Annotated in this window: 54 protein-coding genes (2 of these 54 cut by a window edge); 26 read left to right on the forward strand and 28 right to left on the reverse strand. The window is 72.8% G+C overall.

The genetic code is table 11. The features are described from left to right. The 3 genes from ACIBQ8_RS01305 to ACIBQ8_RS01315 form a co-directional block, all read right to left on the reverse strand. On the reverse strand, positions 1–882 hold the 5' portion of the coding sequence (locus ACIBQ8_RS01305) for an acyl-ACP desaturase (protein ID WP_397168053.1). The gene continues 48 nt to the left of window position 1, outside the view; only the first 882 of its 930 coding nucleotides appear in the window; it begins with the start codon at positions 880–882; its stop codon lies off the left edge, out of view. Between the two features lie 79 nt (positions 883–961). Beyond that, entirely contained in the window at positions 962–1,144 is a 183-nt protein-coding gene (locus ACIBQ8_RS01310; RefSeq protein WP_397168054.1) for a hypothetical protein, read from the reverse strand. A 167-nt stretch (positions 1,145–1,311) separates the two neighbouring features. Then, positions 1,312–2,052: an HAD-IIA family hydrolase gene (locus ACIBQ8_RS01315; protein WP_397169419.1), complete on the reverse strand. Its 741-nt coding sequence runs from the start codon at positions 2,050–2,052 to the stop codon at positions 1,312–1,314. Positions 2,053–2,152: 100 nt separating this feature from the next. On the opposite strand from ACIBQ8_RS01315, the gene ACIBQ8_RS01320 reads away from it, so the two are divergent. From ACIBQ8_RS01320 to ACIBQ8_RS01355, 8 genes are all read left to right on the forward strand, one after another. Continuing rightward, positions 2,153–3,346 carry a M20 family metallopeptidase gene (locus tag ACIBQ8_RS01320; RefSeq protein ID WP_397190655.1) on the forward strand — a complete coding sequence of 398 codons (1,194 nt, stop codon included), beginning with the start codon at positions 2,153–2,155 and terminating at the stop codon, positions 3,344–3,346. Next, complete coding sequence (locus ACIBQ8_RS01325; RefSeq protein ID WP_397190656.1) at positions 3,346–4,311, forward strand: zinc-dependent alcohol dehydrogenase family protein; 966 nt, start codon at positions 3,346–3,348, stop codon at positions 4,309–4,311. The genes ACIBQ8_RS01320 and ACIBQ8_RS01325 overlap by 1 nt, the downstream gene beginning before the upstream one ends. A 170-nt stretch (positions 4,312–4,481) precedes the next feature. Beyond that, positions 4,482–6,314, forward strand: a complete 1,833-nt coding sequence (locus ACIBQ8_RS01330; RefSeq protein ID WP_397168060.1) for an ABC transporter substrate-binding protein — start codon at positions 4,482–4,484, stop codon at positions 6,312–6,314. Positions 6,315–6,317: 3 nt separating this feature from the next. Then, on the forward strand, positions 6,318–7,325 hold the full coding sequence (locus ACIBQ8_RS01335; protein WP_397190657.1) for an ABC transporter permease: 1,008 nt from the start codon (positions 6,318–6,320) through the stop codon (positions 7,323–7,325). Continuing rightward, positions 7,322–8,227, forward strand: coding sequence for an ABC transporter permease (locus ACIBQ8_RS01340; protein ID WP_397168064.1), 906 nt, complete (start codon positions 7,322–7,324; stop codon positions 8,225–8,227). Before ACIBQ8_RS01335 ends, ACIBQ8_RS01340 begins: the two co-directional genes overlap by 4 nt. 3 nt (positions 8,228–8,230) lie before the next feature. Next, complete coding sequence (locus ACIBQ8_RS01345) at positions 8,231–9,217, forward strand: ABC transporter ATP-binding protein (protein ID WP_397168066.1); 987 nt, start codon at positions 8,231–8,233, stop codon at positions 9,215–9,217. Beyond that, a complete protein-coding gene (locus ACIBQ8_RS01350) occupies positions 9,214–10,224 on the forward strand; it encodes an ABC transporter ATP-binding protein (protein WP_397168068.1) in 1,011 nt (336 codons plus the stop codon). The genes ACIBQ8_RS01345 and ACIBQ8_RS01350 overlap by 4 nt, the downstream gene beginning before the upstream one ends. Continuing rightward, positions 10,224–11,087, forward strand: coding sequence for a GNAT family N-acetyltransferase (locus ACIBQ8_RS01355; protein ID WP_397190658.1), 864 nt, complete (start codon positions 10,224–10,226; stop codon positions 11,085–11,087). Before ACIBQ8_RS01350 ends, ACIBQ8_RS01355 begins: the two co-directional genes overlap by 1 nt. A gap of 2 nt (positions 11,088–11,089) precedes the next feature. Here ACIBQ8_RS01355 and ACIBQ8_RS01360 read toward each other — a convergent pair whose 3' ends face one another. After that, on the reverse strand, positions 11,090–12,202 hold the full coding sequence (locus ACIBQ8_RS01360; RefSeq protein WP_397190659.1) for an exo-beta-N-acetylmuramidase NamZ domain-containing protein: 1,113 nt from the start codon (positions 12,200–12,202) through the stop codon (positions 11,090–11,092). A 57-nt stretch (positions 12,203–12,259) separates the two neighbouring features. Between ACIBQ8_RS01360 and murQ the strand changes: the two genes are divergently transcribed. From murQ to ACIBQ8_RS01375, 3 genes are read left to right on the forward strand one after another with little or no spacing between them, the layout of a single operon-like run. After that, the gene (gene murQ / locus ACIBQ8_RS01365; protein ID WP_397168073.1) at positions 12,260–13,159 is read left to right on the forward strand and encodes an N-acetylmuramic acid 6-phosphate etherase; all 900 of its coding nucleotides are present in this window, start codon (positions 12,260–12,262) and stop codon (positions 13,157–13,159) included. Between the two features lie 56 nt (positions 13,160–13,215). Then, positions 13,216–14,322: a serine hydrolase domain-containing protein gene (locus tag ACIBQ8_RS01370; RefSeq protein ID WP_397190660.1), complete on the forward strand. Its 1,107-nt coding sequence runs from the start codon at positions 13,216–13,218 to the stop codon at positions 14,320–14,322. Positions 14,323–14,326: 4 nt separating this feature from the next. Beyond that, positions 14,327–14,704 (forward strand): VOC family protein, encoded by a 378-nt coding sequence (locus ACIBQ8_RS01375; protein WP_364333958.1) that lies wholly within the window; start codon positions 14,327–14,329, stop codon positions 14,702–14,704. Here the strand turns inward: ACIBQ8_RS01375 and ACIBQ8_RS01380 are convergent. Beyond that, entirely contained in the window at positions 14,701–15,597 is an 897-nt protein-coding gene (locus tag ACIBQ8_RS01380; RefSeq protein WP_397190661.1) for a TIGR03619 family F420-dependent LLM class oxidoreductase, read from the reverse strand. The genes ACIBQ8_RS01375 and ACIBQ8_RS01380 overlap by 4 nt on opposite strands. A gap of 150 nt (positions 15,598–15,747) precedes the next feature. Between ACIBQ8_RS01380 and ACIBQ8_RS01385 the strand changes: the two genes are divergently transcribed. Next, a complete protein-coding gene (locus tag ACIBQ8_RS01385) occupies positions 15,748–15,987 on the forward strand; it encodes a hypothetical protein (protein WP_352331431.1) in 240 nt (79 codons plus the stop codon). Between the two features lie 60 nt (positions 15,988–16,047). Here ACIBQ8_RS01385 and ACIBQ8_RS01390 read toward each other — a convergent pair whose 3' ends face one another. Then, on the reverse strand, positions 16,048–16,356 hold the full coding sequence (locus tag ACIBQ8_RS01390) for a hypothetical protein (RefSeq protein WP_397168079.1): 309 nt from the start codon (positions 16,354–16,356) through the stop codon (positions 16,048–16,050). Between the two features lie 40 nt (positions 16,357–16,396). Here ACIBQ8_RS01390 and ACIBQ8_RS01395 point away from each other — a divergent pair, with 40 nt between their 5' ends. Both ACIBQ8_RS01395 and ACIBQ8_RS01400 read left to right on the forward strand, forming a co-directional pair. Beyond that, the gene (locus tag ACIBQ8_RS01395; protein ID WP_397168081.1) at positions 16,397–17,251 is read left to right on the forward strand and encodes a phosphotransferase family protein; all 855 of its coding nucleotides are present in this window, start codon (positions 16,397–16,399) and stop codon (positions 17,249–17,251) included. Between the two features lie 59 nt (positions 17,252–17,310). After that, complete coding sequence (locus ACIBQ8_RS01400; RefSeq protein ID WP_352331027.1) at positions 17,311–17,568, forward strand: zf-TFIIB domain-containing protein; 258 nt, start codon at positions 17,311–17,313, stop codon at positions 17,566–17,568. Between the two features lie 67 nt (positions 17,569–17,635). Here the strand turns inward: ACIBQ8_RS01400 and ACIBQ8_RS01405 are convergent, their stop codons facing one another. The 3 genes from ACIBQ8_RS01405 to ACIBQ8_RS01415 form a co-directional block, all read right to left on the reverse strand. Continuing rightward, on the reverse strand, positions 17,636–18,634 hold the full coding sequence (locus ACIBQ8_RS01405) for a hypothetical protein (protein WP_397168082.1): 999 nt from the start codon (positions 18,632–18,634) through the stop codon (positions 17,636–17,638). A gap of 37 nt (positions 18,635–18,671) precedes the next feature. After that, positions 18,672–20,273 carry an ABC-F family ATP-binding cassette domain-containing protein gene (locus ACIBQ8_RS01410; protein WP_397190662.1) on the reverse strand — a complete coding sequence of 534 codons (1,602 nt, stop codon included), beginning with the start codon at positions 20,271–20,273 and terminating at the stop codon, positions 18,672–18,674. Between the two features lie 234 nt (positions 20,274–20,507). Continuing rightward, positions 20,508–21,035, reverse strand: a complete 528-nt coding sequence (locus ACIBQ8_RS01415; RefSeq protein ID WP_397168086.1) for a CGNR zinc finger domain-containing protein — start codon at positions 21,033–21,035, stop codon at positions 20,508–20,510. Between the two features lie 25 nt (positions 21,036–21,060). Between ACIBQ8_RS01415 and ACIBQ8_RS01420 the strand changes: the two genes are divergently transcribed. Both ACIBQ8_RS01420 and ACIBQ8_RS01425 read left to right on the forward strand, forming a co-directional pair. Further along, positions 21,061–21,243 (forward strand): hypothetical protein, encoded by a 183-nt coding sequence (locus ACIBQ8_RS01420; RefSeq protein WP_352354135.1) that lies wholly within the window; start codon positions 21,061–21,063, stop codon positions 21,241–21,243. A 50-nt stretch (positions 21,244–21,293) separates the two neighbouring features. After that, positions 21,294–23,063, forward strand: a complete 1,770-nt coding sequence (locus ACIBQ8_RS01425) for an AMP-dependent synthetase/ligase (protein WP_397168088.1) — start codon at positions 21,294–21,296, stop codon at positions 23,061–23,063. 42 nt (positions 23,064–23,105) lie between these two features. Here ACIBQ8_RS01425 and ACIBQ8_RS01430 read toward each other — a convergent pair whose 3' ends face one another. Next, positions 23,106–23,996, reverse strand: a complete 891-nt coding sequence (locus ACIBQ8_RS01430) for an NAD(P)-dependent oxidoreductase (RefSeq protein ID WP_397190663.1) — start codon at positions 23,994–23,996, stop codon at positions 23,106–23,108. Positions 23,997–24,082: 86 nt separating this feature from the next. Here ACIBQ8_RS01430 and ACIBQ8_RS01435 point away from each other — a divergent pair, with 86 nt between their 5' ends. Beyond that, complete coding sequence (locus ACIBQ8_RS01435) at positions 24,083–24,484, forward strand: MerR family transcriptional regulator (RefSeq protein WP_397168091.1); 402 nt, start codon at positions 24,083–24,085, stop codon at positions 24,482–24,484. 19 nt (positions 24,485–24,503) lie between these two features. Here ACIBQ8_RS01435 and ACIBQ8_RS01440 read toward each other — a convergent pair whose 3' ends face one another. The 5 genes from ACIBQ8_RS01440 to meaB form a co-directional block, all read right to left on the reverse strand. Beyond that, positions 24,504–25,571 carry a glycoside hydrolase family 19 protein gene (locus tag ACIBQ8_RS01440; RefSeq protein ID WP_397190664.1) on the reverse strand — a complete coding sequence of 356 codons (1,068 nt, stop codon included), beginning with the start codon at positions 25,569–25,571 and terminating at the stop codon, positions 24,504–24,506. Between the two features lie 105 nt (positions 25,572–25,676). Further along, a complete protein-coding gene (locus ACIBQ8_RS01445) occupies positions 25,677–26,768 on the reverse strand; it encodes an acyltransferase family protein (protein ID WP_397190665.1) in 1,092 nt (363 codons plus the stop codon). Beyond that, complete coding sequence (locus tag ACIBQ8_RS01450; protein ID WP_397190666.1) at positions 26,765–27,385, reverse strand: TetR/AcrR family transcriptional regulator; 621 nt, start codon at positions 27,383–27,385, stop codon at positions 26,765–26,767. Before ACIBQ8_RS01450 ends, ACIBQ8_RS01445 begins: the two co-directional genes overlap by 4 nt. A gap of 92 nt (positions 27,386–27,477) precedes the next feature. Further along, positions 27,478–29,643 (reverse strand): CehA/McbA family metallohydrolase, encoded by a 2,166-nt coding sequence (locus ACIBQ8_RS01455; RefSeq protein WP_397190667.1) that lies wholly within the window; start codon positions 29,641–29,643, stop codon positions 27,478–27,480. A gap of 215 nt (positions 29,644–29,858) precedes the next feature. Then, complete coding sequence (gene meaB, locus ACIBQ8_RS01460; RefSeq protein WP_397190668.1) at positions 29,859–30,827, reverse strand: methylmalonyl Co-A mutase-associated GTPase MeaB; 969 nt, start codon at positions 30,825–30,827, stop codon at positions 29,859–29,861. A gap of 101 nt (positions 30,828–30,928) precedes the next feature. On the opposite strand from meaB, the gene ACIBQ8_RS01465 reads away from it, so the two are divergent. After that, a complete protein-coding gene (locus ACIBQ8_RS01465; protein WP_397190669.1) occupies positions 30,929–32,614 on the forward strand; it encodes a protein kinase in 1,686 nt (561 codons plus the stop codon). Positions 32,615–32,685: 71 nt separating this feature from the next. Here ACIBQ8_RS01465 and scpA read toward each other — a convergent pair whose 3' ends face one another. From scpA to ACIBQ8_RS01490, 5 genes are all read right to left on the reverse strand, one after another. After that, the gene (gene scpA, locus ACIBQ8_RS01470; protein WP_397168103.1) at positions 32,686–34,830 is read right to left on the reverse strand and encodes a methylmalonyl-CoA mutase; all 2,145 of its coding nucleotides are present in this window, start codon (positions 34,828–34,830) and stop codon (positions 32,686–32,688) included. After that, a complete protein-coding gene (locus ACIBQ8_RS01475) occupies positions 34,827–36,542 on the reverse strand; it encodes a methylmalonyl-CoA mutase family protein (protein ID WP_397190670.1) in 1,716 nt (571 codons plus the stop codon). The genes scpA and ACIBQ8_RS01475 overlap by 4 nt, the downstream gene beginning before the upstream one ends. A 45-nt stretch (positions 36,543–36,587) precedes the next feature. Further along, positions 36,588–38,438 (reverse strand): peptidoglycan-binding protein, encoded by a 1,851-nt coding sequence (locus tag ACIBQ8_RS01480; protein WP_397190671.1) that lies wholly within the window; start codon positions 38,436–38,438, stop codon positions 36,588–36,590. A gap of 78 nt (positions 38,439–38,516) precedes the next feature. Then, positions 38,517–39,455, reverse strand: coding sequence for an S-methyl-5-thioribose-1-phosphate isomerase (gene mtnA, locus ACIBQ8_RS01485; RefSeq protein ID WP_397190672.1), 939 nt, complete (start codon positions 39,453–39,455; stop codon positions 38,517–38,519). A gap of 40 nt (positions 39,456–39,495) precedes the next feature. Further along, positions 39,496–41,361, reverse strand: coding sequence for a potassium transporter TrkA (locus tag ACIBQ8_RS01490; protein ID WP_397168110.1), 1,866 nt, complete (start codon positions 41,359–41,361; stop codon positions 39,496–39,498). Between the two features lie 95 nt (positions 41,362–41,456). On the opposite strand from ACIBQ8_RS01490, the gene ACIBQ8_RS01495 reads away from it, so the two are divergent. Beyond that, positions 41,457–42,998, forward strand: coding sequence for a protein kinase (locus ACIBQ8_RS01495; protein WP_397190673.1), 1,542 nt, complete (start codon positions 41,457–41,459; stop codon positions 42,996–42,998). A gap of 56 nt (positions 42,999–43,054) precedes the next feature. Then, positions 43,055–44,167 carry a DUF5925 domain-containing protein gene (locus ACIBQ8_RS01500; RefSeq protein ID WP_397168114.1) on the forward strand — a complete coding sequence of 371 codons (1,113 nt, stop codon included), beginning with the start codon at positions 43,055–43,057 and terminating at the stop codon, positions 44,165–44,167. A 352-nt stretch (positions 44,168–44,519) separates the two neighbouring features. Here ACIBQ8_RS01500 and ACIBQ8_RS01505 read toward each other — a convergent pair whose 3' ends face one another. Further along, positions 44,520–44,672: a hypothetical protein gene (locus ACIBQ8_RS01505; protein WP_397190674.1), complete on the reverse strand. Its 153-nt coding sequence runs from the start codon at positions 44,670–44,672 to the stop codon at positions 44,520–44,522. A gap of 228 nt (positions 44,673–44,900) precedes the next feature. Between ACIBQ8_RS01505 and ACIBQ8_RS01510 the strand changes: the two genes are divergently transcribed. From ACIBQ8_RS01510 to ACIBQ8_RS01520, 3 genes are read left to right on the forward strand one after another with little or no spacing between them, the layout of a single operon-like run. Next, complete coding sequence (locus tag ACIBQ8_RS01510; RefSeq protein ID WP_397191110.1) at positions 44,901–45,407, forward strand: C39 family peptidase; 507 nt, start codon at positions 44,901–44,903, stop codon at positions 45,405–45,407. 6 nt (positions 45,408–45,413) lie between these two features. Then, complete coding sequence (locus tag ACIBQ8_RS01515; RefSeq protein WP_397190675.1) at positions 45,414–47,276, forward strand: prolyl oligopeptidase family serine peptidase; 1,863 nt, start codon at positions 45,414–45,416, stop codon at positions 47,274–47,276. Continuing rightward, positions 47,273–48,535, forward strand: coding sequence for a M20/M25/M40 family metallo-hydrolase (locus tag ACIBQ8_RS01520; protein ID WP_397190676.1), 1,263 nt, complete (start codon positions 47,273–47,275; stop codon positions 48,533–48,535). Before ACIBQ8_RS01515 ends, ACIBQ8_RS01520 begins: the two co-directional genes overlap by 4 nt. Here ACIBQ8_RS01520 and ACIBQ8_RS01525 read toward each other — a convergent pair. Continuing rightward, positions 48,528–48,725, reverse strand: a complete 198-nt coding sequence (locus ACIBQ8_RS01525; RefSeq protein WP_397191111.1) for a hypothetical protein — start codon at positions 48,723–48,725, stop codon at positions 48,528–48,530. The two genes, ACIBQ8_RS01520 and ACIBQ8_RS01525, sit on opposite strands and share 8 nt — an antisense overlap. 57 nt (positions 48,726–48,782) lie before the next feature. On the opposite strand from ACIBQ8_RS01525, the gene ACIBQ8_RS01530 reads away from it, so the two are divergent. Continuing rightward, positions 48,783–49,382, forward strand: coding sequence for a TIGR03086 family metal-binding protein (locus ACIBQ8_RS01530; RefSeq protein ID WP_397168122.1), 600 nt, complete (start codon positions 48,783–48,785; stop codon positions 49,380–49,382). Positions 49,383–49,425: 43 nt separating this feature from the next. Here ACIBQ8_RS01530 and ACIBQ8_RS01535 read toward each other — a convergent pair whose 3' ends face one another. The 3 genes from ACIBQ8_RS01535 to ACIBQ8_RS01545 all read right to left on the reverse strand — a co-directional run bounded on the left by ACIBQ8_RS01535 (position 49,426) and on the right by ACIBQ8_RS01545 (position 51,327). Next, positions 49,426–50,169, reverse strand: coding sequence for a DUF427 domain-containing protein (locus ACIBQ8_RS01535; RefSeq protein ID WP_397168124.1), 744 nt, complete (start codon positions 50,167–50,169; stop codon positions 49,426–49,428). Between the two features lie 40 nt (positions 50,170–50,209). After that, entirely contained in the window at positions 50,210–50,794 is a 585-nt protein-coding gene (locus ACIBQ8_RS01540) for a hypothetical protein (RefSeq protein WP_364334046.1), read from the reverse strand. A 65-nt stretch (positions 50,795–50,859) separates the two neighbouring features. Beyond that, positions 50,860–51,327, reverse strand: a complete 468-nt coding sequence (locus ACIBQ8_RS01545) for an adenylyltransferase/cytidyltransferase family protein (RefSeq protein ID WP_352328879.1) — start codon at positions 51,325–51,327, stop codon at positions 50,860–50,862. Positions 51,328–51,503: 176 nt separating this feature from the next. Here ACIBQ8_RS01545 and ACIBQ8_RS01550 point away from each other — a divergent pair, with 176 nt between their 5' ends. Further along, positions 51,504–52,034 carry an ATP-binding protein gene (locus ACIBQ8_RS01550; protein ID WP_397190677.1) on the forward strand — a complete coding sequence of 177 codons (531 nt, stop codon included), beginning with the start codon at positions 51,504–51,506 and terminating at the stop codon, positions 52,032–52,034. On the opposite strand, the gene ACIBQ8_RS01555 is transcribed toward ACIBQ8_RS01550, so the two are convergent. Continuing rightward, on the reverse strand, positions 51,988–52,962 hold the full coding sequence (locus ACIBQ8_RS01555; protein WP_397168127.1) for a response regulator transcription factor: 975 nt from the start codon (positions 52,960–52,962) through the stop codon (positions 51,988–51,990). The two genes, ACIBQ8_RS01550 and ACIBQ8_RS01555, sit on opposite strands and share 47 nt — an antisense overlap. Positions 52,963–53,159: 197 nt before the next feature. Between ACIBQ8_RS01555 and thrS the strand changes: the two genes are divergently transcribed. Beyond that, positions 53,160–54,335: a threonine--tRNA ligase gene (thrS, locus tag ACIBQ8_RS01560; protein WP_397168129.1), complete on the forward strand. Its 1,176-nt coding sequence runs from the start codon at positions 53,160–53,162 to the stop codon at positions 54,333–54,335. A gap of 16 nt (positions 54,336–54,351) precedes the next feature. Here thrS and ACIBQ8_RS01565 read toward each other — a convergent pair whose 3' ends face one another. Next, complete coding sequence (locus ACIBQ8_RS01565; RefSeq protein WP_397168131.1) at positions 54,352–55,320, reverse strand: magnesium transporter CorA family protein; 969 nt, start codon at positions 55,318–55,320, stop codon at positions 54,352–54,354. Then, positions 55,320–55,467, reverse strand: partial view of a DUF72 domain-containing protein gene (locus ACIBQ8_RS01570; protein ID WP_397190679.1) — the final stretch only. The gene runs 566 nt beyond the window's last position; the window shows 148 of its 714 coding nt (coding positions 567–714); its start codon lies beyond the right edge, outside the window; the stop codon is at positions 55,320–55,322. Before ACIBQ8_RS01570 ends, ACIBQ8_RS01565 begins: the two co-directional genes overlap by 1 nt.

The following is a 55,467-nucleotide window of genomic DNA, read 5'->3' on the forward strand; positions in this document are numbered from 1 at the left end:
GAACCGGGCGGCCGTGACCTCCGTCTTGGCCAGGAACGCCGACAGCTCCTCGCGGGCCCGCTCGCCCTCGGCGTCGAGGCCGGTCTTGTCGAAGACCGCCCACTGGCGCAGCACCGGCATGAGCACGTCGTCGAGGTGCAGGCGCAGGTCGTAGATGCCCTCGTGGGCGATGATCATGGCCTTGCGGGCGAAGCCCTCCATGCCCGTGCCGGGCATCTGGAAGGTGGTGACGACGTCGGTCACCGCGCGCATGGTCTGGTTGGGGTCGAGCTCGAAGGCCGCCTTGAGCAGGTTGCGGTAGAAGAGCATGTGCAGGTTCTCGTCGGCGGCGATGCGGGCGAGCAGGCGCTCGCAGCCCTCGTCGCCGGAGGCCCGGCCGGTGTTGCGGTGGGAGATGCGGGTGGCCAGCTCCTGGAAGGAGACGTAGGCGAGCTGCTGGAGCATGGTGTTGTACGCGGTGACGAAGCCCTGCTCCATGTGGTGCATGCGGGCCCGCTCCAGCGCGACCGGGTCGACGGCGCGGGTGACGGTGAGGTAGTCGCGCAGGGCGGTGCCGTGGCGGTCCTCCTCGGCGGTCCAGCGGTGGACCCACGTGCCCCACGCGCCGTCACGGCCGAACGTGGTGGCGATCTCGTGGTGGTAGCTGGGCAGGTTGTCCTCGGTGAGCAGGTTGACGATCAGCGAGATGCGGGCGGCCTCGGGGATCTTCGAGTCGCCCTCCTGCCACGCCTGACCGCCGTAGATGCCGTCGAAGTCACGCCCTTCGCTCCACGGGATGTACTCGTGCGGGAACCACTCCTTGGCCATCGAGTTGTGGCGATCGAGCTCCACGCCCACGACGGGTTCGAGCTCGTGCAGCAGTTCCGTCTGAGACATCGCCATAAAGATCTTCTCCTTCAGGTTACGGGACCGTAGGTTAGGCTACCCGAAGGCCATGTGATGCGGTGTCGACCTCGTTGTCCTAAATGCCGGCGCGTTGCAGCAGCCGGTCCAGTTTGATGTTGAGGTCGAGGATCTCCGAGCGCAGCGAGTTGAACTCCTCGGCCATCGCCGTCCTGACGAACCGCAGCTCCTCGGTCACCTCGACGCGCAGCGTCGCCAGCTCCGCCTTCGCGTCCTGCTCCTCCGGCCCGTCGTGCCACACGGCCGCCTCCTCGCATTCGGTAAGTCACCTTCCGCTACCAAGGATCGCAGCCGGACGCGTCCCGCGCCGCCGGGCGGCGCCCGCCGGGAGTGGTTTTCTTCTCCCGGGCCACGATCCTTCGCGCCCCGGATGAAGACTTGTCATCCCGGACGGGCCGGCCGCCGGGCTCAGATCAGGTCGACGAGGTCGGCGACGGAGTCGACGACCAGGGAGGGCCGGTAGGGGAAGCGGTCGACCTGGTCGCGCTGGGTGACGCCGGTCAGCACGAGGATCGTGAACAGCCCCGCCTCCATGCCGGAGACGATGTCGGTGTCCATGCGGTCGCCGATCATGGCGGTGGTCTCGCTGTGGCCCTCGATGGCGTTGAGCGCGCTGCGCATCATGCGGGGGTTGGGCTTGCCCACGAAGTACGGCTCGACGCCGGTGGCCTTGGTGATCATCGCGGCCACCGCGCCGCAGGCCGGCAGCGAGCCCTCGGTGGAGGGGCCGATCGGGTCGGGGTTGGTGGCGATGAAGCGGGCGCCGGCCTCGATGAGCCGGATCGCGCGGGTGATCTGGGTGAAGCTGTAGGTGCGGGTCTCGCCGAGCACGACGTAGTCGGGGTCGAGGTCGGTCAGGATGTAGCCGACCTCGTGCAGGGCCGTGGTCAGGCCGGCCTCGCCGATCACGTACGCCGACCCGCCGGGGCGCTGGTCGTCGAGGAACTGGGCGGTGGCCAGGGCGGAGGTCCAGATGGACTCGGCGGGCACGTCGAGCCCGGCGCCGGCCAGGCGCACGGACAGGTCGCGCTGGGTGTAGATGGAGTTGTTGGTCAGGACCCGGAACTTCTTGTCGGACTCCTTGAGCCGTTTGATGAATTCGTCCGCACCGGGGATCGGCCGCCCCTCGTGGACGAGGACGCCGTCCATGTCGGACAACCAGGAGTCGATCCGCTTACGCTGAGTCACCCGTTCATGGTATCGAGCGTGCCTTGTCGACTTCTCGCCGCACACGTGAACAATGTTCATCATGTCGTTCACTGAATCCGCCCTGGACATGCGGGACGAACTCATCCAGCTCCGCCGCTCCCTGCACACCACCCCCGAGCTCGGCCTGCAACTGCCGAGGACGCAGGAGAAGGTGCTGGCCGCGCTCGACGGGCTCCCCCTGGAGATCACCACCGGCAAGACGCTCAGCTCGGTCACCGCGGTGCTGCGCGGCGGCCGCCCGGGCCCCGCGGTGCTGCTGCGCGGCGACATGGACGCCCTGCCGGTGACCGAGCGCAACGACCTGCCCTACATCTCCCGGCATCCGGGCCAGATGCACGCCTGCGGCCACGACCTGCACACCGCCATGCTGGTCGGCGCGGCCCGGCTGCTCAGCGCGCGGCGGGCGGACGTCGCCGGTGACGTGATCTTCATGTTCCAGCCGGGCGAGGAGGGGCACGACGGCGCCAAGCACATGATCGGCGAGGGCGTGCTCGACGCGGCCGGCGCCCGGCCGGTGGCGGCGTACGGGATGCACGTGGTGTCGGCCATGCTGCCGCCGGGGCTGTTCGCCTCGCGGGGCGGCCCGATGATGGCCGCGGCCGACGTGTTCTGCGTGACGGTGAAGGGCACCGGCGGGCACGGGTCGAGCCCCCACCGCGCCAAGGACCCGATCGCGGCCGGCTGCGAGATGGTGACGGCGTTGCAGACGATGGTGACCCGCACGTTCGACGTGTTCGACCCCGTGGTGATCACCGTGGGCACCTTCCACGGCGGCTCGGCCGACAACGTGATCCCCGACGAGGCGCGCTTCGAGGCGACCGTGCGCACGTTCAGCAAGGAGCACCGGAGGCTGGTCAAGCGGCGTCTGGTGGAGGTGGTCGAGGGCATCGCGGCGGCGCACGGGCTCGCGGTCGAGACGTCGTTCGGCATGGGGTACCCGGTGACGGTCAACGACCAGGGCGAGGCCGGGTTCGTCTCGGCGACCGCCGACGAGCTGTTCGGGCCGGGCCGCTACTTCGTGGCGCCGCAGCCGGTCATGGGCTCGGAGGACTTCTCGTACGTGCTGGAGGAGGTGCCGGGCGCCTTCGTCTTCCTGGGGGCCTGCCCGCCCGACCGCGACCCGGCCACGGCGCCCTACAACCACTCGCCGGACGCCGTCTTCGACGACTCCGTGCTGTCCGACGGCGCCGCGCTGTACGCCTCGCTGGCCTACGAGCGCCTGTCGAGGCCGTGATGCGCGCCTGGGTGGTGGACCGGCCGGGGCCGATGGCGTCCGGCCCGCTCGTGCGGGTCGAGCGGGACGTCCCCGAGCCCGGCCCCGGCGAGGTGCTGGTCCGGGTCGAGGCGTGCGGCGTGTGCCGGACCGACCTGCACCTGGCCGAGGGCGACCTCGCGCCGCGCCGGCCGCGGACCACCCCCGGGCACCAGGTGGTGGGCCGGGTCGAGGGCTCCGGCGAGCGGGTGGGGGTGGCCTGGCTGCGCTCGACGTGCGGCCGGTGCCGCTACTGCCTGCGGGGCACGGAGAACCTCTGCCCGGACTCCGCCTACACCGGCTGGGACGCCGACGGCGGCTACGCCGAGTACGTCGTGGCCCCCGCCGGCTACGTCTACCCGCTGCCGGCCGACGTGCCGGCCGAGCGGCTGGCGCCGCTGCTGTGCGCGGGCATCATCGGCTACCGGGCGCTGGCCCGCTGCGACCTGCCGCCGGGCGGCCGGCTCGGCATCTACGGCTTCGGCTCCTCGGCCCATCTCACCGCGCAGGCGGCCATCGCGCAGGGCGCCACGGTCCACGCCGTGACCAGGTCGGACGCCTCCAGGCGGCTGGCGCTGGAGCTGGGCGCGGCCTCGGCGGGCGACCGGCCGCCCGAGCCGCTGGACGCGGCGATCCTGTTCGCGCCGGTCGGCGACCTGGTGCCGCCCGCGCTGGAGGCGCTGGACCGCGGCGGGACGCTGGCGATCGCCGGCATCCACCTGACCGACGTGCCCGCGCTGAACTACGAGCGGCACCTGTTCCAGGAGCGCACGCTGCGCAGCGTGACCGCCAACACCAGGGCCGACGGCCGGGCCTATCTGGAGCTGGCGCTGGCCCATCCGCCGCGGGTGGCGACCACGCTCTACCCGCTGGAGGAGGCCGGACGGGCGCTGGCCGATCTGGCCGCCGACCGCGTCAGCGGCGCCGCCGTGCTGGTCGTGGACTGAGGCCCCGCTCCGTCGCACGATGGAGATTGGCGCCATGGCGGACCTCTATGAAGGAAAGTTACATTACACTCACAACATCTGGAGATTATTGACGCTGCCTGCTGGCGACCGTAGGGTCCGGTCAATTCCCTACAGATCCTCAACAGGTCCGACATCCCCCGGAGCGGCAGATGAAGCGACTGGCAGCGGTAGTGGCGTTGCTGGGCCTCGCCACCGCCACAGCGGCGTGCAGCGGTGGTACTAACAACAAGTCCGGCGGCTCGAGCGGTGGTGGTGGCGGGCTCTTCACCACGATCGACGTCAACAGGCCCGGCCTGGAGGCCACGGCCCCGGCCAACCCGTACAACCCGAAGGGCAACTCCTTCCCCGGCTACACGGCCATGAAGCTGGGCTGGGTCAAGAACCACCTGACCGACCCCAACCAGGCCCTCCCCGGCATCGCGGCGAGCTGGGAGATCGCGCCGGACAACTCGGCGATCACCCTCAAGCTCCAGCCGAACGCCAAGTGGTCCGACGGCAAGCCGGTCACCGCCGAGGACGTCAAGATGTCCATCGGCATCGCCTACACCCAGGGCAGCACGGCGTTCTCCATCACGCCGGGCGCCGCGGGCGCGGCGGCGGACGTCACCGTGGTCGACGACCACACCCTCAAGATCACCCAGGACATGGCGAACCCGAGCCCCAAGTTCGCCCGCGGCGTGCTCGACACGTTCGTCCTGCCCTCCCACGTGTGGAGCAGCGTGCTCCCCGCGGACTTCTGGGACCAGCTCAAGGCCTCCAGGGGCGAGGGCGCCGAGGCCGACAAGGCCCGCGAGACCATCACCGGCCTGGGCGAGAAGGTGCTCACCTTCGCCCCGCCGAAGGACACCTCGGCCGGCCCGTTCGTGCTGGAGCGGGTGAACCCGTCCGAGGCGCTGCTGGTCAAGAACAAGTACTTCTACAACGCCGCGAACGTGGCGCCGGCGCAGGTGAAGTTCCTCAACTACACCGGCAACGAGCAGATCTGGAACTACCTCACCGCGGGCAAGCTCGACCACGCCGGCTTCACCGCCGCCCCGTCCGACGTGATGAACCGGATCAAGGCGGCCGCCGGCAACGAGGTCATCAAGGGCTACTCGCCGGTCGCGGTGAGCATGGCCTTCAACCAGTCCAAGAAGCCGTACGACAACGTGCACGTGCGCCGCGGCCTGGCCTACCTGATCAACCGCGAGGAGGTCACCAAGGTCGCCTCGCCCGAGGGCGGCACGGCGGCGGTCACCACCAGCGGCATCCACCAGAAGGCCGCGCAGGCGTGGATCCCCGACGAGCTGCCCAAGCTGGAGCCGTACGCGCCCGACGTGGCCAAGGCCGAGGCCGAGTTCAAGGAGGCCGGCCTCACCAAGAAGGACGGCAAGTGGACGCTGGCCGACGGCTCGGCGTGGAAGGTCTCCATGCACGCGCCCTCCGGCTTCTCCGACTGGCTGTCGGCCCAGGAGAACATCAAGAGCCAGCTCGTCAAGGCCGGCGTCGACGCCGAGGTCGTCACGACCGCCGACTACCCCCTCTACCTGGAGGAGCTGGCGGCCGGCAAGTACGACGTGGGCTTCTGGCTGATGGCCCTCGGCCCCGCGCCGTACGACATCTACCAGCGCCTGTACGGCGCCTCCAACGGCTGGACGAACGTCGCGGGCAAGGTCAAGCACTCCGAGCCCGGCAAGGCCGGCAACTGGATGGGCGGCCCCGAGGAGATCGAGGTCGACGGCGCCAAGATCAACCCCGGTGAGCTGACCGGCAAGCTGAACTCGGCCAACGAGGAGCAGGCCAAGCCGATCATGGCTCAGCTCGCCAAGGCCGCCAACCAGGACCTCCCGGTCATCCAGCTCTGGGACTACGTCAACACCCAGTTCGTCAACAACAGCCGCTTCACCGGCTGGCCGCACGACGACGAGATCCTGCGCATGGGCGCCGGCGTCCTGCCCTCGGGCGTCTGGATCCAGCTCGGCATGATCAAGGCGAAGTCGTAGTTCATGGCGCTCATCGCACGACGACTCGCGGGCCACCTGGCCCGCGGGTTCGTCATGATCCTCGTAGTCGCGACGATCAGCTTCTTCATCATCAACAACATCCCCGGCGACCCGATGGCCGCCCGCTACGAGAAGCTGGTCGAGCAGGGCATGTCGCCCGAGGCCGCCGCGCAGGCCGTCAAGGTCCTGTACGGCTTCCTGCCCGACGGCACGCTCTGGCAGCAGTACACCGATTACATGACGGGCCTGCTCCACCTCGACCTCGGCATGTCGGTCAGCCGGCCCGGCACCTCCGTGGTCGACGTGCTCACCGAAGCCGCCAAGTGGACCGTTCTACCGGTGCTGGCCGGCACGCTGCTGAGCTTCCTCGTCGGGATCCTGCTCGGCGTGTACGCCGCCATCAAGCGCACCGGCAAGCTGGGCGACGCCCTGGCCATCTCCGGCTCGCTGCTGCACGGCATCCCGCAGTACGTGCTGGCGATGCTGCTCGTGGTGATCTTCGCGACGCTGCTCCCGATCCTGCCGTCCGACGGCTCGGTGGACATCCTGTTCGAGCCCGGCTTCAACGCCGGCTACATCGGCTCGCTGGTCGAGCACGCGGTGCTGCCGGTGGCCACGTACGCGCTGTCGGCCTACGGCGGCTGGATCCTGGCGATGAAGTCGAGCGTGGTCACCGTGCTGGGCGACGACTTCATCCTGGCCGCCGAGCTGCGCGGCATGAAGCGCTCGATCGTGTTCCGCTACATCGCGCGCAACGCGATCCTGCCGCTGTTCACCATGCTGGCCCTGTCGCTGGGCCTGCTGCTGGGCGGCGCGGTCTTCATCGAGAAGATCTTCAACTACCCGGGTCTCGGCTGGCTGCTGATCAGCGGCGTCCAGGACCGCGACTACGGCCTGATGGGCGGGGCGTTCCTGCTGATCACGGTCGGCACGATCATCGCCAACATCGTCGCGGACCTGTTCTACACGGTCATCGACCCGCGGGTGCGCAGCGGAGAGGAGGGCTCGTGAGCGCCACGCTCATCCCGGAGGCCGCGCCGGCCGCCTCGGCCATGCGCCGCAACTTCTGGCACGGCGTGTGGCGGGTGATGAAGCGCAAGCCCAGCCGCATGGCCGGGGTCGTCATCATCGCCGGCTTCATCGTCATGGCGGTGATCGGGCCGATGCTGCTGCCCGAGCACCTGCCGGGCAACGCGAGCGCGATCACCCAGCCGCCGAGCTGGGACCACTGGTTCGGCACCGACCCGCAGGGCCGCGACGTGACCGCGCTGGTGATCAAGGGCTCGCGTTACGTCCTGCTCACCGCCCTGGTCACCGCGCTCATCACGGTCGTCGCCGGCACCGCGATCGGCCTGTTCTCCGGCTTCAAGCGGGGCCGCTGGGACACCGTGCTCATGCGGCTGACCGACATGAAGCTCACCATCCCCGGCCTGCCGCTGCTGCTGGTGCTGGCGACGGTGTGGAAGTTCGGCAACCCCTTCCAGATGGGCCTGGTGCTGGGCCTGCTCGGCTGGGGCGGCGTGGCGCGGGCGGTGCGCTCGCAGACGCTGTCGCTGCGCGAGCGCGGGTTCATCGAGGCCGCCCGCGGGCTCGGGCTGTCCACCACGCACATCATCGGCAGGGAGCTGCTGCCGAGCATGGCGCCCTACATCGCGATGAACATGCTCATCGCGGTCACCGGCGCGGTCTACTCGCAGGTGGGCCTGTTCTTCCTGGGCGTGCTGCCGTACGAGTCGGACAACTGGGGTGTGATGCTCAACCTCGCCGTCTTCCAGGCGGGCGCGATGATCACGCCGAACGCGCTGGGCTACCTGCTGGCGCCGCTGCTGGCGATCCTGCTGCTCACGCTCGGCATCGTGCTCGTGGTGGACGCCATGGACGAGATCTTCAACCCCCGGCTGCGCGAGGAGTAGCAAGTGGCCGAACAAGCGCCGGGAGTGCGCATCGACGGCCTGACGGTCGTCTACAAGACCCCCGCGGGCGAGCTGCCCGCCGTCCGGGACGTCACGCTGACGCTGGAGCCGGGCACGATCACCGGCATCGTCGGCGAGTCCGGCTCGGGCAAGTCCACGCTGGCGCTGTCGCTGCTCAACGCGGTGCAGCCGCCGGGCAGGATCGCCGCGGGCAGCGTCGAGATCGACGGTCTCGGCGACGTGACCGGTTTCGCCGGCGAGGAGCTGCGCAAGGCCCGCGGCCGGCACATCGGGTACGTCTTCCAGGCCGCCCAGAACTCGCTCAACCCGCTCAAGACGGTCGGCAAGCAGCTCCTCGACCTGGGCCGCTCGCACGGCGTGGAGGACCTGCGCGGCCTGGTCCGCGAGGCGAAAGAGCTGCTCGGCCGCATGGGCCTGGACGGCGCGCGCGTGCTCGACTCGCACCAGCACGAGCTGTCCGGCGGCATGCGCCAGCGGGTCGGCATCATGCTGGCGCTGGTGCTCAACGCCCACCTGGTGGTGCTCGACGAGCCGACGACCGCCCTGGACATGATCACCCAGGCGAACATCCTGAAGATCGTCCGCGAGGTGCACGCCGAGCGCGGCCTGACCACGCTGGTCATCACGCACGACATCGGCGTCGTGGCCGAGGTCGCCGACCGCCTGGTCGTCATGTACGGCGGCCGCCTGGTCGAGCAGGGCCCCACCCGCGACGTGCTCGGCTCCCCCAGCCACCCCTACACCCGGGGCCTGATCAGGGCCATCCCCCGGCTCGTGGGCGACATCGCCGAGGCCCAGGCGCTGCCCGGCCGGCCGCCGACGCTGGCCACGGTGCCGAAGGAGGGCTGCGTGTTCAGGGAGCGCTGCGCGCTGCGCATGGACGTGTGCGACACCGCGGACCCGCAGGCCGTGGCGCATGGATCGAGGGTCGTGGCCTGCCACGCCGTGACCGTGAAGGAGCACGCGTGATCACCGGGACCGGCATCGTCAAGACGTACAAGCAGCGCGGCAACGTGCTGGCCGGGCGGGAGGTGCGGGCGCTGCGCGGGGTGGACTTCTCCATCCCCAAGGGCGGCGCGGCCTCCTTCATCGGCGAGTCCGGCTGCGGCAAGACCACGCTGGGCCGGATCATCGCCGGGCTGGAGACCTACGACGAGGGCGAGATCGTCATCGGCGACGTGTCCATGTCGGGGCTCAAGCAGAAGAAGCGCCAGCCGTACTTCCGCAAGATCCAGATGATCCACCAGGACCCGTACTCGGCGCTCAACCCGACCCGGACCATCCACCAGACGCTCTACGCGCCGCTCAGCCTGCGGGCCGGGCAGACCGGGCGGTCGAAGGAGTGGATCGAGGAGCGGGCCGCCGAGGTGCTGTCGATGGTGGGCCTCGACCCGGGCTCGGTGCTGGGGCGCTACCCGCACCAGCTCTCGGGCGGCATGCGGCAGCGGGTGGTCATCGCCCGCGCGCTGACCGTCGACCCGGAGATGCTGGTCGCCGACGAGGCCGTCTCGATGATCGACGTCTCGCTCCGGCTGGGCATCCTCGCGCTGCTGAAGGACCTGCGCGAGCGGCTGGGCGTGAGCGTGCTGTTCATCACCCACGACGTGGCCACCGCCCGCTACATCGGCGACGACGGCGAGCTCTACGTCATCTACCGCGGCCAGGTCGTCGAGCGCGGCCCGGTGGACACGGTCATCGCCGACCCGGTGCACCCGTACACGCAGTCGCTGCTGTCGGCCATCCCCGTTCTGCACGGCCTGGAGGAGCCCGGCGCGCAGCCGGTGACGCCCCTGGAGTCGCTGGACGAGAGCAAGGCCGACGAGGGCTGCCTGTTCGCCCGCCGCTGCCCCTTCCGCGGCGAGCGGTGCGCGGGCGAGCGGCCGCTGCTGCAGATCACCGAGGGCGTGCCGCAGCAGCACGCGTGCTTCTACCCCGAGCGGCGTGACGTGATCGCGCGCCCGATGAGCGAGGTGTGATGTCGCCCACCGTCCGCGGCGCGGACCTGGCCGAGGCCGCCCGGGTGGCCGCCGCCGCGCTGACGCTGGACGCGCCCGAGGCCCCCGGCCTGGTCCGGCGCCTGGCCGAGCCGCCCGCCGAGCGCCGCTGGACGGCGCTGGCGACCGACGGCGGGGTGGTGATGACCTCGGTCTCGTCCAAGGACCCCGAGGTCGGGCACCTGGACCTGCTGGCCGTGCACCCCTCGGTCCAGGGCCGCGGGCACGGGCGGGCGCTGGTGGGGGCGGCCGAGGAGTGGCTGCGCGGGCACGGCGTGCGGCAGGCGCGCTTCGCCGGGAACCCGCCCTGCTACGCCTGGCCCGGCATCGACGTGCGGTACACCGCCGCCGCCTGCCTGGCCGAGAGCCTCGGCTACGAGCGTTACCACGTCGCCTGGAACATGACCGCCGACCTGCGGGCCGACCTGTCCGTCGAGGACGACCTGGCGCGGCTGGAGCGGGCGGGGGTCACGGTGCGGGCGGCGGGCGCCGACGGCGCCGGCCGCGCGGCCGTGGCCGCGTTCGTCGAGGAGCACTGGAACGAGCGGTGGGCCTGGGAGGCGGCCAACGCGACCGGCCTGCACTACGCCGAGCGCGACGGGCGCGTCCTGGCCTTCGCCGCCTGGGGGGCGCGGCCGGCCTGGTTCGGCCCGATGGGCACCGCCCCGGACGCCCGCGGGCTCGGCCTCGGCGGGGTGCTGCTGCGCCGCTGCCTGGCCGAGCAGCGGGCCGCCGGTCAGGACAGCGCCGAGATCGGATGGGTGGGGCCGTTGCGGTTCTACTCGCGCGCCGTGGGCGCGCGAGCCGAACGCGTCTTCTGGCTCTACCGGCGCGATCTGGCGTGATGTCAGCTGTAGAGCAGATGTCCTTCGGGACGGCCGGGCGGCGGGCACAGCTCGCGCGGGTCGTCCCCGGCCTCCAGGCAGCGCGTGAGCGTGTCGGAGCCCCAGAGCAGGTCGAGGAACAGGTCCTCGCCCTTCCAGACCAGGTCGCCGGGGTAGAGGACGCGGGCCGTGTGCAGCATCGACAACCCGGTCAGCACCGGCCGGAAGGCCCGCTGGTCGTGCACGTGCAGCTGCACCCCGCGGACGGGCAGGCCCGCGTGCTTGTGGAACGTCGGGGTGAACCAGGTGTCCCTGAACCGCACCCCCGGCAGCTCCAGCCCGTTCAGGACGGCCGCGTAGCGCTCGTCCGCGTACGGCGCCCCGACCAGCTCGAACGGCCGGGTGGTGCCGCGGCCCTCGGAGAAGTTGGTGCCCTCGAACAGCCCGGTGCCCGGGTAGACCAGCGCGGTGTCGGGGGTCGGCATGTTGACCGAGGGCATCACCCAGGGCAGGCAGGTCTCCGCCCAGCTCATGTCCCGCCGCCAGCCCTCCATCGTGACCACCCGCAGGTCGGCGTCGAAGCCGAACAGCGCCGCCAGCTCCCCCGCGGTCCTGCCGTGGCGCACGGGCAGCGGGAAGCGGCCCACGAAGCTGGCGAACGCCGGGTCCAGCAGAGGGCCCTCCTCGACGGTCCCGCCCAGGGGGTTGGGCCGGTCCAGCACCACGAACCGCAGGCCCAGCCGGGCGGCCGAGGCCAGCAGGTCGTACATGGTCCAGACGAAGGTGTAGAAGCGGGCGCCCACGTCGGCGATGTCGAAGACCAGCGTGTCCACGCCGGAGGCGGCGACCACGCGGTCGAGGTCGTCGCCCGACAGCTCGTGGGTGTCGTAGACCGGCAGTCCCGTCGCGGGGTCCACCGCGTCGCGCTCGCTCGATCCCGCCTGGGCCGTGCCGCGCAGGCCGTGCTCGGGGCCGAACAGCGCGGTCAGGGGCAGGTCCGCGGCCAGCAGGGCCTCGGTCGTGGGGGTCAGGTCGGGCAGGACGCCGGTGGGATTGGTGATCAGGCCGAGACGGGCGCCGCCGGCCAGCGCGGGGTCCGCGGCCAGCCGTTCGGCTCCGGTGCGTACGTGTGACATGGATCCATTGTCTGAAAGATATTTACAACTGAGAAGTAAAGGGTGGAAATTAGCGTCATGATTGATCCGCTGCCCGAGCTGTCCACCGAGCAGAGCGATCCCCGCTACAGCCAGATCGACCGGCTGCCGACGGAGCAGATCGCCCGACTGATGAACCAGGCCGACGCCGAGGTGCCCGTGGCCGTGGCCGCGGCCGTCCCGGCGATCTCGGCGGCCATCGACGCGATCGCCGCCCGGATGGCCGAGGGAGGCAGGCTGCTGTACGTCGGCGCCGGCACCTCGGGACGGCTGGCCGTCCTCGACGCCAGCGAGTGCCCTCCGACGTTCGGCACCGACCCCTCGCTGGTGCAGGGCGTCATCGCGGGCGGGCCGGAGGCGCTGACCCGGTCCATCGAGGGCGCGGAGGACGACGCCGAGGCGGGCGCGGCGGCCATGAAGGACCTGGAGGTGGGCGCGCTCGACTCGGTGGTGGGCGTGTCGGCCAGCGGGCGGGCCCCGTTCGTGCTGGGCGCGCTGGCCGAGGCCGCCGGCCGGGGGGCGCTGACCGCGGCGCTTTCGTGCAACACGGGCGCGCCGCTGTCGGCCGCCGCCGAGCACGGGATCGAGGTCGTGGTGGGGCCCGAGGTGGTGGCGGGCTCGACCAGGCTCAAGGCGGGCACGGCGCAGAAGCTCGTGCTCAACATGATCTCGACGATCTCCATGGTCAGGCTGGGCCGGACCTACGGGAACAAGATGATCGAGATGTCGGCCATGAACAGCAAGCTCGCCTCCCGCGCGCTGCGCATGGTGAGCGAGATCACCGGGGCCGACGCCGCGACGGCGGGCGCGGCGCTGGAGGCGGCCGGCGGCCAGGCGAAGACGGCCGTGGTGATGATCCAGCACGGCCTGGACCCCGACGCGGCCCGCGCGCTGCTGGAGTCGCACGGAGAGCGGCTCAGCGACGCGCTCAGCGGCTGACGTACCCGGCGGGACGCACCGGGGCACAAAAGGGGACTGACGAGGGGGGAACGGGGATGTCGGACCGGCTGGAGCACCTGCTGGCCGCCGCGGTGCCCGAGGTGTGCCCGGCGGCGGTCGCGCTGATCGCCGTCCACGGCACGGTGGCCGCCGCCGCGGCGGCGGGCGAGCTGGTCAGGTACACCGACGCCGAGCCGGGCACCGGATCGGACACCGGATCGGACGCCGTCCCGGTGGCTCCCGGGACGCTCGCCGCCGAGCGGCCCCCCGCGCGCCGGGACTCGGTGTTCGACCTGGCCTCGGTCAGCAAGCTGTGCACCACCGCGGTGGTGCTCTCGCTCACCGAGGAGGGCCTGCTGGACCTGGACGAGCCGGTGCGGGCATGGATCCCCGGGGCCGACCCGCGGATCACGCTGCGCCGCCTGCTCACCCACACGGCGGGCCTGACGCCGACCCGCCGGATCGACCTGGAGCTTCCGCAGGCCGGGCCGGACGAGCGCATGGCCGCGATGCTCACCACGCCGGTCACCGGCCCGGTCGGCGGCCCCTACCTCTACAGCGACGTCGGCATGGTGATGGCCGGCCGGATCGCCGAGCTGGCCGCGTCCGCCCCGCTCGACGTCCTGGTCCGCGCCCGGATCACGGACGTGCTCGGCCTCCCCGGCACCGGCTACCGGCGGGTCGGCGGCGGCGGGCGGGCCGAGCGCGTCGCCGCGACCGAGTTCAAGCCCGAACGCCCCGGCCCCGGCTGCGTGCGCGGCGAGGTGCACGACGAGACCGCGCACGCCCTGGGCGGGGTGGCCGGGCACGCGGGCCTGTTCGCCCCGGCGGACGACCTGCTGGCCTTCGGGGAGGCGCTGCGGCTGGGCGGGGGCGCGATGCTGAGCCCGTCGAGCGTGGCCGAGATGACCCGCGACCAGGGGGCGGAGGGGGCCGCGTTCCGGCACGGGCTCGGCGTGCGGATCGGCGACCCCGGCATCGTGGGCCCGCTGGACGGCGCGTACGGCCACTCCGGGTTCACCGGGACGTCGCTGGTGGTCGATCCGGCCCGCGGGCTGACCGTGGTGCTGCTGACCAACGCCGTCCATCCGGTGCGCGGGCGGCCGGGGATGCGCGAGCTGCGGTGCGCGGTGGCCGCCGAGGCGCTGCGGCACGTAGCGTGAACGCATGCCCGTGCAGCTGAACCACACCATCGTCGCCGCCACCGACCGGGACGCCACGGCCGCCTTCCTGGTCGACGTCCTCGGCCTGGAGCCCGCGCCGGTCTACGGCCCGTTCCGGGTCGTGACGCTGGCCAACGACGTCTCGCTCGACGTGATGCAGGCCGACGGCGAGGTGACCCCGCAGCACTACGCCTTCCTCGTCGGCGAGGAGGAGTTCGACCAGATCTGGGGGCGGATCAGGAGCCGCGGCCTGACGTTCTGGGCCGATCCGGGGCACACCAGGCCCGGCGTGATCAACACCCACGACGGCGGCCGCGGACTCTACTGGTCGGGCCCCGACGGGCACAACCTGGAGATCATCACGGTCCCCTACGGCGGTTAGGGCGCCAGCGCCTCCAGGGCCTCCTCGGCCCGGCGCATCGCCTCCCCGGCGTCGGCGGTGACGATCTCCCGGTCGAAGTTGAGGTCGTGGAAGACGTCCGTGACGCCCTCGGCGGCCAGGGCGGCGACGTCCTGCCTGATCTGCTCGTAGGTGCCGGTCAGCGGCCGGCGGGCGTCCTGAGCGCCGTCGGGCCGCACCTGCGTGACGCCGCGGCACACGAAGCGGAACGAGGCCGCCTCGCGCCCGGCGCCGGCGATCGTCTCCTTGATCAGCCCGATCCGGCCCGCGACCGCCGACAGGTCCTCCCTGCTGGAGCTGATCCAGCCGTCGGCCAGCCGGCCGGCCCGGCGCAGCGCGACCTCGGCGGTGCCGCCCAGCAGGATCTGCGGCGGCCCCGGCGCCGGCTTGGGGTCGATGTGGGCGGCCGGCACCCGGTAGAACTCGCCGTCGTGCTCGACGACGTCGTCCGTCCACGCCTTGCGCAGCAGCTCGACGAACTCCTCGCCCCTGCGCCCGCGCCGCTCCATGCCGACGCCCGCGGCCTCGAACTCCTCCGGCACCCAGCCGAGCCCGATGCCGGCGCTGACCCGGCCACCGGAGAGGGTCTGCAGGGTGGCGAGCTGCTTGGCCAGCACGACCGGCTGCACGTACGCGTTGACCACGGCCACGCCCAGCCGGATCGTCCGGGTGAGGCCGGACAGGTGCGCCAGCGTGACCAGGGGGTCGTGCACGCTGCGGTAGGTCGGCCCCATGGGATGCCCCACGGGGTACAGCAGCCGCTGGAACGTCCACAGCTCGTGGTAGCCCAGCTCCTCGGCCCGCGTGGCGATGCGGCGCATGTTCTCCGGCGTGGCCCAGGGCCCTGACTGGGGTACGGCGAAACCGATTCTCATGCTCCCAGTGTGACCGAACCGGGTGCGCGATCTCCCACCATATGAAAGGTACAAGATCGACAAAAGGGGCATCTTTTTGATCAGGAAGCGCTACCGTGGAAATGATCAACACGGCGCGCCCGCGCCGTGCCCCACGAGGAAGGACGATGCATGCGACAGAAGTCCGCACGGCTCGGCGTGGCACTGGCCATGGCCGGGGCCCTCGCCGTCGGCACCCTCTCCGTCGCCGCTCCGGCCGGTGCTTCGGCCACGAGCTGGACCCCGTACCAGGCGTACCGCACGCTGCAGAACTGCGTGTCGGCGGGCACCACCCTGCTCGTCACGAAGGGCTACAAGGAGTACGAGTGCCGCTGGGACAGCCCGTACTACATGCTCTGGCTGCGGAAGTAGCCGCGGCGGGCGGGTGACCGCGGTCCTGCGTCAGGGCCAGGCGCGGCTCGATCCGGCGCGTCAGCCGTGCCCCCGCTCCCGCCGCGCGCGGGCCCGCGCCCGCTCCAGCGAGGTCGCCCGCGCCAGCGCCGCGCGCGCCCGCTCGATCTCCTCCCGGCCCGGGGCGTCCGGCGCCTCGGGCTCGACCGCCCACCGCGCCGGCTCCTGGGCGGCTTCCCCGCCCACGCGCCGGCGCGCCGCCGGGCGCCGCTCCCGGCGGCGCCGCGCGGCCTCCTGATCGTGCTCGCGCATCGCCTGGGCGGCCCGCGGCGAGCTCGCCCTCAGCCACTCGCGCGCCAGCGCCGCCCACTCCCTCGCTTCGGCCATCACGACGGCATTTACCCCCAACACTGCCCAATACTCTGTACGAGTGGGTCTAGAGGAGGAGCTTGCGGGCATCGCCGCGGCGTACGGCGGCACGGGCGAGCCCGTGCGACACCAGACACGCACCGACGTGGTCGTGTTACGGATGGGCGAGGTGGTGGTCAAGGCCCACTCCGCCCGCGACGAGGTGGAGCCGCTGCGCACCCGGCTCAGGGCCGCCGCCGCGGCCGCGGTCAACGGCGTGCTGCTGGCCCCGCTGGAGGCCGAGGTGCTGACGGCGGCGGGCCGCGCGGTCAGCGTCTGGCCGGCCGGCCGCCCGGTCCCCCACGACGATCCCGGGTCCGCCCCCTGGGAGGAGGGCGCGCGGCTGCTGGCCCGGCTGCACGCCGTCCCCCTGACGCTGGTGCCGCCGATGCCGCCCGCCGGGGGCCCGGCGCGGGCCGCCCGCGCGGTGTCCAGGATGAACGGCGACGGCCCGGTCGAGCAGCTCGTCCGGCACGCGTTCAAGGAGCTGCCCGAGCCCGCCCCGGCGCCGGGCCTGCTGACTCACGGCGACTGGCACCTGGGCCAGCTCGTCTGCCGCGACCGGTGGCTGCTCATCGACGTCGACGACCTGGGCGTCGGCGACCCGGCCTGGGACCTGGCGCGACCGGCCGCCTGGTACGCGGCGGGCCTGCTGGAGCCGGCCGTCTGGGAGCGGTTCCTCGGCGCCTACCTGGCCTCCGGCGGCCCCGCGCTCGGCCAGGGCGACGATCCCTGGCAGCGGCTCGACCTGCCGGCCCGGGCGCTGACCGTCCAACTGGCCGCGGTGGCCGTCTTCAACGCCGAGCGCGAGAACCGGGAACTCGACGAGGTGGAGCACGCGTTAATCGAATCGTGCAGCAGAATCGTCCGAGCGTGACGGGGGCCGCACGCGGTAGGTTTCAGCCTGAGACCCCGGATCCAAGGAGAGCGACTTAGATGCAGTGCCCGAAGTGCCGCGGCAACATGCGGACATATGAGCGCAACGGCGTCCACATCGAGCAGTGCGACAACTGCCGTGGGATCTTCCTCGACTATGGCGAGCTGGAGACCCTGACCCGCATGGAGTCGCAGTACCACGCCGCTCCGCCGCCGCCCCCCGCCCCCGGGCCGGCCTGGGGCGCTCCCCACCACGGCGGTCACCACTACGGCCACCACCGCCAGCGCAGCTGGGTGGGCATGCTGTTCTCGACCTGATCGCCCCGGCAGCCGGAAAAGGGCCGCGCGTTCGCGCGGCCCTTTCGCGTGCGCGGGCCCGAACCGGTCAGCTCGGGAAGTCGTCCGGATTGACGGGCGCGGTGCGGGCGTTGCCGCCGGAGATGGCGTGCAGGGTGACCCGCCAGTCGTGCCAGAGGATCTGGGTGGCGGTGACCGTGGTCTTGAACTTCACCGACTTCTGGAACCGCTCGAAGCTGCACTGGCGGCTGAAGGACCTGCTCTTGCCGTCCCAGTCCACGCCGTGGGTGAAGTAGATTTTGTACGTGCCGTCGGGCACGCCCCTGACCTTGAACTTGGTCTTCTTGCGCACGTACACGCTGAAGGTCTTGCCGCCGCCCCTGACCGCCGTGACGACGGCGTCGCGGGTGCCGCCGTTGTCGACCTCCAGCGAGCTGCGGCCGCCGAGGGAGGTCCGGCGGATGAACGCGCCGTTCTTCAGCCGCCTGTTCTGCTTGCCGCCGGCCTTGACGGTGACGACGTCGGCCGGGTAGTCGCCGGCGCTCTGCAGCGCCTCGCCCGCCTTGTTCAGGGCGGTGAGCTTGGTGTTCAGGTCGCTCAGCACGGCCGAGGAGGTGCACAGCTCGCGGCTGCCGACCTTGCCCGCCGTGGAGCCGAGCTCGGCGGCGAAGTCGCGCAGGCTGGTGACGTACGCGTCGTGCTGGGCGCGGATCTCGGCGGGCGGGGCGATCGCGGACAGGGCGTCGGCCGCGCCGCTCAGCGCCTGCTCGGCCTTGTCCACGCGCTGGTTGAGCGCCTGGACCCCGCGCGCGCCGGCCAGCCCGCTGATCGCGCCGGTCATCGCCTTGTGCCTGCTGTCGAGCTCGCCCTTGTACGCCTCCGGCGTCAGGGCGCTGACGGCGGGGCTCGACCCCGACGAGGGATCGCCACTCGGATCGCCACCGGGGTCGCCGAAGGCTCCGCCCTTGCCGTCCGCCACGCCGCTGACCTTCGGCTCACCGCCGGTCAGCGGTGGAGGAGAGGAGCAGGCGGCGAGCGTCACCGTCGCCAGGGCGAGAACGCAGGAGATCAACCGGGGTGAAGCCACCTGCCCCACTATTGCCCGGTTGATCCCCAGACGTCAATTACGATTCGGCCAGTCCCTCATCCCGATCCTGTCGCAGCCACCGGGTGATCCCCAGCGTCTCCAGGAACGGCACGTCGTGGCTGGCCACGACGAGCGCGCCCCGGTAGGCCGCCAGCGCCTGGGAGAGCCGGCGCACGCTGGACAGGTCCAGGTTGTTCGTCGGCTCGTCCAGCAGGAGCAGTTGCGGCGGCGGATCGGCCGACAGCAGCGCGGCCAGCGTCGCGCGGAACCGCTCGCCGCCCGACAGCGTGCCCACGGGCTGGTCGGCCCGCGTGCCGCGGAACAGGAAGCGGGCCAGCCGGGCCCGCACGTCGTTGACCGGGGCCGCCGGCGCCACGGCCCGGACGTTGTCCACGACGCTCAGCGCGTCGTCGAGCACGTCCAGCCGCTGCGGCAGGTACGCCACCGGGACGTGCGCGCCGTGCTCGACGATCCCGCGCAGCAGGGTCGTCTTGCCCGACCCGTTGGGCCCGAGCAGCGCGATCCGCTCCGGGCCCCGGACGACCAGCCGGTCGAGCGCCTTGAGCCCGTCCCGGCCGGGCGTGCCGTCGGAGCCGTCGGGACGGTCGAGCGGCAGCGTCAGCACGGTCCGGCCGGCCGGGACGGCGGTGCCGGGCAGCTCGACGCGGATCTCGGCGTCGTCGCGCACGGCCAGCTCCGCCTCGGTCAGCCTGCCCCTGGCCTCGGCCAGCCGCTCCTGGTGCAGCGCGCGGTGCTTGCCCGCCGCCACCTGGGCCTTCATCTTGAGCCCGCCGGCGACGATCTTGGGCACCCTCTTGTTCTCGAACGCCTTCCGCGCGTTGCGGCCACGCCGGTCGAGCTTGGTCCTGGCCTCGATCAGCTCCCGCCGCTGCCGCCGCACCTCGCCCTCGGCGGTCCTGACCGTGCGCTCGGCCGCCTCCTGCTCCGCGGCGACCTGCTCCTCGTAGGCGCTCAGGTCGCCGCCGTACAGGCGCACGGCGGCGTCGCGTAGCTCGGCGATCTGGTCCACGAGGCCGAGCAGCGCCCGGTCGTGGCTGACCACGACCAGCACCCCCGGGTACGCCGAGACCGCGGCGTGGAGCCGCCGCCGGGCGTCCAGGTCGAGGTTGTTGGTGGGCTCGTCGAGCAGCAGCACGGCGGGGCGCTTGAGGATCTGCGCGGCGAGCGCGACCATGACGGCCTCGCCGCCCGACAGCGTCGCGACCGTGCGGTCGAGCCCGACGTGGCCGAGCCCGAGCCGGTCGAGCTCGGCCAGCGCGCGTTCCTCGACGTCCCAGTCGTCCCCGATGGCGGTGAAGTGCTCCTCGGCGACGTCGCCGCTCTCGACGGCGTGCAGCGCGGCCCGCTTCCCGCTGATCTCCAGCAGGTCGGACACCGTGCGGCTGCCCTCCAGCGGCACGTTCTGCGGCAGGTACCCCACCTCGCCGGTGACCGAGACCGAGCCCGATGCCGGGGTCAGCTCCCCGGCGATGACCTTGAGCAGGGTGGACTTGCCCGACCCGTTCGCCCCGATGAGCCCGGTACGTCCGGCGGGGAAGGCGGCGTCGAGACCGTCGAGCACCATGGTCCCGTCGGGCCGGCCGAAGGACACGTGATCGACGACAATGGAAAAAGACATAAAGGCGGCTCCCATCACAAAAATCGAAATTTCGTGACTTGGCGGGAACACCGCTGCGCGCGCGACAACCAGACAGCCTGAGCTGGGAAGAACCGGGGCGAGGAGGTCGCCGAGGTCGGGGTGCGCACGCGACAGAGCCCGTGACCGGGCGGGTAGGCGCGGTGCCCGCGGCCTCAGATCCTCACGTCAACTGCCCCCAGGGGTCGGCGATACAACCCGGACATATTACCCGAATCACGACGGACGGGCAACGCTCCGGGCTCGATGGGCGGCCACGTTGACCCGGTTCGCGCAGATCAGCGAGCAGAACCGGCGCCGCCCGTTCCGCGAGGTGTCCACATAGACGGTCTCGCATCCCGTCCGGTCGCAGCGCCCGAGCCGCCGCCCGTCGGAGAAGCACACGGCCATGGCCAGCCCGCCCGCGGTGGTGTCCTTGGCCCTGGAGACGATGTCGGCCTCGACGGAGAAGAAGTGCAGGTGGGGTTCGAGGCCGTCGTGCGTGCTGATGTGCGGCCGGGACGCGGTGATCTCCAGCAGCTCGTTGATCAGCCGCACCTGGACGCCGAGGTCGGGCTCCCCGAAGACGGGGGCCAGCCGGCGCGCCCAGGCCGCCAGCTCCGCCGCCTGGGCCGGGGTGACGTCCGTGCGCCACATGGCGTTGGCCGTGAGCGTCTCCCGCACCGCGGCCGGGCTGAAGTCGCTCGCGTTGACCAGGGCCGCGGCGAGTTCGGCGCCGTTGCCGCCGTAAGTGTTGAAATGCACAAGGTCATTACATCAGGTTGGAGTCATGCATCCCGGAGAGCCGCACGACCCCTTCGCCCTGACCCTCGTCTCCTCCCACCGCACCTCCGAGGGCCTGGTCTCCTACCTGCGCTGCGCCTGCGGCGCGTGGGAGGTGCGCACGTCCAGGACGGTCGCCTCCGCCGGCCCGCCCCCGGCCGGCGGCAGGTCGATCACGGCCATCGACTGATCAGGCGCACTCGTCCTAGAGTCGGCGGCACACCCCTCAGGAGGTCAGGCATGTCCAGCATTCCCTCCCTGCTGCGCGACCGGATCGCGGCCACCCCCGACGCCGAGGCGTACCGGGTGCCGTCGGGCGAGGCGTGGACCTCCCTGTCGTGGAGCGAGGTCGGCGAGCGCGTCCGCGGACTGGCGCTGGGGCTGGCCGGGCTCGGCGCGGGGCCCGGCCGGCGCGTGTCGATCCTCTGCTCGACCAGGCTCGAATGGATCCTCGCCGACCTGGCCGTGCTCTCCACGGGCGCGGCCACCACCACCATCTACCCGTCGAACACGGCCGCCGAGTGCGCCTTCGTCATCACCGACTCCGGCAGCACGATCGTCATCGCCGAGGACGACGAGCAGGTGGCCAAGCTCAGGTCCGTGCAGAAGGAGCTGCCCGACGTCACGTGCGTGGTGGTCGTGGACGGCTCGGCGAGCGAGGACGGCTGGGTGGTCACCCTCGACTCGGTCGGCCACGGCCAGGGCGGCGCGCCCGAGGACTACGACGCCCTGGTGGACGCCATCGCCCAGGACGACCTGGCCACGCTCATCTACACCTCCGGCACCACCGGACGTCCCAAGGGCGTCGAGCTCACCCACGACAACTGGCTGTTCGCGGCCGGCTCGGTCCGCGAGATCGGCCTGCTGTCCCCCGACGACCTGCACTTCCTGTGGCTGCCGCTGTCCCACTCCTTCGGCAAGCTGCTGGAGGTCGTGATGATCGACATCGGCGTGCCGACCGCGATCGACGGCCGTCTCGACCGCATCGCCGACAACCTGGGGGCGCTGCGCCCGACCGTGATGGCCGCCGCGCCGCGCATCTTCGAGAAGATCCACAACACCGTCGTCGCCACCGTGCGCCGCGAGGGCGGGGTCAAGCTGCGCATCTTCGAGTGGGCGCGGGAGACCGGCCTGCGGGTCAGCAGGGCGCGGCAGCGCGAGGCGGCCGTCCCGCTCACCACCCGGGTCGAGCACGCGCTGGCCGACCGGCTGGTCTTCGCCAAGCTGCGGGCGCGCTTCGGCGGCCGGATCCGCTTCTTCATCTCCGGTGCCGCGCCGCTGTCGCGGGACGTGGCCGAGTTCTTCGACGGCGCCGGCCTGACGATCCTGGAGGGGTACGGCCTGACCGAGTCGTCGGCGGGCAGCTTCCTCAACCGTCCCGAGTCGGTGCGGTTCGGCACGGTCGGCCCGCCGCTGCCCGGCACCGAGGTCCGCATCGCCGACGACGGCGAGATCCTCATCGGCGGGCGCGGCGTGATGCGCGGCTACCACGGCCTGCCCCAGGAGACGGCCGAGGCGCTGACGGACGGCTGGCTGCACACCGGCGACATCGGCGAGCTCGACCCGGCCGGCCGGCTGCTGATCACCGACCGCAAGAAGGAGCTGATCAAGACCTCGGGCGGCAAGTACGTCGCCCCCACCTACCTGGAGGGCCGGATCAAAGCCGCCTGCCCGTTCGCCTCGCACGTGTTCGTGCACGGCGACCGCCGCAACTACGTGACGGCGCTGGTCACCCTCGACATGGACGTCGTGCGCCCGTGGGCCGAGGCCGAGTCGCTGCCGGCCGACCCCGAGGCGCTGTGCGGGCACCCGCGCATGCGCGAGGAGGTCGACAAGGCGATCCGGCAGGTCAACGCCGACCAGGCCAGTTACGCCACCGTCAAGAAATTCGCGATCCTGGCCGGCGACTTCACCGTGGAGACCGGCGAGCTGACGCCCAGCCTCAAGATCAGGCGCAAGGCCGTCGAGGAACGCCACGCCGACGTCCTCGACGGCTTCTACACCGACTGACAGCGCCGCCGGACGGCGGGTCTGGTGCGAGGGCCCGCCGTCTCAGTCCCGGCCGGAGGGCTTGCGGAACTGCTCGATCAGCGCCGTGTAGCCCTCACCGCCGTGGCCCGCCGCGACGGCCCGGCCGGCCAGCTCCCTGATGAAGCGCGGCAGCGTGGCGTCGACGCCGTGCGACTCGCTCTCGTGCACGAGGTGGTCCATGGCCGCCACGTGCGTGTCGAGGGTCGAGTCGGTGGCCGGGTGCGCGCCCTCGTCGATCTGCCGCGCGTAGCCGTCCAGCCAGCCGGCCACGGTCTCGACGCCGTTCCGCGCGACCGGGGCGAACGCCGCGGCCTCCACCCCGGCGGCCCCGAGCAGCGCGGCGCCCTGGAGGAAGCCGTTGAGGATGTTCCACATCAGGCTCAGCACGCCGACGTCGTAGAGCGCCGACAGGCCGTGGTCCGCGCCGAGGTACGTCGTCGCGCCGCCGAGGCTGCGCAGCGCCGGTTCGTGCAGGTCGAAGGCCGATCGCGGGCCGCTGTAGAGCAGGGCGGCCGCCGCGGTGCCGATGGCGGCGGGGGTGGTCATGATCGCGCCGTCGAGGTAGGCGCCGCCGTGCCGGGCCACCCGCTCGGCGGTGTCGCGGGCCTCGGCGGAGGTGCCGGAGGTGAGGTTGACCAGCACCCGGCCGTCCAGGGCGGCGCCCAGCGGGTCGAGGACCTCGCGCACGGCGTCGTACCCGGTGAGGCAGACGACCACGAGCGGGGCGGCGGTCACGGCCTCCAGCGCCGACCCGGCCCGTACGGCGCCCTGCCCGGCCAGCCGGTCGGCCCTGGCCGCCGTACGGTTCCAGACGGTCGTCGGCCGGCCGTCGCGCAGGAACGCCCCGGCCAGCGCCTCCCCCATCAGCCCCAGGCCGAGGACGGTCACGGGGGTACGGCTTTCCTTCGTCATCACAGTCGCTCTCCCAAGGAGGTGGTTCAGCAGCTATGGGAGAATCGTCAACGTTCAGACCGGTATGAAGGTCAAGGGGGACGGCCGTGCTGATCGGTGACCTGAGCCGGCGGACCGGCGTCCGCCCGCACCAGTTGCGCTACTACGAGGCCCAGGGCCTGCTGGAGCCCAGCCGCCGCGCCAGCGGCTACCGCGAGTACGACGACGGGGCCGTGCTGACCGTGGCCCAGATCAGGAAGCTGCTCGACGCCGGGCTGTCGACCGACGAGATCGCGTACCTGCTGCCCTGCGTCACGGGCCCCGACCCCGATCTGGTGCCCTGCCCCGAGCTGCTGGACACGCTGCGCGCCCGGCTGCGCGGCCTCGACGAGCAGATCGACACGCTCACCCGCTCCCGGCGCGCCCTGCGCGGCTACCTGGAGACCACCGAACGGCGCGCGCCGGCCGACGAGGCCGGCCGGGCCCACGCGGAAGCACGGCCGGCCTGATCCGGCGCCGGGAAGGCGGTCAGCAGGACAGGTTGCCGCCGGGGGCGACGCCGAGGATCTGGGTGAACCGCTGGTAGGCGTTGACCCGGCTCTGCACCTGGCCCGGGTTGCCGCCGTTGCACTCCAGGCTGCCGTTGATGCTGCGGATGGTCTCGCCGAACCCGCGGCTGTTGACCATGGCGTCGTGCGGGGTCATGGTGCCGGGGCCGTTCTGGGTCATCCAGTACCACAGCGCGGTCTTCCAGGCCACGGACGCGTTCCGCTCCACCTGCCAGGGGTCGTTCAGCAGGTTGATGCCGAGGGCGTCGCCGGCGGCCTTGTAGTTGAAGTTCCAGCTCAGCTGGATGGGCCCGCGGCCGTAGTAGGCGGCCTGCCCGGCCGGGCAGCCGTAGGGCTGGGTCGCGTCGCAGTAGTGCGGGTAGTTCGCGGTGTTCTGCTCGACGATGTAGACCAGCCCGCCGGTCTCGTGGCTGACGTTGGCCAGGAAGGCGGCGGCCTCCTGCTTCCTGACGGTGGCCGAGCCGGTCCCGGCGAAGGCGGGGAAGGCGGCGATCGCCGTGGTCAGGCCGCTGTAGCTGTAGAAGGAGTTGCGGCCGGGGAACATCTGGTCGAACTGCGCCTGGCTCACCACGAAGCCTCCCGGGTCCGGCGGTGTGGTGGGGCCGCCGCCGCCGTCGCACGCGTACGGGTCCCAGTACCAGGTGCTGATCACCGGGTCGTAGCCGGGATTGTCGTGGACGGCGATGTAGTAGTTGCCGTCGGTGTATCGCACGATGGTGCCGGTGGCGTAGTACCGGCCGGCCACCCAGTTCGGGTGGTCGCAGCCGGGCGTGGGGGTACCGCCGCCGCCGCCGCAGGCGCCCTGGTCGGCCCAGACCGCGGCGGTGCCGGGGGTCTCGTTCTGCGTCCACCATTTGGCCGACCAGTTGTGCCCGCCGCTGGACACCACCGCGCCGCCGTTGTAGGCCGTCGAGGCGTTCCACGGCGTCGCGCACGTGGCCGCCCCGGCCGGCGGGGCCGGCACGACGGCCGACAGGACGCCCGCCACCAGCAGCGCGGCGGCGAACAGCATCAGGCTCCGGCGCACCCCGATCACTTCCCTTCACGGAATCTCTTAAGAAAGTTTCCTAAGAGTTAGCGCGATGGTGGCACGCCTTCGAGGGCCCGGCAAGGCCCAAAGTCAAGCCCGGAGTCAGAGAACGCGCCTGGCCCCCGGCAACGACCGGACCGCGTACGCCAGCCCCCAGCACAACGGCAGCGACACCGCCAGCACGAGCGCGAACTTGACGACCGCCGCCGCGTGCAGCCCCCGCACCGCCCAGGCCGCGGCGACCAGCACCAGCGGGTGGAGGACGTAGACCGCGTAGGCGTTGGCGGACAGGAACCTGCCGCGCGGCCCCTGCCGGTCGAACCGCTCCCTGAACAGCACCACCAGCCCGACGATCATGCCGACGGCGAACACGGACTCCCACAACGCGTTGATCGCGACCGCGACCAGGCCCGTGGTCAGGGCCGCCGGCGGCAGTAACAGCACGGTGGCCACGCCCGCGACGACGAACCCCGCCCGCCCGGCCCGCCTGGGCAGCGCCTCGAACCAGCCGCGCCGGAAGGCGACCACGCCGGCCGCGAACATCGCCGCGTACTGCGGCAGGAAGTAGGGCGTGGGCAGCCCGAGCACCGGCACGTACGTGCCCTGCGGCACCGGGATCCGCCACAGGAGCGTGGCCGCCGCCAGCCCGAGGGTGAACAGCACGACCCCCTTGAGGCTCGGCGCCCCAGCCTCCTGCACGCCGGCCTCCTGCGCGCCCGCCTTCTGCGCGCCGGAGCGGCCCGCGCGCCGCCACCACGCGTAGAGCAGGGCGAAGACGATCAGCACCTCGACGAACCACATCGGCCCCGGGTCCCACGAGACGATGTACCACTTCCAGAACGGCATGCCGTGCTCGCCGATCGTGAGCAGCGGCCGCAGCAGCAGGAGGAAGACCAGCAGCGGCACCCCGAGCCTGACCAGCCGGTCGCGGACGAACGCGCGCCCGCCCTTGCGGTCGTGGGAGCCGGGGGTGAAGAAGCCGGAGATCAGGAAGAAGAACCCCATGAAGAACGCCTGGTTGAAGACCACCAGGATGTCCAGCGCCGTCCCGGAGGGGTCGGCGGCCGGCTCGGTGTAGTACCACAGCGGGATGTCGCCGTACGTGACGGCGACGTGATGGGCGACGACCAGCGCGGTCAGCAGCACGCGCAGGTTGTCGACGGCGAACAGCCTGGTGCCGGTCTCGGTCCTCATCGCCCGCACGCCCTCTCGAACAGGTCGGCCAGCTCCGCGGCGTGGGCGTCGAGGTCGTGGTCGGGGTTCGCCACCCAGTAGGCGAACATGTCGTCGATGGCGGAGAAGTGGGTGATGGCCATGACGCGGCGGTCGAAGTCGCGGAACTCGCCGGTGGACTGGCCGTAGGCGTAGATCTGCTCCATCGCCTGGTAGAGCTCCTCGTTGGCGTTGACGCCGTAGCGCGGCTCCCCGTCGGCGGTGCGCAGGTTGTAGAAGATCTCGCCGAGGGCCTTGAGCCGGGTGCGGTGGTCGCGCATGTGCTCGGCGACGGCGAGGATGTGCGTGCGCACCATCGCGGTGGGGCCTTCGGCGCCCTCGATCCGCGCCATGACGTGTGCGGCGATCTCGCCGTAGACGCTGTTGACCACCTCCTCCATCAGCTCTTCCTTGCCGGCGAAGTGGTAGGAGATGACGCCCTTGCTGATGCCCGCGTGCTGGGCGATGCGTGCCAGCGACGCCTGACCGAACCCGACCTCGGCGATCACCTCCACGGCCGAGGCGATGATCTGCGCCCGCCTGGCCTCCTCGATGAACGAGCGAGTCTTCTGGCCACCCGACTGATTTTCTGACCGCATGGCCAAAATCTAGCACAAGCGGCCAGAAAGCACGGGACTCGGTGACCGCTCGCGGGAGGGCGGGGCGCGGGAGAACGGGAGGCGGCGGGAGGTCAGGAGAGGCGGGTGCGGTAGACGTCTCTGGCCTGGTTCAGGAGGGTGACGTGGTCGGCGAGCTGGACGGGGGCGGTCAGGCGGGCGTGCGACCTGATCAGCTCCTCCAGCAGGTCCAGCCACTCCAGGCACCAGCGCACGTCGTCCCGCCTGGCCACCCGGCGGCCGGCCACGTCCACGTAGACGGGGCTGGTCAGGGCGTAGCCGGTGCCGGTCATGGTGCGCGGGTGCGGGTCGCAGACGACCTCCGCCAGCACGTACGTCGGCTCGTCCACGCGCAGGTCGACCGTCACGGTCAGCCGCTCCTCGCCGTCCGGGCGGCGCTCGCCCGACGGGAGCCGTTCCGCGCCCGCGCGCACGCCCTCGGCCGTACGGACGCGCACGGCGGCCACCTCCGGGCCGATCGCGGTGGCGGTGACGCGGACGTGGTCGCCGGGGCGGGCGTCGATGACGTGGCCGGGGCCGTGCCCGTCCACCGTCAGCTCCAGCCAGGGGCCGGTGGTGGCGAACGTGCGGCCCGCCCGTACCGCGTCGGCGAACGCGCGGGCGGTCAGCTCGCCCTCCACCCGGGCGTAGACGCGGGCCCAGCCGGGCGGGTTCGACTGGTTGTCCGAACGCGTGAAGGAGATCATCGAGTCCGTCCCGGCGGTGACGGCGAGCCGGTTGCCCGCGCCGATCAGCCGCCGGTAGACGGCCGCCGTGGACGGGATCGAGGCGTGCGTGAGCACGTCGAGGCTGTCCACCAGGCCGAGCGCGGCGTCGGCGACCAGCTCGCGGGCGGCGCAGTTGCGTGGCACCGGGGAGACGACGGCCCTGGGCGGGTCGCCGTCGGCGAGCGGCGTGGCGAAGGGGTGGCTGTAGCCGAGGACCGCGCCGAGGCCGCGCAGCTCGCGCAGCCCCTCGGCGTTCGGCGGCCAGTCGGCGTCGCCGGCGAACCCGGTGTGGAAGCGGCCCGGCGCGCGTTCCGGGGCGAAGGCGTAGACGTGGCCGAGCAGGTCGTTGCGGTACTCGACGCCCATGCGGGCCAGGTGGGTGGCGTCGGACCAGGGCAGGTCCTGCCCCGCCCAGTGGTCGAGGGCCGCCCGGTCGTAGACGCGCGGCCCGGAGACGTTCCCGGCGAGCAGGTTGAGCACGTGCAGGTCCTCGCCGAGTTGGGCGGCCGCCGCGTCGGCGGGCAGGCCGACCAGGTCGCCGGCCCAGTTGAGGTGGACGTGCAGGTCCCCGCCGTACCAGCCGCGGGCGGCGGCGTCGTAGAGGCGTTCAGGGACGAGCCTGACCACGCGTTCCTCGCCTGGGGCGAGGGTGACGTCCAGGGCGGACTCGGCGTACTCCATGCCCCGGGTGACGGTGATCGTCAGCGGTTCGGCCGGGACGTCGAGGGTGCGGCCGTCACCGTGGAAGTAGGGCCTGCCGTGGTAGTCGTGCCGGGCCGGGACGCCGGGCGGGTACCAGCCGCGGCCGTCCCGGGAGGCGACGCTCCACCGGCACGGCTCCCCCGCCACCAGGGTGAGCCGGGCGGCGGGGACCGGGCGCAGCAGGGGATCGAGCCGGACGCGCTGCCCGTCGGCCACGATCACGCTGTCGATGCCGGCCTCGACCAGCCAGGCCCCGTGGGGGGCCAGCTCGCGGCGGGCGTCGTCCACGCTGACCGGGCAGGGGGTGTCGCGGGAGGAGTCGACGAGCAGGAAGATCTTCTCCGTGCCGCGTCCGGCGGGCGGCGGCGGGGCCTGGACGGCCGTCGCGGGCCGGGCGTCCGCGACCGGCACCGCGCCCGTCCAGCGCGGGCCCGGGTGCGGCTCCCCCGGGGCCAGGACGGTGATCGGCGCTCCCCGCAGCTCGATCCGGTCGGGGCCGACGCGCAGCGCGGTCAGGTGCGGCGGCAGCTCGCCGGCGAGGGCGTCGCGCAGCACCCGGTCGTAGTCGGGCTCGGCGAGGTGGGCGGCGAGCCGGTCGATCGGACGGCCGGGGTGCAGCCGCGCGGCCTCCTCGAAGGCCAGGCGCCAGAACGCGCCGAACAGCGAGGGCGGCAGGACCCTGCGCCGGGCGAAGAACTTGACGTAGTGGATCTCCGGCTCGCCCCAGGTGATGCCGTGCTCGGCCAGCAGGCGGCCGTACTCCTCCAGGGCCTCCGCGACCGTTTCGGGCAGCATCGGTTCCGCACACATCTGCGCTTCTCCCCACGTCGGTTGCGCGACATCGTGACATGTCCCGCTCAAGCCGTCTGATCGGAGATGACGCTGCGGATACGGATATTTCTGCCCCGGACGCAAGTCTGTTCCTCCGGGGAGTGGAGACCCCCGGCGACCACCGCCGGGCGTCAGGGCCCGCTAGAACCCGGTCAGCCGGACGTCACGGCCGCCCGAACACCCACAGCCGGACGTCAGGGGCGCTTGAACACCGACAGGAGGCGGTCGGCGGCGAGCGCCGGGGTCAGCTCGCCCGTCAGGACCTCCCGCTCGACCTCCGCCGTGATCGCCGCCACCTGCGGGTCGTGGCGCAGCTCGGCGAGCAGGCGGTCGCGGACCAGCGTCCAGGTCCACTGCACTTGCTGGCGGCGGCGCTTGGCGGCCAGGTCCAGCGCGTCCTGATGGGCCAGGATGCGCCGCCACAACTCCTCCAGGCCGTCCCCGGTGAGCCCGCTGCAGGTCAGGACGGGCGGCGGCCCCGCATCCGAGCGGAGCATGCGCAGCGCTCCGGCCAGTTCCCTGGCCGCCTTCCTGGCCGCGAGCTCGTACTCGCCGTCGGCCTTGTTGACCGCGATCACGTCGGCCAGCTCCAGCACGCCCTTCTTGATCCCCTGGAGCTGGTCGCCGGTGCGGGCCAGGGTGAGCAGCAGGAACGTGTCCACCATGTCGGCCACGGCGGTCTCCGACTGCCCGACCCCGACGGTCTCGACCAGCACCACGTCGAACCCGGCGGCCTCCACCACGACCATGGCCTCCCTGGTCGCCTTCGTGACGCCGCCGAGCGTGCCGGAGGTCGGCGACGGGCGGATGAACGCCGCCGGATCGGTCGACAGCCGGGCCATCCGGGTCTTGTCGCCCAGGATGCTGCCGCCCGTCCTGGTCGAGGAGGGGTCGACGGCCAGCACGGCCACCTGGTGCCCCTGGCCGGTGAGGTACGTGCCGAGCGCGTCGATGAACGTGGACTTGCCCACGCCGGGCACGCCCGAGACGCCCACTCGGCGGGCCCGGCCGGACAGCGGGGTGAGCTCGACGAGCAGCCGCTGCGCCAGCGCCATGTGGTCCGGTCTGGTCGACTCGACCAGGGTGATCGCGCGGGCGATCCACGTACGGGAGCCTGCCCGTACGCCTTGGGCGTAGTCCTCCAGCGAGCGCACGCGGGTCACCCCTTTCTTCTCATTGATCAGCCTAACTTCTGACAAGTCCGGTTATTTGCCAGTAAGGTGCTGGAGTTCTGATCACAGCCGTCACAGGAGTCACTCCCCTCATGCCCAACGTCGAACCCCTCCGCGAGGGCGACCCGGCGGCGGTGGGACCCTACCGGCTGGCCGGGCGGCTCGGCGCGGGCGGCCACGGTGTCGTCTACCTCGCCCGCGGGCGCGACGGCGGTCCGGTGGCCGTCAAGCTGCTCGCCGAGGGCGTCACCGCCGGTGAGCCGTTCGCCAGGGAGCTCGCCGCCGCGCGTGCCGTGGAACCGTCCTGCGTCGCGCGGGTGCTGGACGCCTCGGTCAGGGGCCGGCCGTACGTCGTGACCGAGTACGTGGACGGGCCCTCCCTCCAGGAGACCGGCGCCCTGCGCGACGCGGACGACCTGCGGCGCCTGGCGGTGACGACCGCCACGGCGCTGGCCGACGCGCACCGGGCGGGCGTCGCGCACCGCGACTTCAAGCCGTCCAACGTGCTGCTCGGGCCGGACGGTCCGCGGGTGAGCGACCTCGGCGTCTCGGCGGCGTTCGGGACGGGGGTGAGCGCGACCGGCGCCATCACCGGCACGCCCGCGTACATGGCGCCCGAGCAGCTCTCGGGACGGGAGGCGGGCGCCCCCGCGGACGTGTTCGCGTGGGCGTCGGTGGTCGTCTTCGCGGCGACGGGGATGCCGCCGTTCGGCGAGGACTCGCTGCCGGCGGTGATCAACCGCATCCTGCACGACGAACCCCGCACCGGTGACCTGCCGCAGCCGCTGCTCGGCGTGGTCCTCGCCTGCCTGGCCAAGGACCCCGCCCGCCGCCCGCCCATGGCCGACGTCCTGCGCCACCTGCTCACCATCTCCACCCCCGCCCCCGCCCCCGCCCCCGCACCCACCTCCGCTCCCACTCCCGCGCCGCCCTCCGGCCCCCCGACCCGCCCGGCACCCGCTCCCATGCCGCCCTCCGACCGCCCGACGCGCCCGGCACCGGCCGCCCCACCGGCCCGCGCGGCGGCCCCCTCGGAGCCGGGCGCCGCCTCCGGGACCACCGGGCTGCGCCTGGTCGCGGGCACGCCGCCCCTCCCCCATGGCGGATCACCGGTCCCACAGGCCCAGGCCCCGCAGACCGCCGGGCCGGACGCGCCCAAGGTCACCGGGCCGGGAACCGCGCCCAAGGTGGCCGGGCCGGGAGCCGGGCCCAAGGTCAGGGTGCGGCGGCGGGTGAAGACGGCGGTGGTGGCCGGGGTCTCCGGGGTGTCCGTGCTGGTGCTGTCGGGCGCGATCGTGTGGCTCACCCCCTCGACGCCCACGCCCAAGGCCACCCACGTGGCCGACGTGACCACCGCCCCCACGCCCACCCCCGGCACCTCGACCTCCCCCACCCGCCGCCCGCGGCCCACCCGCACACCCGTCCCCGGCCCGCAGGACGAGACCACCTCCGGCACGACCCCGTCCGTCGACCGCCTCACCCTGGCCTCCCTGCGCCCGTCCGGCGGCACCAGGAACGGCGACTGCTGGGACGGCGCCGTACGGCTCCAGGCGGCGCTGACCAGGACCGGCGCCCCGGTCACCGTCCGGTACGCCTGGATCGTCGACGGCACCGTCACCGCCCGCTCCTCGGCCACGGTCGCCGAGGACGCCCCCCGGCGCCTGACCTCGCCGACCGCGCTGACGGACGCCGGCCCCCACAGCGTCACGCTCCAGATCACCGAGCCGGTCGCCCGCCGGCGCACCGTCGCCGTCACCATCTGCGACGACGCCCTCTGACCCGCCGGGTCGCCTGCCGGGGTCAGGGGCGGCCGGTCAGCGTCCGGCGACCCGCCGAGCCGTCCGCAGGGCTACGGGCGGCCGGTGAGCGTCCGGAGCAGGTCGAGGGCGGCGTCGGCGATCACCGTGCCCGGCGGGAAGATGGCGGCGGCGCCGGCGGCGCGCAGCTCGTCGTGGTCGCCCGGCGGGATGACGCCGCCCACCACGATCATGATGTCCGCGGCGTCGAGGTCGGCCAGGGCGCGCCGGAGCGCGGGCACCAGCGTGAGGTGCCCGGCCGCCAGCGAGGAGACGCCCACGATGTGCACGTCGGCCTCGACCGCCTGCCTGGCCACCTCTTCCGGCGTCTGGAACAGCGGGCCGACGTCGACGTCGAAGCCCAGGTCGGCGAAGGCGGTGGCGATCACCTTCTGGCCCCGGTCGTGGCCGTCCTGGCCCATCTTGGCGACCAGGATGCGCGGGCGGCGGCCCTCGTCCCGCTCGAAGTCGGCGCAGGCCCGGCGGACGCGCTCGATGGCCTCGGCGTTGCCTGACTCGTCGCGGTACACACCGGAGATGGTACGCACCTGCTCGGCGTGCCGGCCGAACACCCGTTCCAGGGCGTCGGAGATCTCGCCGACGGTGGCCTTGGCGCGGGCGGCGTCCACGGCGAGCTTGAGCAGGTTGGCGTCAAGGCCCGGCGCGGGGTTCTCGGCGGCCTTGGTGAGCGCGTCGAGCGCGCGCTGCACGGCCTCGCCGTCGCGTTCGGCCCTGAGCCGGGCCAGCTTGTCGAGCTGCTGGGCGCGTACGGCGCTGTTGTCGACCTTGAGCACCTCGATGGGCTCGTCGTCGGCGGCGCGGTACTTGTTGACCCCGATGACCGGCTGGCGGCCGGAGTCGATGCGCGCCTGGGTGCGGGCCGCGGCCTCCTCGATGCGCAGCTTGGGCAGGCCCGCCTCGATGGCCCTGGCCATGCCGCCGGCCGCCTCGACCTCCTCGATGTGGGCCCAGGCGCGCTCGGCGAGGTCGTGGGTGAGCCGCTCGACGTAGTAGGAGCCGCCCCAGGGGTCGATGACCTGGGTGGTGCCCGACTCCTGCTGCAGCAGGAGCTGGGTGTTGCGGGCGATGCGGGCCGAGAAGTCGGTGGGCAGCGCGAGCGCCTCGTCGAGGGCGTTGGTGTGCAGCGACTGGGTGTGGCCCTGGGTGGCGGCCATGGCCTCGACGCAGGTGCGGGCGACGTTGTTGAAGACGTCCTGGGCGGTGAGCGACCAGCCGGAGGTCTGGCTGTGCGTGCGCAGGCTCAGCGACTTGGGGTTGGCCGCCCCGAACCGCGACACCAGCTTGGCCCACAGCAGCCGGGCGGCGCGCAGCTTGGCGACCTCCATGAAGAAGTTCATGCCGATGCACCAGAAGAACGACAGCCGGGGGGCGAACCGGTCGACGTCCATGCCGGCGGCGATCCCGGCGCGCAGGTACTCGACGCCGTCGGCGAGGGTGTAGGCGAGTTCGAGGTCGCAGGTCGCCCCGGCTTCCTGGATGTGATACCCAGAAATGCTGATCGAGTTGAACTTCGGCATCTTTTCGCTCGTATAAGCGAAAATATCCGAAATTATGCGCATCGAAGGGGCCGGCGGATAGATGTAGGTGTTGCGGACCATGAACTCCTTGAGGATGTCGTTCTGGATGGTCCCGGCCAGCTCCTCCGGCGCGACGCCCTGCTCCTCGGCCGCCACGATGTACATCGCGAGCACCGGCAGCACCGCGCCGTTCATGGTCATCGACACCGACATGCGGTCGAGCGGGATGCCGTCGAAGAGCTGCCGCATGTCGTAGATGGAGTCGATCGCCACCCCGGCCATGCCCACGTCGCCGGCCACGCGCGGATGGTCGGAGTCGTAGCCCCGGTGGGTGGCCAGGTCGAAGGCGACCGACAGGCCCTTCTGCCCGGCCGCCAGGTTGCGCCGGTAGAAGGCGTTGGAGTCTTCAGCCGTGGAGAAGCCCGCGTACTGGCGGATCGTCCAGGGCTGGTTGACGTACATGGTGGGGTAGGGCCCGCGCAGGTACGGGGCCGCGCCGGGATAGGTGCGCAGGAAGTCGAGCCCGTCGAGGTCGGCGGCCGTGTAGAGCGGCTTGACCCCGATGCCCTCGGGCGTCTCCCACACCTCTCCCCCGGGGACGGCCTCCGCGCCCGAGCCGGCCCCCGGCCCGAGCGGGACGCCCGAGAAGTCGGGGATCATCGCAGCACCTCCAGGTCCTCGAACGTCTGACGGAGCACGGCGAGCGCGTCGCACCCCGCGTAGAGGCAGGCGTCCACGCCCTCGTAGTCTCCCTTCCCCGCCAGCCAGACGCGCCGCGCCCCCGCGTGCCGCAGGGCGGCGGCCACGGCGCGGGCGTGCTGGGCGTACAGCTTGTCGGTGGAGCACAGGCAGGCGACGGCGGCGCCGCTCACGGCGAAGGCGGTGGCGATCTGCTCGGGATCGGCGCCCGGCCCGGCGGTCTCGGTGGCCAGGCCGCCGGCGTGGAACAGGTTGGCGGCGAAGGAGGCCCGCGCGGTGTGCGCGGCGACCGGCCCGATGGTGGCCAGGAACACCTTCGGCCGCTCGGGCAGGGCGTCGGCGACGTCGCGCAGCGCCTCGAACTCCTGGGCGTAGCGGGCCACGGGCCGCCCGGCCGGGGCGGGCGGCCGGCGCAGCGGCTTCTCGCCGGGGTCGGGGAACTCGCTGACGCCGGTGATCGGGAAACGGCGGTGGGCGATGTCGTCGTCGCGACGGGCCCGGGTGGCCGCGACGCGCCGCTCGATCAGCTCGCCGGCGGCCTGCACGCCGCCGGCGGCCTCGATCTCCTGGAACCACGCCCAGGCGCGCTCGGCCAGGTCGGCGGTGCGGCGCTCGACGTACCAGGAGCCGCCGGCGGGGTCGGTCACCCGCCCGATCCCCGACTCCTCCAGCAGCAGTGACTGCGTGTTGCGGGCGATGCGCCGGGAGAAGGCGTCGGGCAGGCCGAGCGCGGCGTCGAACGGCTGCACGGTGACCGCCTCCGCCCCGCCGACGCCCGCCGCGAAGCAGGCCAGCGTGGTGCGTAGCATGTTCACCCAGGGGTCGCGGGCGGTCATCATGGCCGCGCTGGTGACGGCGTGCTGGCGCTGGCCGCCGTGCTCGGCGGCGCCGCACACCTCGGCCACCCTGGCCCACAGCCGGCGCGCCGCGCGCAGCTTGGCGATGGTGGCGAACTGGTCGGCGGTGGCGGCGTACCGGAAGTCGATCTGGCCTAGCGCTTGCTCAACCGTGAGGCCGGCACCGGTGAGCGTGCGCAACTCGGCCACGCCCCGCGCGATCGAGCAGCCCAGCTCCTCGGCGTCGGCGGCGCCCGCGTCGTGGTACGGCGTGGCGTCGACCATGACCGCGCGCAGCCCCGGCACCGCGACGCACCGCCCGGCCAGCTCCGCCCCCACGCCGCCGCTCGCGCCCAGGTTGCCGCTCGGCGTGACGCCCTGCGCGGCGGCCAGGCCGAACAGCGCCTCGGCGGCCTCCCGCGTGTGCTCCCCCGCCTCCAGCACGATCGGGGCCAGGTCGAGATAGACGTCCTTCAGCACGGCGGGCAGCGCGCCTGCCGGGATCGCGCCGTCGCCCACGACCAGCCAGAGCGAGGTGACGCCGTTCTCCAGGTCGGCCAGCACCGCCTCGGGGTCGGCCACGGCGTGCCGCTGCCGGACGTCCCAGCCGGGCCGCGCCCGCGCCCCGCGCGTGAACGGCGGCGCGCCCGGCAGCCCCGGATCGCCCGGCAGGTCGCCCGCGTCGTAGAGCGGCGCGACCGGCACGCCGTCGTAGGTCGGGCTGGACAGCGCCTCCTCGGGCGAGCCCGCCTCGACCCCCGACTTGCGCAGGACCTCGACCGCCAGCCTCCGCCAGTCGTCGCGAGTGGTGGGAGGAAAGCCCGCTGCCAGTTCCATGCAACGGATAGTAGGCGCTGCCCGGCCGCCGCAGTAATCCGGGGGTTACCCGTCGGCGAGCGGCGCCTCCCACGCCAGTCTCCACGTGAGCGGGCCCACGATCCCGTCGTCCTCGACGCCCTGCTGGCGCTGGAACTCGCGGCACGCGTCGCGGGACCGGGCGCCGTACGCGCCGTCGACGGTCAGGTCGAAGCCGCGCTTGCTCATCTGCCGCTGCCAGGTGCGCACGTCCTCGCCCTCCATGACCGGCGGGTACTTCAGCAACCGGCCGGGGAAGGGCGGCGCGCCCTTGGGCGGCGGCGGGGTGGTGCCGCCGCCGGGGCGGGGCGCGCCGCGCTTGATCCAGGCGTACAGGGGGTCGCCGGGGCAGTCGGTCGAGTAGCCGTCGCGATGGCCCTTGATCTCCTTGCCGGCGCCGCCCCGGTCGCGCACGTACTGGACGGCGTCGAGGACGGCGTCGAGCATCGCGTCGGGCGGCTGCACGAGCCCGGCGTTGCCGACCAGCCCGAGCACGGCGTAGTGCCCGGCGTTGAGCCCGGGACCGTTGGCCGCCGGCAGATGATGCAGCCCCCGCCCCTCGAACACCTTCCGATGCGGACAGGCGACGAAGGAGTTCCCCGTGAAGTAGACGGTGCCCTCGCGCCTGGCCAGCCAGGTCTGGTTCGGGGTCCTGGGACACCAGATCTCACCGTGGTAGGTCTCCCGGCTGATCCTGAAGCTGGCGCTCTTCCGGGCCGCCCGCGGCGCGAAGTACTGCTGCCGCCGGATGGTGACCGACCACATGTCGCTCGCACACGTGGCCGTCGGCGGCTTGCGGCGCAAGGACGCGGCACTACCGGTCAGAAGCACGGCGAACATGAACGCCTCCGCCGCCGCGCGATCCTTCTGCGCCAGCTTGTCCTTTCCGTTGTTGTCGGCGGCGAGCGAGGTCTCGATGAACAGGGACAGCTGTGCCCGGGTGAGGGAGAGCAGGAACTCGAAGGTCGGCACCCTGCCCGGCGCCATCTCCAGCAGCCGCCGCCCAGCGTCGGAGGAGAGGTGGAACTCGGTGAGGTGCCGGTTGACGGTCTCCCGCCATCGAGGCACCCCGTCAGTGCTCCGGCCGGTGCGCGGGAAGGCCGGGACAGGAGGGCCGAAGACCGACGTGAGCGCCTCGCGGATCCTGGCCACGTACACCGGGTTCTTCTGCGACTGGTAGATGGCCACACTCGTGGTCGGGCGGCCCCGGAGCGGCTTGACATGCCCTTCTGTCCAGAACCAGGCAACGAGCTCCACGAGGGCGTCCGACCATTTCGCCTCGGTGGGAAGATCGGCACAGGGCGCCGCCAACGGCACTCTGTCCCAGTACCCCATCGTCTCCGTGGTCACCCACAGCCGCTCGTGCTCGGTGACCGCCCGGGACATCCGCCCGCCGTCACGTCCCTTGCGCCGGTCGGTTCCGGTACGCCGTCTACGGCGCTCGACGGGCCAGCGGTGCTGCGGCGTGGTCAGCGAGGAGTGGGACGCGCCTTCCATCCGCACCATCTCCCTGGGCCCGGCCGGAAAGACGTACACGTCGAGCAGCCCCTGCCACTCGGACGCGCCCGTCTCGTGGTTGAGGGTGAGCACGCTCTCCCCCGGCTCCAGCTCGCGATACCGCTTCCAGCCCTGCCGCGTCAGGATCTCCGTCTCCTCGTCGACGCAGTAGCCGATGTCGATCCAGCCATTGCCGTCCATGTGATAGCCCTGGATGGATCTCACCAGCTCGACGCAGCCGGCGTGGTCGGACACGATGGCGGGTTCGACGCGGCCGCCGGTGTAGTGGACCTTGACGCCCTTGGTCGAGTCAAGCTGGGTGTAGGCGCCGCGGGGCGCGCGGGCCTGCCAGTCGCGGCGTAACACCAGATCGATGTCCACGAGTGCTCTCCGAGAGTAGATATCGGGACGACCGAGCGTAACGCCAGCGAGGTGAGCAGGTCCGGGGATCGCGCTATTTCACGGTCTGATCACCCGCCGTTCGGTCACGATCGCGGTGATCAGATCGTGCGGCGTCACGTCGAACGCGGGGTTCAGCGCCTGTGTGCCCTCGGGCGCCAGGCGTACACCTCCGAGGGTGAGGATCTCCTCGGGGTCGCGGTCCTCGATCTCGATGTGGTCGCCGGTCGGGGTGGCGGGGTCGATGGTGGACTCGGGGGCGACGACGATGAACGGCACGCCGGCCCGTTCCGCGCCGAGCGCGAGCGCGTACGAGCCGATCTTGTTGGCGGTGTCGCCGTTGGCGGCGATGCGGGCGGCGCCGATGAGCACCGCGTCCACCTCGCCCTTGGCCAGCAGGTACGGCCCCGCCGAGTCGGCGACCAGCCGGTGCGGCGCGCCCATCCTGGCCAGTTCCCAGGTGGTGAGCCGGGCGCCCTGGAGCAGCGGGCGGGTCTCCAGGGCGAGCACCTCGGCCAGGCGGCCGCGTTCGTGCAGGGTCTGGACGACGCCGAGGGCGGTGCCGCGTTCGACGGCGGCCAGGCCGCCGGTGTTGCAGACGGTCATGATCCGCAGCCGGTCGCCTTCCAGCAGGGCGGCGCCGCGCTCGCCCATGGCCAGGCAGGCGGCGATGTCGTCGTCGCGGATCCGCAGCGCGGCCGCCAGCACCGCCTGCCTGCCCTTGTCCAGGTGGGCGGCGGCCTGGTCGACGCCCCAGGCCAGGTTGGCGGCGGTCGGGCGGGCCGCGCGCAGCTCGGCGATCTGGCCGAGGTCGCCGTCGGCGAGCACGACGCCGAGCGCCCCGGCCACGCCGAGGGCGGGGGCGCCGCGCACGGCCAGCCGCCTGATCGCCGCGACGAGCTCGGCCACGGTCTCGACGCGCAGCCGCACGCACCGGCCGGGCAGCAGGGTCTGGTCCACGAGCTCGACGGCGTCGCCGGCCCAGTCGATGGTCCTCACGCCGCTCACGGTAGCCGACGGGTCCGGGGCCGGCCCGGGGTCAGCGTTCGGCCAGGACGATCACCGAGTCGCCACGGCCGAGGACGACGGTGTCGCTCTTGGCGGGGTTCAGCACGATGCCGTAGTGCGGCGGGACGTTCCTGGAGACGTTGTCGCGGTAGCCGATCGCGGTCTCGCCCCTGCGCCGGGCCGCCTCGACGATGGTGGCGAAGGTGACCTCGGCGCCGGTCCGGACGTAGGAGGCGGCGGGCCTGGGGTAGATCTCCGAGCCGTGCGAGTCGAACAGGTAGCCGAACACGTCGGCGAGGTGCCGGTTCTCGGCGAGCTGGGCCAGCAGCAGGCCGATGACGGTGTCGCTGATGACGATGTCGTCGGCCTCGGTGACCTCGGCCAGCGCCCGGTTGCCCTCGTCGTGCATCTCGCTGACGATCGAGTAGTGCTCGCCGAGCGTGCTCTGCATGTCGCGGAGCTGGAGCAGGGTCATGAGCGTGCGGGTGTCGGCGTGGTGGGGGTCGAAGCGGTCGTCGGACAGGACGATGACGTGCTGGTAGAGGCCGACGCCGAGGGATTCCAGCGCGTACCGGTCGGTGGTGTCGCAGTCCTTGACGTTGACGGTGAGGGTGCGCAGCCCGGTCAGGCCGGTGCCGGCCTTGGGGTGGTCGGCGGCGATGTCCAGAACCGAGCCGGAGGAGACGTAGCCGTCCAGGTAGCGCACGATCTGCTCGGCGCGGCCGTTCCAGTTGAGCAGGAGGGTGCGTTCTGGCTCGGGGCGCGGTGCGGCGGCGGTGGTGACGGCCTGTTCGTCGATCGGGGGCTCGCCGGTGGCGAGCTTGATGTGGGAGTCGTCGTGGGCGATGACGACGATCTGGTCCTTGGCCGTGATGACGGTGTCCATGGGCGGGTTGAGCACGACGCCGGCCGGGCCGCGTAAGCCGATGACGGCGGCGGTCTCGTAGGCGTGCAGGGCCTGGCTGTAGGTGGCGCCGACCAGTTCCTCGTCGGCGCGCAGGTAGATCTCGCCGCCGTCGAAGTTGAGCAGGTCCATGCAGACGACGGACATGCCGGACTGGCGGGAGGACTGCACGATCAGCCGGGAGGCGGTGTCGTCGGAGTCGACGAGGTACACGTCCTGGCCGCCGGCCAGCCGGGCGGCGGCCAGGTTGCGGGCGGAGGCCAGGGCGGCGACCACGGGCGGGTGGGAGCCGTCCCGCTTGGCCAGGGCGAGCAGGATCTTGATGACGTGCGCGTCGGGGTCCTCGCCCTCGGGCGAGAGCACGACGACGGATCTTGCGGTGGTGAGGTTCATCAGGCCGAGGTCGCGCGGCTCGGTGGGACGTCCGGTGCGGCAGACCAGGCGGGTCCTGCCGAGGTCGCCGACGTGCTCGCGGATGTCCTCCTCCATGGCGAGCTTGTCGCGGTCGGCCAGGACGGCGATGACCGAGTTCTTCTGGCTGGCGTGCGCCTTGACGAGCTCGGTGACGATCGTGAAGACCTGGTCGGACCAGCCGAGCACCACGGTGTGGCCGGACTCGACGATGCGCGAGCGGCCTCTGCGCAGGCGGTCCACCTTCTGCTTGAGCCCGTTGGACAGCAGGCCGACGAGCATGCTGACGATGAAGATGCCGCCCAGCGAGCCGGCGAACATGACGGTCATGTAGCCGAACGAGCCCTTGTCGCTGGCGACCTTGCTGGGGGTGAGGGCGTGCATGAGGGCGACCCACAACACCTGCCCAGGCCCGCTGACGCCGTCGGGCTCGTCGGGCGCGAGCCAGAGCGTGAGCGCTGCCACCACGAGGATGAGCGCGACCGACACCACCGCGAGCCAGCCGATGAGCGAGGCCGTCCCCCTGGACATGGTGTTGTCGAACCAGTACCGCGCCCGTTCGCGGACCGTGACCCTCGACACTTCCCCGATACCTCCGTGTAAGGAGTGATTTAAACCGACGTCACAAGGTACCGGGCGATCTTGGCTTCCGCATGGCGAGCGGTAACGTAGCCGCCATGGTGATCCCCCTCACACCGGACGATCCGGCGTTCCTGGGCGATTTCCGCCTGGCCGGGCGTCTGGGCGAGGGCGGGCAGGGCGTGGTCTACCTGGCCCACTCGGCCTCCGGGGAGCCGGTCGCGGTCAAGCTGCTCAACGCCGGCGACCAGGAGACCCGGGCCAGGCTGGCGCGCGAGCTCGACGCGCTGGAGTCGATCGCCTCCTTCTGCACGGCCCGCGTTCTCGACGTCTCGACGCGGGGCTCGCGACCGTACGTGGTGAGCGAGTTCGTGGACGGGCCCTCGCTGGCCGACCGGGTGGCCGGGAACGCCGCCGGGAACGCCGCCGGGCGCGGCCCGCTGCGCGGCGGTGAGCTGGAACGCCTGGCGGTCGGGACGGCCACCGCGCTGGCGGCCATCCACGCGGCCGGGGTCGTCCATCGTGACTTCAAGCCGTCCAACGTGCTGCTCGGGCCGGACGGGCCGCGGGTGGTGGACTTCGGCATCGCCAGGGCCGAGGGGGCGGCGACGCACACCTCGGGGCTGGTGGGCACGCCCGCGTACCTGTCGCCGGAGCAGATCGCGGGCTCGCCCGCCTCCGGGGCCTCCGACGTGTTCGCGTGGGGGGCGACGATGGTCTACGCGGCCACGGGGGTCAGCCCGTTCGGGGCGGACACCGTGCCGGCGGTGCTGCACCGGGTGCTGCACGCCGAGCCCGACCTGTCGGCGCTGCCGCCCCGGCTGCGCGGGCCGGTCGCCGGCGCCCTGGCCAAGAACCCCGCCCACCGCCCGACGGCCGCCGCCCTCCTGATGACCCTGGTCTCCCCCACCCCGGCCACGGGGCCGGGCGCGGGAGTGGGGCCGACCGCAGGGTCGGGCGCGGGAGCGGGGCCGACCGCGGGGCCGGGGGCGGGGGTTCTGGGGGGTGATCCGGGGGCGGCCGACACGCGCGAGAGCCGCGCGGCCCGAAATCGGGGACGCCGCGCCCTCCTCGGCGCCGGAGCGGCCCTGCTGGCCCTGGCCGTGGCCGGTGGCGTGGTCCTGCTGACCATCCGCACACCGGGTTCGACCGCCACCCGGTCCACCCCGCCGCCGTCCACGGCCGCCGCCCGGTCCACCCCGCCGTCCGGCCCGACGTCCGCCCCGCCGTCCACGGACGCCGGCCCCGCCACACCCGCCGCCACCTCCCCGGCGGCCACCGGGAACCCCGGCGGCACCGGCGATCTGAAGATCCCGGCGGCCTTCGCCGGCACCTGGTCGGGCCACACCGACACCACCAACCCGCTCGACCCCGACGGCGCCGAGAACACGGTGGAACTGAAGGCCGGCCGGTCACAGGCGGCCTGGAAGGAGAAGGACTCCCAGGTCGACTGCGCCGCCACGATCACCCTCACCGAGGTGCGCCCGGACCGGCTGACTTTCTCCCTCGGGACGTCCACGGGCGGCTGCATCCCGGGTACTGTCTGGCTGGAGCTTGAAGGCGACACTCTTACCTACACCTGGCGGGACGTGCCCGGCCTGGGCATGGTCACCCAGACCGGCGCTCTCGGCAAAAAGTGACCGAACCACGTGTATAACCCTTCGACATCCGAGCCCACGAAGGAGATCCTTTACCTATGTCTGTGATCAGGGAGGTGCCGTTCCCCAGCGCGGACTCCTCGTCCGAGCTGCCGATGAACATCTGGATCGACGACGCCGACTCAGCGATCGACGTCATCGACGCCCTGGCGTTGTCGCCGTTCGCGACCGGCGTCCAGCCCTGGTCCAAGCTGGCCAATCTGGAGCGCGTGCGTCCGGACGCGAGGTTGCAGCCGGCCGAGGGCCGGGTGCTGCGCACCGCGCAGGTGGAGGACGGCTCGGAGTCGCGGCTCATCTGCGGCGAGGGCTGGACGCTGCGGGTCGTGCGGCACCGCAACCGCACCGCCACGGTGAGCGTGACGGCGGTGAGCGAGGAGCTGGCCGGCTCGGTGCTGAAGGAGAGCATCGACGGCGCCGAGGAGCCGGTGCCCGACGCCGACCACGTCGAGATGGGCTTCTGGTGGCGCGGCTCCCACGGCGGCAACCGGTCGGAGAAGCCGATCACCGCCCAGCCGTGGGACGAGATCGGCACGAACTACTCGGCGCAGGTGCGCCCGGCGCTCGGCCGCCTGATGGCCACCACGCCCGCCGACGTCAACGGCCGGCTCATCCTGCTGCACGGCCAGCCGGGCACCGGCAAGACCACGCTGCTGCGCACGCTGGCCAAGCAGTGGCACGACTGGTGCCAGGTCGACTGCGTGCTCGACCCCGAGCGGCTGTTCAACGACCCGGGCTACCTGATGGAGGTGGCGGTCGGCTACGACACCGACGAGGACACGCAGCGGTGGCGGCTGCTGGTGCTGGAGGACTGCGACGAGCTGATCAGCTCGGGCGCCAAGGCCCAGGCGGGGCAGGGGCTGTCGCGGCTGCTCAACCTCACCGACGGCCTGCTCGGCCAGGGCCGCGACGTGCTGGTGGCCATCACCACGAACGAAGACCTGACCCGCCTGCACCCGGCCGTGATCCGTCCGGGCCGGTGCCTGGCGCAGATCGAGGTGGGCCCGCTGACCAGGGACGAGGCCGTCGCCTGGCTGGGGTCGTCGCAGGGCGTGGGGGCCTCGGGGGCGACCCTCGCCGAGCTGTACGCCCTGCGCGCCGGCCGCGCGATCGCCCCGGCGGGCGCGGACGAGTCCACCGGTCTCTACCTCTGAGCTGACGCCGCCGGGGGCGCCGTGCGCGTCCCCGGCGTCCCGCGCGTCCGGGCTGGTACGTAAACCAACCGATGTGCGACACCGGGTGTGAAACCACAATATGGCTGGTGCTCACCGTCGATCTGGCGCGCGTCGCCTTCACCCGTCTCACCGTGCCCGGAGGCACGTGGACCAGCGAGGAACACCGGGTCGGCTTCGCGGCCACCCAGCTCGTGCCCTCGTGGACCGCGCGCACCCCGCCCGGCGGCGGGGTCGAGGTGGAGCTGCGGGCCAGGACCGGAGCGGGCACGCTGACCAAGTGGTACGTCATGGGCCGGTGGTCCGAGCACGGGCCGCGCACCTCGGTGCCCGGTCAGGGCGACGAGGACGGCGACGTGGCCGTGGACACGTTCGTGGCCAGGCGGCCGGTCGTGGCGTTCCAGCTGAGGGTCACCGCGCGCGGCGAGGGCGCGCGGATGACCTCTCTCGGCGTGCTGGCCTCGGCCCTGCCGCAGCGTCCGGTCACGGTGAGCACGCCGGGGGTGGGGGGGGCCCGCGGGCGGGGCGGGGCCCCGCCCCCCCCCCCACCCCCCCCCCCGGCCCCCCCCCGCGGGGGGGGGGGGGGGGCGGGGGGGGGGGGGGGCCGGCCCCGCCCCGGCCCCCCCCCCCCCCCCACTCCCAGTACGCGCACGCCGGGCACCACCCGCGCTGGGACGGCGGCGGCGCGAACTGGTGCAGCCCCGCCTCGGTGGCGATGGTGCTGGCCTTCTGGGGCCGCGGCCCCGAGCCCGGCGAGCTGGCCTGGGTGGGCGCGGACGACCCCGCCCCTGCGGTGGACCACGCGGCCATGGGCACCTACGACGACAGCTACCAGGGCACCGGGAACTGGCCGTTCAACGTGGCCTACGCCGGGCGTTACGGGCTGACCGGCTTCGTGACCAGGCTGCTGTCGGCGGCCGAGCTGGAGGCGTTCGTCCTGGCGGGGATCCCGGTGATCGCGTCGCTGTCGTTCCGGGCCCACGAGCTGCCCGGATCCGGCTACTCCACGAACGGCCACATCCTCGTCGTCACCGGCTTCACCGCCGCGGGCGACGTCGTCGTCAACGACCCCGCCGCGCCCGCGGACGGCGAGGTTCGGCGGATCTACCCGCGGGCAGCGTTCGAGAACGTGTGGCTGAGGAGCTCGGGCAGCGGCGGCATCGTGTACGTCCTCCATCCGCCCGGGCACCCGCTGCCTCCCTGTACCAACGGCAATTGGTGATCTTTCATGAGTATTCGACCGATCGATGTGGCGCGTACCGACGGCGGCCCCCAGTGGGTGGAGGCCGTCGCCACGCCCGAGGGCGTGGAGGTGTGGTGGGACGAGCCGCGCCCGCACGAGGGCGGCAGGCGCTGCGTGGTGCGCCGCCTGCCCGACGGCTCGCGCGCCGACGTGCTGCCGCCGGGCTGGAACGCCCGCAACCGCCTGGTCGAGTACGGCGGCCGATCCTGGCGCCCGCTGCCGGGCGGCGGCCTGGTCTTCACCCATTGGGCCGACCAGCGGCTCCACCGCCTGGACGCCTCCTCGTCCGAGCCGGTCGCGCTCACCCCCGAGGGCCCGGCCCGGTACGGCGACCTGTACCTGCCGCCCGGCCGCGCCGAGGTGTGGGCGGTCCGCGAGATCGACGACGTTCGTGACCTGGTCGCGGTCCCCCTGGACGGCGCCCCGCTCAGGGTCGTCGCCCGCGCCCACCATTTCCTGATGAACCCCCGCCTGTCCCCCGGCGGCACCCGGATCGCCTGGATCGGCTGGAACCACCCCGACATGCCCTGGGACGGCACCGAGCTGTGCGTGGCCGACCTGTTCCCGGACGGCGTCGCGGGCCCCCACCGGGTCGTTGCGGGCGGCCCCGAGGAGTCGGTGACGCAGGCCGAGTGGCGCGACGAGGAGTCCCTGTACGCCGTCACCGACCCGACCGGCTGGTGGAACGTGCACCTCGTGCACCTCGACGGCTCCCCCTCGCGCAACCTCACCCCCGTGGAGCTGGAGTTCGGCGCGGCGGCCTGGAAGCCGGGCCTGGCCTGCCTGGCCCCTGCGGGCGACCAACTGGTCGTCGTGTACGGCACCGCCGACCACCGCCGTCTGGGCGTGCTGGACCCGGCGACGGGCGGCCTGCGGGAGATCGGCGGGGACGGGCACACGTACTGGGCCTCGACGGTGTCGGCGGCCGGGGGCAAGGCGGCGGCGGTGGGGGCGACGCCGTACACGCCGCTGGAGGTCACGCTGGTCGATCTGGCCACCGGCGGGCACGAGGTCGTCTCGGCCCCCAAGCCGCTGCCCGACCGGGCGCTGCTGCCCACGCCGGAGGCGGTGACGATCGAGGGCGTGCACGCCCATCTGCATCCGCCCGCCGGGGTCGCCGGGCCGGCGCCGTACGTGATCTTCGTGCACGGCGGCCCGACCGGGAACACGCCGGTCGTGCTGGACCTGGAGGTCGCCTACTTCACCAGCAGAGGGATCGGCGTGGCCGTGGTGAACTACGGCGGCTCGACCGGTTACGGCCGGGCCTACCGCGAGCGGCTGCGGCACCAGTGGGGCGTGGTGGACGTCCAGGACTGCGCGAAGGTGGCGCGCGGGCTGGTGCAGCTCGGCCGGGCGGACGCGGCCAGGATCGCGATCCGGGGCGGCAGCGCCGGCGGCTGGACCACGGTGGCCGCGCTGGTGCACAGCGACGTGTTCGCGGGCGGCGTCGCGCACTACGCGATCACCGACCCGGAGAGCTGGGCGGCCGAGACGCACGACTTCGAGTCGCGCTACCTCGACGGCCTGGTGGGCCCGTTGCCCGAGACGCGGCAGCGGTACACCGACCGCTCGCCGCTCCTGAACGCGGCCCGGGCATCGGGCCCATGCCTCATGTTGCACGGTCTGGAGGACGCGATCGTGGACGTGAGCCAGGCCGAGCGATTCACCGCCGAACTGGACAAGCACGGCAAACAGTGGGCTCTGCTCACCTTCGCCGGCGAGCAGCACGGCTGGCGCAGGGAAGAGACCATCGTGGCGGTGCTGGAGGCCGAGCTGGCCTTCTACGGGCTGATCTTCGACCTGGAGACGCCCGGCGTCCCGCCGCTGACACTGAAGGGGAGAGCGTGAAGAGCGTCGCCGAGATCTGCTCGGACCTGATCAGGTTCGACACCACCAACCCGGGTTCGGGCGAGCGCCCGGCGGCCGAGTACGTGGCCACGCTGCTGGCCGACGCGGGGCTGGAGCCGGTGGTGTTCGAGTCGGCGCCCCGGCGCACCACCGTCGTGGCCAGGATCGACGGCGACTCCTCCGACGCGCTGCTCGTCCACGGCCACCTGGACGTGGTGCCGGCCGACCCCGCCGAGTGGCGGATGCACCCGTTCTCCGGCGAGATCACCGACGGCTGCGTGTACGGCCGGGGCGCGGTCGACATGAAGGGCTCGTGCGCGATGACGCTCGCGACCGTGCTGGACATGGCGGCGCGCGGCGTGCGGCCGAAGCGCGACCTGGTGCTGGCCTTCCTGGCCGACGAGGAGGCGACCGGCGACCACGGCTCCCGGTACGCGGTGACCGAGCACCGGCACCTGTTCGACGGCGTCACCGAGGCCATCAGCGAGTCGGGCGGCTTCAGCGTCGAGTCCGGCGGGCGGCGCGTCTACCCGATCGCCGTCGGCGAGCGCGGCACCGCCTGGATGAAGGTGACCGCCCATGGCGTGGCGGGGCACGGCTCGCGGCCCGCCGTGGACAACCCCGTCGCCACGCTGGCCCACGCCCTGTCGCGGATCGCCGCGCACCAGTGGCCGGTGCGCCTGACGCCGTCGGTCGCCGCGCTCCTGGAGAGCCTGTCGGAGATCACCGGCCAGGCGATCGACCTGGACCGGCTGGACGCCGAGGCCGCCCGGCTGGGGGCGCTCGGCGAGCTGTTCCACGGCCAGATCCGCAACTCGGCGAACCCGACGATGCTGGAGGCCGGTTACAAGGTGAACGTGGTGCCCTCGACGGCCTCGGCGCACGTGGACGGCCGGTACCTGCCGGGCCTGCAGGAGGAGTTCCTGGCGACGATCGACGAGCTGCTCGGGCCGAAGATCACGCGTGAGTTCGTGAACCTGGAGGAGGCGCCCGCCGCGCCGTACCCGTCGGCGTTCTTCGACGAGCTGGCGGGGGCGCTGGTGGCCGAGGACGCGCAGGCGCGGCCGGTCCCGTACGTGATGAGCGGCGGCACCGACGCCAAGTCCTTCGCCGCCATCGGCATCCAGGGGTACGGCTTCGCCCCGCTCATGCTCCGGCCCGGCCTGGACTACTTCGGCATGTTCCACGGCAAGGACGAGCGGGTGCCGGTGGAGGGCCTGGAGTTCGGCACCCGCGTGCTGACCCGCCTGCTCACCTGACCGTCCCGGCCCGGCGACGCCCTCGGGCCGCCGGGCCGGACCAGGAGGTCAGCGCCTCCTCCAGACCGCTCCCGCCCGCCCAGGCCACGTAACCGCCGGGGCGGACGAGCAACGCTCCGCCCCCGGCCCGGGGCGTGCCGGCCATGGCCGGGCGGACGCGGTCGCGGTGCCCCGCCAGGACGCCCCAAATTAGTGGAACAAACTATTCCGTTCTGCTAATATGGAGTCATCTCGAAAGGAGCTCCACATGGGCGACATCATCAGCGGCTGGGACGTTCTGGACGCCTCGCACGAGGCGCTGCGCAAGGCCGTCAGCGGCATCCCGGCCGGCGGCTGGGACCTGCCCACCCCCTGCTCCGAGTGGAGCGTCACCAAGGTCTTCAAGCACGCGGTGGGCGACCAGATCGGCTTCGCCGCCACGCTCACGGGCGAGGCCGGCCCGGCGTTCAACCCGTTCGACCCGCCCGCCGAGCCGGGCGCCGACCCGGCGGCCGAGCTGGAGGACGCGCTGACCCGCTCGGCCAGGGCGTGGGCCGCGGTCGACCGCGACGCCGCCGAGGTGGCCACGCCGGTGCCGCCGAACAAGATGTCGCCGTGGGCCGGCTCGACGGCGTGCGCGCTCGACGCGGCCGTGCACGCCTGGGACATCGCCGTGGCCACCGGCCAGCCCTCGCCGCTGACGGCGGAGATGGCCGGCCCGCTGCTGGAGGTCGCCCGGCAGATCGCCGACCCGCTGCGCCCGTGGGGCGCCTACGCCCCGGCGCTCCCGGACGACGCCTCCGGCGACGAGGTCGCCGCCCTGCTGCGCTACCTCGGCCGCGACCCGCACTGGTCGCCGGCCGCCTGAGGCCCGCGTGCGCCCCGCCCGGCAGCGGGGCGCACGGGGCGGATCAGGAGAACTTGGTCTTCGGACGCTCCTCGCGCTCGCCGTCGACGAAGATGTCCAGCTTCTCGTTGTAGAAGGCGATCAGCCCGGCCACGCGCTCGCTCTCGGGCAGCGGCGTGCGGTAGGACCAGGCCAGGTCCTTCTTCCCGTTGACCGACCAGTACTCCGCCGTCCCCTTGTACGGGCAGTGGGTGGCGGTGTCGGTGCGCTCCAGCAGGTCGAGCCGCACGTCGGTCTTGGGCAGGTAGTAGCGGGCCGGCAGGCCGGTCTCGAACAGGATGCGGGCGTTGCGCGAGTCGGCCACGGTGACCCCGTCGACCTCCACCCGGATGTGCCGCGAGCTCGGCAGGATGTCCACCCGCGTGTACGGGTCGCGGGCGTGCACGTAGACCTCCTCGTCCTCCTCGAACCAGGCGTCCATGGCGTCCCAGTCGAAGCGCACGTGCCCGCGGATCTCCTCCAGCGGCGAGTCGTCGTAGACCAGCGCCGCCTCCGGGGCCTGCGCGGCGCCCGAGGTGACCGTGTGGACGGCGGCCTCGCCCCTGCTCGGGGAGTGCCTGGACGCGCCGGTCGGCTTGAGCGCCGCCTGCTCGACGTCCTGGAGGGGGAAGTAGTAGGTGGGATAGAAGGGGCCTTCCCACACCAGCAGGGCCCGGGTCGTGTCGGCGATCGGCCGGCCGCCCAGATAGGTCCGCACGCGCTTGGCCGACCGCTCGACGCGGACCCGGCCCCGGTTCGTGGCATCCATGTCCCCGCCAACCCGTGTGGCGGCGGGGAAATTCCGTCCCTCAGACCCCGAACAGCGCGAGCGTCACCCACGTGGTGAGCGTGCCGGTGACCGCGCCCGCCGCGACCTGCGCCCACGTGTGATGGGCGAGGCGGACCCTGGCCCAGCACACCAGTGCCACCACGGCCGCGCCGGCGATCGCCACCGGCACGGCGGGCAGCACGTGCGCCAGCACCACCACCGTGCCCGCCGAGACGGCGGCGTGGAAGGAGATCTTCCAGCGGGTGGTGATCGGCACGGTGACCGCCAGGGCGACCAGCATCGCGGTCACCGTGGCCACCAGCAGCCGCGGCGCGCCCAGCACGACCAGCAGCGCGAGCGCGACCAGCACGGCGGCCACGGCGGCCAGCAGCGGGCCGGTGCGGCGCGCCCGGTCGACGATGTGGTGGGAGTCCAGCCGCCCCGAGCGCACGCCGAGCGCGATCACCGCCGCCGGCACGCCGCCGCAGAACGCCGAGGCCACCAGCCCCCAGGCCGCGCCGGCCCATCCCTGGGCGAGCAGCCCCACGGCGGGGGGCATGACGATCACCAGCACTTGCGGTGCCAGCAGGTTCGTCACCCGCTTCGCCACCAGGTCGGCCATCATGGCATGAAAGGTTACGCGATCATGGCCGCTGCCCGTTTCAGCGACGCCCCCGGCGGAGCGGCGGGTCAGCCCTTGCCGGCGGCGTTCACGATGCGGGTCGTGGAGCGGTCGGGGATGGCCGCCATCTCCCAGCACTCGGCGCCCAGGATGGCCGCCGCCGTGGCGCGCGCGCCCGCGTGCGGGTCGCCGGCCGTGTGGGCCAGCGCGCCGGGCCGCATCGGCGCGAGCAGGTCGATGTAGTCCTCGGGACCGTGGGCCTCGGGCGGCCCGGCCACCACGAACACGCCGGACACGCAGCGCAGCGCGGCCAGCACCTCGGCCCGCTCCGCCGCCGGGTTGAACGGCCGGCTGGGCCCCTTCCACGCCCGCACGCGCGGGTCGTCCTCCACGCCGACCACCAGGGGCAGCCCGCGGGCGGCCACGGCGCCCAGGTAGCGCACGTGGCCGACGTGCAGGATGTCGAAGACGCCGGTCACGACGGCCGCCCCGGGCCGGTCGTACGGCTCCACCCAGACGGCCTCCAGGCTGCTCACGCGACCTCCTCCGACGGCCGGGCGAGTAGGCTGCTGTGCACGCTTTGCTCCCCCACGGGCCTAGACGACTCGTCGATCGCAGCGTACTCGGTCGCCGTGGCAGGTCGTGCAGGCGACCTTGGAAAGAGCATTCCTACCTTTTCGCGATAATCTCTCGCCCCCTGCCCGCGCGTCTCATGACGTCACCTGATTCGGGGGAGGTCGCCGTGGCGCCGAGGGACTCAGACCATGCCGACGGGGGTGAAGCACCCGGGTTCCGTGACCTCGCGGTCCGGCTTCCGGGGGTTCCGTCCCAGGTCTCGCGGGCCAGGGGGCTCGTGACGGCCGCGCTCGGCCGCGATCACCCGTTCCATGACGACGTGGTGCTGCTCACCAGCGAGCTGGCCACGAACGCGATCCTGCACACCCGGTCCGGGGACGGCGGCTCGTTCACGGTGTCGGTGCTCAGCTCGGACACCACGGTCCGGGTGTGCGTGGCCGACGGCGGCGCGGACGGCCCGCCGTGCGTGTGCCGGACCGCTCCGCAGGCGACCAGCGGCCGGGGGCTGCCGCTGATCGAGGCGCTCAGCCATCGCTGGGGGTTCGTCCGCGAGGGGGGCTCGACGACCGTCTGGTTCGAGCTGACGCAGGCCCGCGTGGCCGCCGGGCAGGAGCCGTGCGTCACAGGTCGAGCCGGCACAACCCTTCGGCCAGCGCCTTCGTGGTGAGCCTGGTGCGGCTGTCGCAGCCCAGCTTGGCGAAGATGTGCTCCAGATGGGTGGTCACCGTCCGGACGCTCAGCACCAGGCAGGCCGCGATCTGCGGGTTGGAGTCGCCGGCCGCGACCCGGGTGAGCACGTCGACCTCGCGGCCGGTCAGGTCGTAGGGCAGCGGGCAGGGCCGTTCGGCGGCGACCGCGCCCTGCAGCGAGCCCTGGTAGCCGACGCCGGCCCGCAGCAGCCGCACCTCGTGCCAGCGGCCGCCGCCGTCGAGCCACAGGCCGCGGCGGCTCAGCTCGCGCGAGTCGATGAAGGCGCGGGCGAAGGCCGCCATGGCGGGGTCGTCCCACAGCTCGCGGGAGACCTCGTGGCCGGGCACCGCGCGGCGCTCGCCGAGCCGGTCGAAGGCGACCGCGCGGAAGTCGGGCGGCAGCCCGGCCGGGTCGATCACGCACCGGGTCAGGTCGGTGACGTGCGCGAGCATCGGGCTCACGGCGGCGACCAGGGCGCCCGACAGCAGCGGGAAGGCGTCCTTGGCGGCCAGGTGGAGCAGGCCGGTGTAGCGGCCGCCGTCGGCCAGGAACAGCGGCGCGGTCAGCCCGGCCCGCCAGCCGTAGGGGGCCAGGTGGCGGCGGAAGTACCGTTCGGTGCCCGGCTGCGGCATGGGCACCGGCCGCCGCCCGGCGATGGCCTCGCGGCAGGCGTCGAGCGCGGCGTACTCCTCGGCGGCGTCGCGGTCGATGCGGCGGTGGCCGTCGGAGACGACGCTGTGGTGCCGGCCGGTGGCGGGGTCGAAGGCGACGAACTCGTAGGCGTCGAGCGGGACCACCTCGCGCAGCGCCGCCATCGCCGCGTGCGCGCCGCCGCCGCCCGCGACCTGGTAGCCGACCTCGGCGAACGCCTGCAACTGGCGGACGCTCAAGGTGATCTCAGCCACGTGCTCTTTTATATCATTTGCCATTCCTTGACCGGCTGTTGAAGATTTTCTTCACGGCCGCCGCGGTGCTACGGTGGCAGGCATGCAGCGCGCTTCCGTCACGACGACGCCGGACACGGTCCCGGCGCGCTGATTCCATGCATCCCGGGCGGGCGCCCGGGAGCTGGTCGTTCGCCCTTTCACCGCAAAGGACGATCATGAACGACCACCGCAGGCTCGGCCGCGAGCTGGAGATCTTCGGCACCGACCCGCTGATCGGCTCCGGTCTGCCCTACTGGCTGCCCGCCGGGGCCGCCGTGCGCAAGGCCGTGGAGGACTACGTCCACGAGCTCGAACGCCGCCACGGCTACGTGCACGTCAACTCCCCCGTGCTCGGCAAACGCGAGCTGTACGAACGGTCGGGCCACTGGGCGCACTACGCCGAGGACATGTTCCCGCCCATGAACGTGGGCGGCGAGGAGTTCGTGCTGCGGCCCAGCCTGTGCCCGCACCACGCGCTGATCTACCGCTCGCGCGGGCGCAGCCACCGGGAGCTGCCGCTGCGCGTGGCCGAGCTCGGCGGCATGTACCGCTCGGAGCTGTCGGGCGTGCTCGGCGGCCTGACCCGGGTGCGGGCCATCCAGCTCAACGACGGCCACGTGTTCTGCGCGCCGGAGCAGGCGGCGGCCGAGGTGTCGGCCGCGCTCGACCTGATCGAGGCCGCGCACGCCCAGCTCGGCATCCGGGCGGCCCGCTACCGGCTCTCGCTGCGCGGCGAGGGCGGCAAGTTCGTGGACGACCCCGCGATGTGGGCGCGCTCGGAGGCCGTGCTGCGCGAGGTGCTGCGGGACCGCGGCCGCGCCTACGACGAGGAGCGCGGCGAGGGCGCCTTCTACGGCCCGAAGATCGACATCCAGATCGCCGACCCGGCCGGCCGCGAGAGCACCCTGTCGACCGTCCAGGTGGACCTGTACCAGCCCGAGCGCTTCGACCTGGCCTACGCGGGCGGGCGGCGTCCCGTCATGGTGCACCGCAGCGTGGTCGGCGGGATCGAGCGCCTGGTCGCGCACCTGATCGAGGTGCACGGCGGCGCGTTCCCGGCGTGGCTCTCGCCCGTGCAGGCGGTCGTGCTGCCGCTGTCGGACGCCGAGCTCCCGGCGGCCGAGGACCTGCTGCGGCGGGCCGTCGCCGCCGGGCTGAGGGCCGAGCTGGCGCCCGCGGACCGGGGCAGCCTGGGGGCCAGGATCAGGGCGCACCGGCTGGTGCCGTACCAGCTCGTGGTGGGGCCGCGCGAGGTCGCGGACGGCGTGCCGGCCGTCCGGCTGCGGGACGGCCGCCAGGCGGGCCCGGTGCCGGTCGAGCGGCTGGCCGCCGACTGCCGGCCGCGCTTCTGAGGTCCGTCACCGGCGCTCAGAGCCAGTCCTTCTTCTTGAAGACCGCGTACAGCACCACGGACGCCACCGCCACCAGCACCGACGACACCCAGAAGCCCGAGATGTCCCCGGAGCCGGGGTAGGGCACGTTCTGGCCGTAGAAGCCGGTGATGGCGGTGGGCACCGCGATGATGGCGGCCCAGCTCGTCACCCGCTTCATGATCTCGTTGAGGCGGAAGCCCTGCTGGGCCAGGCGGGTCTCCCGGACGTTGGCGAGCATGTCGCGGATCGCCTCCACCCACTCGGCGACCCGCTGGACGTGGTCGTAGACGTCCTCGTAGTAGGGGGCCATCACCGGGTCGGCGACGATCTCCTGGTCGCGGCGGAGCAGCGTGCCGAGCACCTCCCGCATCGGCATCGAGATCTTGCGGAGCCTGGCGGTGTCCTTGCGCAGCACGTACATGGCGCGCTGGAGCTGCCTGCCGTCGCGGGGCGCGTCGTCGAACAGCGACTCCTCCATGGCCTCGGCCCGCGCGTCGAGGTCCTGGACCAGGTCGGACTGGCTGTCCACGACGTAGTCGAGCAGGCCGTGCAGCAGGAAGGAGACGCCGTGCCCGGCCAGGCGGGAGGTCGCGTCCCAGCGTCTGACCACCTCGTCGATGTCGAAGCAGGCGTTCTCCCGCACGGTCACCAGGGCGTTGGGGGTGACGAAGGCGTTCACCTCGACGGGGACGAGGCGGCCCTCGTCGAGGTGGATGCCGTACACGGTGATGAACAGGTGGTTGTCGTAGACGTCCACCTTGGGGCGCTGGTGGTCGCTGAGGACGTCCTCGACGGCCAGTTCGTGCAGGCCGAGCTCCTCGCCGACCTGGTTGAGCTGCTCGGGGGTGGGCGAGCACAGATCGAACCAGACGGCGGCCTCGGGATCGCCGACGTGGTCGGAGACCTCCTCGACGGGGAAGCCCTCCTTTTCGAGGACGCCGTTCCTGTACAGACGCGTGTGCATCAGGCGAGTTTGGCAAATCGCCGGGCATCGCGCACGGCCGCTCCCCCCGGATCGTTGTTGAAGTAGACGTGGACGTCCCGCCATCCGGCCTGCTCCACCCTCCTCGCCCAGCTCTTCAGCGCCGCCGCGCCGTAGGAGGGCCTGGGG

Source organism: Nonomuraea sp. NPDC049646 (genome assembly GCF_044465525.1).
Taxonomy (GTDB): Bacteria; Actinomycetota; Actinomycetes; order Streptosporangiales; family Streptosporangiaceae; genus Nonomuraea.

Bases quoted from the DNA above. Each gene is read 5' to 3' on its own strand.
- ACIBQ8_RS01445 (WP_397190665.1), bottom strand. From the start codon at position 26,768: ATGAGGACCGAGACCGGCACCAGGCTGTTCGCCGTCGACAACCTGCGC.
- ACIBQ8_RS01465 (WP_397190669.1), top strand. From the start codon at position 30,929: ATGCCCAACGTCGAACCCCTCCGCGAGGGCGACCCGGCGGCGGTGGGA.
- ACIBQ8_RS01385 (WP_352331431.1), top strand. From the start codon at position 15,748: ATGCGACAGAAGTCCGCACGGCTCGGCGTGGCACTGGCCATGGCCGGG.
- ACIBQ8_RS01320 (WP_397190655.1), top strand. From the start codon at position 2,153: ATGTCGTTCACTGAATCCGCCCTGGACATGCGGGACGAACTCATCCAG.
- ACIBQ8_RS01355 (WP_397190658.1), top strand. From the start codon at position 10,224: ATGTCGCCCACCGTCCGCGGCGCGGACCTGGCCGAGGCCGCCCGGGTG.
- ACIBQ8_RS01400 (WP_352331027.1), top strand. From the start codon at position 17,311: ATGCAGTGCCCGAAGTGCCGCGGCAACATGCGGACATATGAGCGCAAC.
- ACIBQ8_RS01550 (WP_397190677.1), top strand. From the start codon at position 51,504: ATGACGTCACCTGATTCGGGGGAGGTCGCCGTGGCGCCGAGGGACTCA.
- ACIBQ8_RS01455 (WP_397190667.1), bottom strand. From the start codon at position 29,643: ATGTGTGCGGAACCGATGCTGCCCGAAACGGTCGCGGAGGCCCTGGAG.
- murQ (WP_397168073.1), top strand. From the start codon at position 12,260: ATGATTGATCCGCTGCCCGAGCTGTCCACCGAGCAGAGCGATCCCCGC.
- ACIBQ8_RS01565 (WP_397168131.1), bottom strand. From the start codon at position 55,320: ATGCACACGCGTCTGTACAGGAACGGCGTCCTCGAAAAGGAGGGCTTC.
- ACIBQ8_RS01420 (WP_352354135.1), top strand. From the start codon at position 21,061: ATGCATCCCGGAGAGCCGCACGACCCCTTCGCCCTGACCCTCGTCTCC.
- ACIBQ8_RS01510 (WP_397191110.1), top strand. From the start codon at position 44,901: ATGGTGCTGGCCTTCTGGGGCCGCGGCCCCGAGCCCGGCGAGCTGGCC.
- ACIBQ8_RS01360 (WP_397190659.1), bottom strand. From the start codon at position 12,202: ATGTCACACGTACGCACCGGAGCCGAACGGCTGGCCGCGGACCCCGCG.
- ACIBQ8_RS01315 (WP_397169419.1), bottom strand. From the start codon at position 2,052: ATGGACGGCGTCCTCGTCCACGAGGGGCGGCCGATCCCCGGTGCGGAC.
- ACIBQ8_RS01475 (WP_397190670.1), bottom strand. From the start codon at position 36,542: ATGGAACTGGCAGCGGGCTTTCCTCCCACCACTCGCGACGACTGGCGG.
- ACIBQ8_RS01535 (WP_397168124.1), bottom strand. From the start codon at position 50,169: ATGGATGCCACGAACCGGGGCCGGGTCCGCGTCGAGCGGTCGGCCAAG.
- ACIBQ8_RS01330 (WP_397168060.1), top strand. From the start codon at position 4,482: ATGAAGCGACTGGCAGCGGTAGTGGCGTTGCTGGGCCTCGCCACCGCC.
- ACIBQ8_RS01495 (WP_397190673.1), top strand. From the start codon at position 41,457: ATGGTGATCCCCCTCACACCGGACGATCCGGCGTTCCTGGGCGATTTC.
- ACIBQ8_RS01515 (WP_397190675.1), top strand. From the start codon at position 45,414: ATGAGTATTCGACCGATCGATGTGGCGCGTACCGACGGCGGCCCCCAG.
- ACIBQ8_RS01375 (WP_364333958.1), top strand. From the start codon at position 14,327: ATGCCCGTGCAGCTGAACCACACCATCGTCGCCGCCACCGACCGGGAC.
- ACIBQ8_RS01335 (WP_397190657.1), top strand. From the start codon at position 6,318: ATGGCGCTCATCGCACGACGACTCGCGGGCCACCTGGCCCGCGGGTTC.
- ACIBQ8_RS01540 (WP_364334046.1), bottom strand. From the start codon at position 50,794: ATGATGGCCGACCTGGTGGCGAAGCGGGTGACGAACCTGCTGGCACCG.
- ACIBQ8_RS01450 (WP_397190666.1), bottom strand. From the start codon at position 27,385: ATGCGGTCAGAAAATCAGTCGGGTGGCCAGAAGACTCGCTCGTTCATC.
- ACIBQ8_RS01325 (WP_397190656.1), top strand. From the start codon at position 3,346: ATGCGCGCCTGGGTGGTGGACCGGCCGGGGCCGATGGCGTCCGGCCCG.
- ACIBQ8_RS01410 (WP_397190662.1), bottom strand. From the start codon at position 20,273: ATGTCTTTTTCCATTGTCGTCGATCACGTGTCCTTCGGCCGGCCCGAC.
- ACIBQ8_RS01380 (WP_397190661.1), bottom strand. From the start codon at position 15,597: ATGAGAATCGGTTTCGCCGTACCCCAGTCAGGGCCCTGGGCCACGCCG.
- ACIBQ8_RS01370 (WP_397190660.1), top strand. From the start codon at position 13,216: ATGTCGGACCGGCTGGAGCACCTGCTGGCCGCCGCGGTGCCCGAGGTG.
- ACIBQ8_RS01500 (WP_397168114.1), top strand. From the start codon at position 43,055: ATGTCTGTGATCAGGGAGGTGCCGTTCCCCAGCGCGGACTCCTCGTCC.
- ACIBQ8_RS01425 (WP_397168088.1), top strand. From the start codon at position 21,294: ATGTCCAGCATTCCCTCCCTGCTGCGCGACCGGATCGCGGCCACCCCC.
- ACIBQ8_RS01530 (WP_397168122.1), top strand. From the start codon at position 48,783: ATGGGCGACATCATCAGCGGCTGGGACGTTCTGGACGCCTCGCACGAG.
- ACIBQ8_RS01430 (WP_397190663.1), bottom strand. From the start codon at position 23,996: ATGACGAAGGAAAGCCGTACCCCCGTGACCGTCCTCGGCCTGGGGCTG.
- scpA (WP_397168103.1), bottom strand. From the start codon at position 34,830: ATGATCCCCGACTTCTCGGGCGTCCCGCTCGGGCCGGGGGCCGGCTCG.
- thrS (WP_397168129.1), top strand. From the start codon at position 53,160: ATGAACGACCACCGCAGGCTCGGCCGCGAGCTGGAGATCTTCGGCACC.